Source organism: Agromyces cucurbitae (assembly GCF_058349945.1).
This window is the reverse complement of sequence record NZ_JBYRES010000003.1, coordinates 1-57,671: the sequence shown is the minus strand read 5'-3', so window position 1 is coordinate 57,671 and position 57,671 is coordinate 1. Positions and strand designations below refer to the sequence as shown.

Below are 57,671 nucleotides of genomic sequence, written 5' to 3'. Positions count from 1 at the left end.
GTCGACCTGCGACCGGATGCCCTTGACGAGCACCGTCGCGCCGACGTCGGTGCAGTAGTCCACGAGCAGGCCCATGCTCCACGAGGCGACGACGATGCGCCCTTCGATGCCGGCGTCGGCGATCGAGCGCTCGATGAGCGAGACGCGCTGCGCGATCGGCAGCAGGGCCGACTTGTCGGGGTTGTGCACCACGACGACATGCAGCTCGTCGTAGAGCCCCGCGGCCCGGGCGATCACGTCGAGGTGGCCGCGCGTGACGGGGTCGAACGATCCTGGAACGACGGCGATCCGCTGCATACGCACCAGCGTAGTGTCTCCGCAGGGCGCTGCGGCGTCGCGCCCAGAGTCTCAGCCCTTGCTCAGGTAGCCGCTCGCCTCGTCGTCGAGCCTGCGCCGGACGGCCGCGGCGAGGGCGCGGTGGTCGGCGAGGCCCGGGTCGTCCTCGAGCAGCTGCTCGGCCTCGGCGCGAGCGTCGGCGATGAGGTCTCCGTCGCGGACGACCCGCAGCAGCTTCAGCGACGAGCGGCCGCCCGACTGCGACGCCCCGAGCACGTCGCCCTCGCGCCGGAGCTCGAGGTCGACCCGCGCGAGCTCGAACCCGTCGAGCGTCGCGGCGACGGCCTCGACGCGCTGCAGGGCGAGCGAGCCCGGCGGCGCCTGCGTGACGAGCAGGCACAGCCCGGGCACCGCTCCGCGGCCGACCCGGCCGCGGAGCTGGTGCAGCTGCGAGACCCCGAAGCGATCGGCGTCGACGACGACCATGACGCTCGCGTTCGGCACGTCGACGCCGACCTCGATCACCGTCGTCGAGACGAGCACGTCGAGCTCGCCGGCGGCGAACGCCCGCATGACCCGGTCTTTCTCGTCGGCGGTCATGCGCCCGTGCAGCGGCGCGACCCTGAGGTCGGCGAACCGCGGGTGCGCGGCCAGCTCGGCGAGCACGCTCGCGACCGAGGCGATCGGCCCGGATGCCTCGGGCTCGGGCCCGCCGGCATCGGCGTCGTCGCCGCCGGGGCGCTGCGCGCCCGATGCCGTGTCGACCGGCTCGCCGTCGTCTTCGGGGATGCGCGCCTCGATCGCGGGGCATACGACGAAGCCCTGCCGCCCGAGCGCCACCTCCTCGGCGAGCCGCTCCCACACGCGCGGGCGCCAGGCGGGGCGGATCGCAAGGGGCACGACCTGCGACTCGATGCCGGCGCGCCCCGCGGGCAGCTCGGCGATGGTCGAGACGTCGAGGTCGCCGAACACGGTCATCGCGACCGTGCGCGGGATGGGCGTCGCGGTGAGCACGAGCACGTGCGGCGGCTCGGCGCCCTTCTGTCGCAGCGCCTCGCGCTGCTCGACGCCGAATCGGTGCTGCTCGTCGACGACGACGAGCCCGAGGTCGGCGAACGACACGCGGTCGCCGATGAGCGCATGGGTGCCGACGACGAGGCGCGACTGCCCGGCCGCCGCCCGCAGCAGCGCCCGCTTGCGTTCGGCCGCCGGCAGCTGGCCCGTGATGAGCGTCGGGATCAGCTCGGCCGAGAGCTCGGGCCCGAGCATCTTCACGATCGAGCGCAGGTGCTGGGCCGCGAGCACCTCGGTCGGAGCGAGCAGCGCCGACTGCCCGCCCGAGTCGGCGACCGCGAGCATCGCCCGCAGCGCCACGAGCGTCTTGCCCGAGCCGACCTCGCCCTGCACGAGCCGGTTCATCGGCACGGGCTCGCCCAGGTCGTGGGCGATCTCGGCCCCGACGAGCTGCTGGTCGCCCGTGAGCGTGAACGGCAGGGCCGCGTCGAAGCGCTCGAGCAGCCCGCCCGCGGCCGGGCGACGTGCGAGGGCCCGGGTGGAGCGCAGCGCCGCACGGCGCTCGAGGAGCGCGGTCTGCAGCACGAACGCCTCGGTGAACCGGAGGGTGCGGCGCGCCGCCTTCCACTCCGACTCGTGCTCGGGCCGGTGGACGCGCTCGAGGGCGTCGCGGTGGCCGAGGAGCCCCCGCCCCGACCGCGTCGACGCGGGCAACGGGTCGTCGACGGGGCCCAAGCCGTCGAGCAGCACGCCCATCGCCTTCGCGAGCTGCCAGCTCGCGATCGTCGACGTCGCCGGGTAGATCGGGATGGGCGACTCGGCCCAGCGCTTCGCCGCCGCATCGCCGACCGCGGCCGGCGCCAGGTCGTCGAAGAGTTCGTAATCGGGGTGGGCGAGCTGCCGGTTGCCCTTGTAGTCGCCGACCTTGCCCGCGAAGATGCCGCGCCGGCCCGGACGCAGGTCGTTCTCGCGCCAGCGCTGGTTGAAGAACGTCAGCGTGAGCACGCCGGTGCCGTCGGAGATCTTCGCCTCGACGATCGACCCGCGCCGCTGCCGCATGTCGCGCACGCGCACCTCGAGCACCTCGGCGACGATCGTGACGTTCTCGTCGAGCGGCAGCGACGCGAGCGCCGTGAGCTCGCCGCGCAGCGCGTAGCGCCGCGGATAGTGCGCGAGCATCTCGCCCACGGTCGCGTAGCCGAACGCGCGCTCGACCGCCTTGGCCGTTCGGCCGCCGAGCACGCCCGAGAGCTTCGAGTCGAGGGTGAGGCTGCCGGGTGGAACCGTGGCGATCGGCTCGCCGGCCCCGGGCTCGGCGCGTGCGGCGGTCATGCCTCGATCGTAGGCTCCGCCTCCGTCAACGCCGCGAGCTCGGCCTTGACGTAGGGGTCGTCGGGGCGCTCTGCGGCGAGCGCCCGCTGCAGTTCGAGCGCCTCGTCACGACGGCCCAGGCTGCGCAGGCACCTCGCGACCGACCACCGCGCGACGTGTCGCTGCTCGGCCGTGCCGTACGCGTCGGCGGCCTCGACGGCCTGCTCGAACTGCATGAGCGCGCCCGTCAGGCGGCCGGCATCGTGCAGGGTCCACCCGAGGTTGTTGTGCAGGGCGATGCCCCACCGCAGCACGCGCGGGTCGCGGGCGCCGTCGAGCACGTCGAAGCCCTCGGTGGCCCACTCCTCTTCGTGGCCCGCGTCGTTGAGGGCGAGCATGTGCAGGGCGTCGAGCACGAGGAACGGGGAGCCCGCCACGGCCGCCTCGCGGACGCCGCGGGTGAGCTCGGGCACCGCGTCGGCCGGCCGGTGATCGGATGCCGCGAGCCGGCCCCGTTCGATGGCGACGCGAGCCCGCAGCTCGGCGGCGTACGCCTCGGGCTCGCCGGGCACCGGCTCGAGGCCGGCGACCTCGTCGAGCGCGGCGAGCGCCTCGTCGGTGCGGCCGAGGATGCCGAGCGCACGGGCCAGCTGGGTCGTCATGACGGCACGGGTGTGGGCGGGAGCCGACGCGTCGTCTGCGGCGGCGCGGAAGCGCTCGGCGCTCGCCTCGGGATCGGAGAAGTCCCAGAGGCGGTCGATGAGCTGCTGCTCGCCCCCTCGGTGGCGGGACGGATCGGCGGGCACTCGGTCGGTCGAGCCGGTCTCTTGATCAATCGGGGCAGGCACGGTTCCATCATGGCAGTGCCGTGCGGCCATGACACCCCCTTGCCCGGCCGCGCCGGCCGTGCTCGTCGGGCGCCTCGCGGCCGCCACCGGTAGGCTGCCGGAATCATGACCCGCATCATCTCCGGGGCGGCCGGCTCGCTCGCATTGCAGGTGCCCCGCTCGGGGACCCGCCCGACGAGCGATCGCGTCCGCGAGGCCATCTTCTCGGCCCTCGAGTCGCGGGACGCGCTCGACGGCGCCCGGGTGCTCGACCTGTACGCGGGCTCGGGCGCACTCGGCCTCGAGTCGGCGAGCCGCGACGCCGCGGAGGTCGTGCTCGTCGAACGCTCCGCGCCGGCCGCCGAGGTGTGCCGCCGCAACGCCGACGCGGTGCGGCGAGCCGGTCGGGGCGCGGTCGCCGCGCGGATCCGGGTCGTCCAGCGGGCCGTGGCCGCCTACCTCGAGGGCGCGGCGCCCGGCTTCGACCTCGTGTTCATCGACCCGCCGTACGACCTCGCCGAGAGCGCGCTCGCCCACGACCTCGAGCTGCTCGCCCCGCTGCTGGCCGACGGCGCCATCGTCGTCGTCGAGCGCAGCAGCCGCTCTCCCGAGCCGACCTGGCCGGCGGCCATCGAGCCGTCGCGGCGGCGCGACTACGGCGAGACGACGCTGTGGTGGGCCGACGCGGCTCAGCCCGCCGCGCCGTCCCAGCCCGAGTAGGGGTCCCACCCGGCGGCGTCGACCGGCTCACCGTCGAGGAGGATCGCACCGGGGTCTGCGACGACCCGGCCGATCGCCTCGAAGGGCTCGGGAAGCGCTGCGCCGGCGGGGAAGGTCGCGAGGAGCCCGTGGTCTTCGGCACCCGCGAGCGCGACGCGAACGTCGGGGCCGAGCGCCGACCCGTCGAAGTCGATGCCGACCCGGCTCGCCTCGGCCAGCCGCCGGGCGTCACGGGCGAGCCCGTCGGAGACGTCGAGCATCGCCGTGGCGCCGGCGATCGCGGCAGCCCGGCCCGCCGAGACCGGTGGGCGCGGCGCGAGCTGCGCGCCGACCGGCCCCGGGTGGCGGTCGCGGAGCGCGGCGGCGATCGCCGGGTCGGGCCGGCCCGCGGCATCCACCCCCTCGGCGAAGAGCAGGGCGAGGCCGCGCGCCGCGTCGCCGCGCGCGCCGGCGTGCGCGACGACGTCGCCCACCCCGGCGCCGGAACGCACGACCGGCGAACGCCCCTCGAGGTCGCCGAACGCCGTCACCGAGATCGTGAGCACCGACGACGCCGAGAGATCACCGCCGACGACGCCGCAGCCGGGCGCGAGCGCGGCGAGCCCTTCGCGCAGGCCGTCCGCGATGCCCTCGAGCACGCCGACGGCGAGGTCGTTGGGAGCGGCGATCGCGACGACGAGCGCCGTCGGCCGCGCGCCCATCGCCGCGACGTCGGTCAGGTTCGTCGCCGCGGCCTTCCAGCCGAGGTCGAACGGCGTCGACCACGCCAGCCGGAAGTCGGGTCCGTGCACCATGAGGTCGCACGTGACGACGTACCGGCCGTCGGGTGCGGCGACGAGCGCCGCGTCGTCGCCGGCGCCGAGGAGCGCGGCGTCGCCGGGTTCGAGCCGGGGCAGGATCCTCGCGAGCACCGCCTGCTCGCCCAGTTCGCCGATCGAGCGGTCGTCGGGCGTCGCGGAACCGGTCGGTTGGGGCATCCGACCAGCGTAGACGAGCACCGATCGCGCCGATGGTGTGTAATGGATCCTTACGAACGTGGCGGCGCGCTGCCGCCGGGTTCGCACGAACCGACCCGATCGCGGTGAGACCACCCCGCTCATCGCCACCTGCAATGGAGCACGCGTGAGCCGACAGAGCGAGAGAGCCGAGCGAACCGCGATCCGTCGACGCCGCCGCCGGCTGATGATCGGCGTGGCCGCCGCCGCGACCGTCGCCGCACTCGTCGGCGGAGCCGGCGTCGCCTGGGCGAGCGGCGGATTCGACGGCTGGATGCATCCCGAGACGCCCTGCACGAGACCGGTCGAGCTGACCGTCGTGGCCGACCCCGCGATCGCGCCCACGGTCGAGGCCGTCGCCGCCGACCACGACGCCGCCGAGGACTCGTGCTCGCGCACCGAGGTCGTCGCGCAGGCCTCGGCCGACACTGCCGCGATGCTCGCGTCGGGCAACGCCTCGAACGTCGACGCCTGGATCCCCGACTCCCCCGTCTGGCTCGTCCGCATGTCGAGCATCGCGCGGTCGCTCGGGCGCCCGGTGCCCGACCTCGCCCTCGAGCGGGCGATCGCCTCGAGCCCCGTCGTCTTCGCGGCCCGTGCCGACCGCGCCGACGCCGTCAACGGCGAGGGCCTCAGCTGGGACGCCCTGCTCGACGGCGGGTTCACCGCGCTCCTGCCGGACCCCGATGCCTCGTCGGCCAGCCTCAGCGCGCTGCAGGCGATGGAGCGGCGCGCCGACATCGGCTCGCCGCGTCAGTTCCAGGAGGCCATGATCGAGCTCAACGACACGATGCCCGCCTCGACCGACGACGCGTTCGCCGCGCTCGACGGCGCCGACGGTGCGGTCGTCATCGCAAGCGAGCAGCAGATCGCCCGGCACAACCGGGGGGGCGGGTCGACGCCGCTGGTCGCGCTGTACCCGACCGACGGTACGCTCGCCCTCGGCTATCCCTTCCTGCGCGTGCTCGACGAGTCGGAGCTCGCGAAGAACCTCCCAGCCGCCGACGACGCGGCCGACGACGATCCAGAGGCACGAGCCCTCGCACTGCACGCCCGCGAGCTCGACGCGCTGAAGCTCGCGCTCTGGTCGGCGAAGGACGCGTTCGCCGCCGACGGCTTCCGCGACGGCACGGGGTCGGGCGAGCTCGAGCAGGAGGGCGTGCTCGCCGACGCCGTCACCGTCGACGCCACCGCCGCGGGCGCCCAGGTCGCCATCCTGCGCACGTGGGGCGTGCTGAGCCTCCGCTCCCGCATCCTCAGCGTCATCGACGTGTCGGGCTCGATGGAGGAGCCGACCGTCACGGGCCTGCGACGCATCGACCTGCTCACCCAGGCGGCGACGAAGACGCTCTCGCAGTTCTCCGGCGACGTCGACCTCGGCATGTGGATCTTCTCGACCGCACGCGCCGGTGACCGCGACTGGGAGCCCCTCGCACCGGTCGAGAGCCTGGGCGACGCCGAGCAGCGCGCACGCATCGACACGGCGATCGCCTCGCTGCCGGGGCGCCTGGGCGGAGCGACGGGGCTCTACGACACCGTGCTCGCCGCCGTCGCGCAGGTGCGCACGAGCTACGACGCCGATCGGGTGAACTCGGTGCTGCTGCTCACCGACGGGCGCAATGAGGACGAGGACGGCATCTCGCTCGACCGGCTGCTCGGCGAGCTGGAGGAGCTCGACGACCCGTCGAAGCCGGTGCCGGTCGTCATGGTCGGGATCGGACCCGACACCGACGTCGAGGCGATGCGCGCGATCGCGAAGGCGACGGGCGGCGCCGCCTACTCGGCCGCGAAGCCGCAGGACCTCTCGACCGTGCTCACCGACGCGCTCTCGCAGCGCGCCTGCCGACCCAACTGCTGACCGGGCGCGCAGCGGGCGTTCGGCATGCGGCGGCTACCCTGAAGGGGATGTCTCTCCCGAACGCGCGCCCCCGTCGCGCCCGCCTCGTCCTCGTCGCCGCGACCGCGGCCGCACTCGCACTCGCACTCACCGGCTGCAGCCAGCCCGTGCCGATCGACGCCGCCGACGACGCGAGCTCGCCCGACTGCGCGGCCCTCGTCGTGCGACTGCCCGACGTGCTCGCGAAGGACACCGGTGAGGAGCAGGCGGAGCGGGAGACGAACGCCCAGGGCACGGGCGCGTGGGGCTCCCCCGCGTCGGTGCTGCTGCGCTGCGGCGTCGACTCGCCGCCGCCCACGACCGACCCGTGCTACTCGGTGAACGGCGTCGACTGGCTGATGGACGAGTCGGAGGCGCCGAACTACCGGTTCACGACCTACGGACGCACCCCCGCGGTCGAGGTGCTCGTCGACAGCGACGTCGTCTCGGGCACGACGGTCATCACCGAGCTCTCGAACGCCGTCTCCGTCATCCCCGCCGAGGCGGCGTGCTCGGCGGTCGACGACGCGACCCCGCTGGCCGGCACCGACGGCTGACCGGCCCGCACACGCGCCGGCGCGCGACGCCCGCGTCGGAGCGCCCCTGCCTCCGCGCTAGCGGGCGCCGGTCGTGTGCCCGACCTCGATGAGCTCGGTGATGAGCTCGGGGTAGCTGAGCCCCGACTCCAGCCAGCACGTCGGGAACATCGAGATGGGCGTGAAGCCCGGCATCGTATTGATCTCGTTGACGACGAATCCCTCGCCCGCGAGGAACACGTCGACGCGGGCCAGCCCCTGGCCGCCGATCGCCTCGAACGCGCGGCGCGCGATGCGCTGCAGCTCGAACAGCTCGCCGTCGCCGAGGTCGGCGGGGCAGACGAGCTCGACGCCCGGCGCGTCGAGGTACTTCGCCTCGAAGTCGTAGAACTCGCGGCCGGTCATCACGATCTCACCGGCGACGCTCACCTGCGGCGCACCGTCGCGCCCCTCGAGCACGGCGCACTCGATCTCACGACCGACGACCGCCGCCTCGACGAGCACGGTGCCGTCTTCGGCGAAGGCCACGTCGAGCGCGTCGTGCAGCTTCGCCCAGTCGTCGACCTTGGTGACGCCGACCGACGAACCGGCGCGCGCCGGCTTCACGAACACGGGCAGGCCGAGGCTGTGCACGCGTCGGTGCCACAGTTCGGGGTCGCGATCGATGCCCGCACGGGTCACGGTGACCCACGGGGCCACCGGGATGCCGGCGCCCTCGAGCACCGTCTTCGTGAAGTGCTTGTCCATGCCGAGCGACGAGGCGAGCACGCCGTTGCCGACGTACGGCAGGCCGACGAGCTCGAGCAGGCCCTGGATGGTCCCGTCCTCGCCGAACCGGCCGTGCAGGATCGGGAAGACGACGTCGACGTCGCCGAGGGAGCGCGTGCCCGACGCATCCGTCACGGTGAGCTCGCGGGAGGACGCCGAGGTGGGCCAGGCCACCCGGGTGCCGTTGTCGACGACCTCGGGCAGGTGCGCCGGGTCGAGCGCGAAGCGCGCCGGGTCGTCGGCCTCGAGCACGTAGGCGCCGTCGCGCGTGATCCCGACGGGGATCACGTCGAAGCGGCTACGGTCGATCGCCCCCAGCACCCCGCCCGCCGTGGCGCAGCTGATCGAATGCTCGCTTGAGCGCCCGCCGAACAGCAGAACCACCGTGAGCTTGTCCATCTTTCGTCCTTTCGCCCTGCGGCTCGTCGTCGGTCGTGAGGTGCGGCGCGATGTCCTTCGGGTCGAGGGTGCCCGCGAGCACCTGTCGCACCTGTTCGACGATGGGCATGTCGACGCCCTTCGCCCGCGCGAGTTCGAGGATCGGTCCGACCGAGGCGAGGCCCTCGGTGGTCTGCTGCATCTGGTTCACCACGTCGTTGAGGTGGTACCCCTGCCCGAGGAGCCGCCCGGCCGTGTTGTTGCGCGACAGCGGCGACTGGCTCGTCGCGATGAGGTCGCCGAGGCCCGCGAGGCCCGACAGCGTCTCGGGGTGGGCGCCGAACGCGACCGCGAAGTCGGTCATCTCGACGAGCCCCCGCGTGATGATCGAGGCCTTCGTGTTCTCGCCGTAGCCCGCGCCGTCGACGATGCCGATGGCGACCGCGATGAGGTTCTTCAGCACGCCGCCGAACTCGGTGCCGATGACGTCGGTGTTGACGAACGAGTGGAAGTACTTGTTGCGCGCGATCGACGCGACCGCCTGCGCCGTCTCGAGGCTCGTGGACGACACGACCGCAGCGGTGGGCTGCTCCTTCGCGATCTCGAGGGCGAGGTTCGGCCCCGAGATGACGGCGATCTGCGACTCGTCGATCGGCAGCACGTCGGCGATGACCTCGCTCATGCGCAGGCCCGTCGACTTCTCGACGCCCTTCATGAGCGAGATCACCTTCGCCTCGGCGTGCAGGTGCGGCCGGATCGCGTGCAGGTTGTCGCGCAGCGACTGGCTCGGCACCGAGACGAACACCTGCTCGGCCCCCGCGAGGGCCAGGTCGAGGCGGCTCGTGGCACGCAGGCTCAGCGGCAGGTTGATGCCCGGGAGGTAGTCGCTGTTGCGCTTCGCCTCCTGGATCTCGCGGGCCATCTCGGGCCGGCGGGCCCAGAGGACCACATCGGCGCCGCCGTCGGCGAGGATCTTCGCGAACGTCGTGCCCCAGCTGCCCGCGCCGAGCACCGCGACGCGCGTGCGATGGGGCGCCCTCTGCCTAGTCTTCAAGGCGCCCCGTCTCCTTCTGGCCGTGGGCGGCCGGGTTCCAGCGCTCGGCCGGCGCGGGCTCGCCGCGCACCTCGGCGAGGAGTTCGGCGATCGCGTCCATGAGCTCTCCGGTGGCCTTGAGGAGCATCGCCTGGTCGAGCGGCTTGCCGCGGTACTCGCTGAGGTCGAACGGCTCGCCGATGATGACGTCGATCGTCTTGCGCGGGAAGAGGCTGATCTTCTTGCCGTAGCGCGGCATGACCGCCTGGGTTCCCCAGTGCGCGGCGGGGATGATCGGGATGCCGCGCTCGAGTGCGATGCGGACGGCGCCCGTCTTGCCGCGCATGGGCCAGAGGTCGGGGTCGCGGGTCAGCGAGCCCTCGGGGTAGACGATGACCATCCGCCCCTTCTCGACGAGCTCTTCGGCGGCGCGCAGAGCCTGGTGGCCGTTCGAGCCGGTGCGCTCGACGGGGATCTGGCCCGAGGTGCGCAGGAACCAGCCCAGCACGGGGTTCTTGAAGAGCGACGCCTTCGCGAGGAACCGCGGGGCACGCCCGAGCTTCCAGCTCGCGGCGCCCATCACGACCGGGTCGATCTCGCTGTAGTGGTTCGGCGCGAGCACGAACGCACCCGTCTGGGGCATGCGCTCGCGGTGGTGGAACCGGTAGCGCATGCCCAGGTTGATGATCGGCAGGATGAGGACGGCGAGCACCCAGAAGAACGACGGTCGACGGGTCTCGGACCGCGGCTTCGCAGGGGTGGGCGCCGAGGAGGTGTCGTGTGGCACTCCCCTATTATCCTTCGAGTTCGAAATCCGCCCCGAGCAGCTCGAGCTTCGTGATGAAGTCCTCGTACCCGCGGGCGATGATGCCGACGTTCGAGACCGTCGAACGCCCCTCGGCCGTGAGCGCCGCGATCAGGTGGCTGAAGCCGCCGCGCAGGTCGGGCACCTCGATGTCGGCGCCCGTGAGCGTCGCCGGCCCCGAGATCACCGCGGAGTGCTTGAAGTTGCGCTGGCCGAACCGGCAGGGCCGCCCGCCGAGGCACTCCTTGTGCACCTCGATCGACGCGCCCATCTCGACGAGCGCGTCGACGAAGCCGAACCGCTGCTCGTAGACGGTCTCGTGCACGATCGAGACGCCCTTCGCCTTCGCGAGGGCGACGACGAGGGGCTGCTGCCAGTCGGTCATGAAGCCCGGGTGCACGTCGGTCTCGATGATGACCGGCTTGAGCTCGCCACCGGGGTGGTAGAAGCGGATGCCCTCCTCCTCGATCTCGAACGCGCCGCCGACCTTGCGGAAGACGTTGAGGAAGGTGAGCATCTCGGCCTGGCGGGCGCCGCCGACGAAGATGTCGCCGTCGGTCGCGAGGGCCGCTGCGGCCCAGCTCGCGGCCTCGTTGCGGTCGAAGAGGGCGCGGTGCGTGTAGCCGTCGAGCTTGTCGACGCCCTCGATGCGGATGACGCGGTCGGTGTCGACCGTGATGATCGCGCCCATCTTCTGGAGGATGTTGATGAGATCCATGATCTCGGGCTCGATCGCGGCGCCCGAGAGCTCGGTGATGCCGTCGGCGAGCACTGCGGTCAGGAGCACCTGCTCGGTCGCGCCGACGCTCGGGTACGGCAGCGACACCTTGGCGCCGTGCAGGCCCGCGGGCGCCGACATGCGGATGCCGCTCGGCAGCTTCTCGACGATGGCGCCGAAGTTGCGGAGCACCTCGAGGTGGTAGTCGATCGGCCGGTCGCCGATGCGGCAGCCGCCGAGGTCGGGGATGAACGCCTCGCCCAGGCGGTGCAGCAGCGGTCCGCAGAACAGGATCGGGATGCGACTCGAGCCCGCATGTGCGTCGATGTCGGCCATGTGCGCGGTCGCGACACCCGACGGGTCGAGGATGAGCTCGCCCTCCTCGATGCCGTGGGTGACGCTCACGCCGTGCACCTCGAGCAGCCCGCGCACGATGCGCACGTCGCTGATGTTGGGCACGTTCTTCAACACGCTCGGGGTGTCCCCGAGGATCGCCGCGACCATCGCCTTGGTGACGAGGTTCTTGGCGCCCTTCAGTTCGATCCGGCCCCGGAGCGGCTTGCCGCCGTTGATCGTGATCTTGTCGACGTTCAACCCGACTGCCGTTCCATGGTTCTTGGCATCTTGCCCGAGTGTGTTCACAGACTCCCTGATTCCGCCGGCTCCCTGATGGGGAGCGTCTTGGGGCGCCACGCCGCTCGATGCGTCTCGAACTCGGCGATGGCGTCTTCGTCCCGGAGGGTGAGGCCGATGTCGTCCAGGCCCTCCAGAAGCCTCCATCGAGTGTAGTCGTCGATGTCGAACGGCACGGTGAGCGCACCGGCGCTCACCGTTCGTGCAACGAGATCGACCGTGACGGCTATTCCCGGATCGGCCTCGACGACCTCCCAGAGGCGCTCGACGTCCTCGTAGGCGACCTGGGCGGCGAGCAGGCCCTGCTTGCCCGAGTTGCCGCGGAAGATGTCGCCGAAGCGCGAGCTGATGACGACGTCGAAGCCGTAGTCGCGCAGCGCCCAGACGGCGTGTTCGCGGCTCGAGCCCGTGCCGAAGTCGGGCCCGGCGATGAGGACCTTCGCCCCCTCGTACGCGGGCTGGTTGAGGATGAACTCGGGGTCCTGGCGCCATGCGTGGAAGAGGGCGTCGTCGAAGCCGGTCTTGGTGACGCGCTTCAGGAACACCGCGGGGATGATCTGGTCGGTGTCGACATTGGAGCGGCGCAGCGGGACGGCGACGCCGGTGACGGTCGTGAGCTTCTGCATCAGCGGGCCTCTCCTTCGTGCTGCAGATCCCAGGGACTCGAGAGCGTGCCCCTGATGGCAGTCGCGGCGGCGACGAGCGGCGACACGAGGTGCGTGCGGCCGCCCTTGCCCTGGCGGCCCTCGAAGTTGCGGTTCGACGTCGAGGCGCACCGCTCGCCCGGGGCGAGCTGGTCGGGGTTCATGCCGAGGCACATCGAGCAGCCCGCGAAGCGCCACTCGGCGCCGAACGCCTCGAACACCTTGTCGAGTCCCTCGGCCTCGGCCTCGAGCCGCACGCGGGCCGAGCCCGGCACGACCATGACGCGCACGCCGTCGGCCTTCTGCTTGCCCTCGATGATCGAGGCGAAGGCCCGCAGGTCTTCGATGCGGCTGTTGGTGCACGAGCCCATGAAGACGGCGTCGACCTTGATGTCCTTGAGCGGGGTGCCCGGCGCGAGGTCCATGTACTCGAGCGCGCGCTCGGCGGCGGCCCGCTCGTGCTGGTCGTCGAACGAGGCGGGATCGGGCACCGACTCGGAGAGCGAGACGCCCTGGCCGGGGTTCGTGCCCCAGGTGACGAACGGCTCGAGGGCGTCGGCGTCGATGAAGACCTCGGCGTCGAATTCGGCGCCCTCGTCGGTCGGCAGCGTCTTCCAGTACTCGACCGCCGCGTCCCAGTCGTCTCCCTGCGGCGCGTGGGCGCGGCCCTTCAGGTACGCGAACGTGGTCTCGTCGGGGGCGACCATGCCCGCGCGGGCGCCGGCCTCGATCGACATGTTGCAGATCGTCATGCGGCCGTCCATCGAGAGCGACCGGATCGCCGAGCCGCGGTACTCGAGCACGTAGCCCTGCCCGCCGCCCGTGCCGATCTTCGCGATGACGGCGAGGATGATGTCCTTCGCGGTCACGCCGGGGCGCAGGGCGCCCTCGACGTTGATCGCCATGGTCTTGAACGGCTTCAGCGGCAGCGTCTGCGTCGCGAGCACGTGCTCGACCTCGCTCGTGCCGATGCCGAACGCCATCGCGCCGAAGGCGCCGTGCGTCGACGTGTGCGAGTCGCCGCAGACCACCGTGATGCCGGGCATCGTCAGGCCGAGCTGCGGGCCGACGACGTGCACGATGCCCTGCTCCTTGTCGCCGAGCGAGTGCAGGCGGATGCCGAACTCCTTCGCGTTCCTGCGGAGGGTCTCGATCTGGGTGCGGCTCGTCGGATCGGCGATCGGCCGGTCGATCTCGAGCGTCGGGGTGTTGTGGTCTTCGGTGGCGATCGTGAGGTCGGGGCGGCGCACCGGGCGGCCGGCCATGCGCAGGCCGTCGAACGCCTGCGGGCTGGTGACCTCGTGCACGAGGTGCAGGTCGATGTAGATCAGGTCGGGGGTGCCGTCTTCGCCCTGCTTGACGAGGTGGTCCGTCCAGACCTTCTCGGCCAGCGTGCGGGGACGTGCGGCGTCATCGTGCGCAGCGTTCATTCGTTCGTCTTCCTTCGGGGATCGGTTTCGGCCGACGACGGACTCCGCGACGGGGACGGCCTCAGATCGAAGCCCCGTCGCGGCGACGAAGGAGAAGTCGTGGCGCGCGCATGCCCATCAGGCTAACACCTCGCCGCCGCCGCGCCGGCCGCCGCCGGACGGTCGGCGGTCATCGGGCGTCACGTGCCGAGCGCTCATCTCGCATCGGCTCCTCGATCGCCGCCGGCGCCGCGACGAGGCATCCGGCCGTGCTTCGCGAACCGGTACCGGGCCACGAACCGGCGCAGGCCGCCGGCGACCCGGCCCATCGCATCGACGATCGCGTCGACCTCGGTCCAGCGGCGCTCGGCGACCTCGGGCACGACGTCCTCGCCGGCGAACACGTCGCGGTCGATCGTCGCGGCCAGGGTCGTGAGGTGCACGGGCTCACCGTCGACCCGGAGTTCGAGACCCTGCTCGGCGAGCTGGCGCTCGATCGCGCGCGCCGCCTGCCGGCGGGATGCCCCGTCGGGCGCCTCGACGCCGAGTTCGGAGGAACGGTCGAGCAGCTCCTCCCACGCTCCGGCCGAGCTGCGGTCGTCGAGCGTGCGTCTCCGGCGACGCCGGCGGCCGCGCTTGCGCGCGAGCACGAACAGCATCGGGAGGAAGATGATCGCGAGCGGCACGGCGAGCGACGTCGAAGCCACCCACACCCACATCGGCACCTCGAACGGGCGGTCCTTGTCGCGCTTCTTCTCGCTGTCGTCGATCTGCGTCGTCGAGAGCAGCTCGTCGGCGGCGTGCTCGGCCCGCGGGGGCTGGCGCACCTGCGGCTGCGGCACCGTCTTCGACTTCGGCGTCTCGAGCTTCGGGGCGTCGGTGCGCTCAGGCGTCGGGAAGAAGCCCACCCAACCCACGCCGTCGAACGGAACCTCGACCCACGCCGAGACGTCCGACCCGTGCACCTCGACCTTCGCCCCGTCGTCGATCTCGGGCGCGAAGCCCATGACGACCCGGGCGGGGTAGCCGAGGGAGCGTGCCATGAGGGCCATCGCGGCGGCGTACTGCTCGTCGTCGCCGATCATCTCGGAGCGCGTGAACAGCTCGATGAGCCGATCGGCGCCGTGCCCGGCGCGCGAGGGCGCTTCGTCGGAGGCGAGGCCGTGGCTCAGGAACCCGCCGTTCGCGAGGCCCTTCTCGATGGCGCGCAACTGCTCGATCGGGCTCGGCGAGTCGCCGGCGAGCTCCTTCGCCTTCGCCGCGATGACGTCGGGCGAGTCGTCGATCGCGGCGAGCTCCACCTCGGCGACCGGGGTGTTCACGAGCTCCTCGTCGTCGGGCTGGCGCTGCACCGCGGCCTCGAGGCGGTACTCCACTCCACGACTCGCACCGCCCTTCAGCACGGCGGTGCCTGCGGCCGAGTCGTAGCGCAGTTCGCCGCCGCGGTCGGATGCCTCGCCGCCGAGCTTCAGGTCGGAACCGTAGCCGACCGTCGGAAGCCAGACGTCGGCGTACCCGTCGATCACGACCTCGATGGATCGCTCACCGTCGAGGGTCGCGAGCGGCGGTTCGGGCAGCGTCTCGCCCGTGATCGCGTAGCCGCCGTCGGCGGCGCGCCCGTCGGGCCCGGCGATGTTGTAGAGCTGGCCGTCGAAGGCGTCCATGGTGGCGAGGCGCATCGTGTCGCCCGGCTGCAGGCCGGTGACGGTGAACAGCGTGTCGTCGGCCTTCGTCTTCGTGTAGCCGCGGAACCCGGCGAGGGGGCTCGGGTACTCCGTCGTGTCGAACGGCGGCACGACCTGGTCGCGCAGCACGAACCGCTCGGTGGTGGTCGGCGCGAGCGCGAACCCCGAGACGGCGCCGACGACGACCGCGCCGGCGACGACGACGATCGACCCGCGGATACGGCGATCGCGCAGCCGCTTCGCCCCATCGCCCTGTGCCTCGACGGCCGAGCCGCGGCGCCAGGCGAGCCAGGTCAGCGCGATCACCGCGAACGCGACACCGCGGACGCCCGCGAGGAACGCCTGGTCGGTGCCGAGCAGGATTCCCGAGAGGTAGAGCAGCACCGGGCCGATGAGCAGCAGGCTCGCGCGCAGCACGGTGCGCCGCTTCGGCAGCCAGCGCAGCACGAGCAACGATCCGGCGAGTGCGACGAGCCACCCCGCGAAGTACGGCACGACGGCGATGTACGCGGGCGCCTGCACGGGCGTGCCGATCGTGAGGATGTCGGCCCAGCCGTAGACCGCGCCGAGCGCGAGACCCGCGAGCGATTCGAGGCTCGGCAGCACCAGGTAGAGCGCCGAGCCGGGCATGGTGAACGGGGTGCCGAGGAGGAAGTACGCGACGATCGCGACGAGCACGGTCGTGAGCACGCCGAGGCGGAGCACGCTGCCGAGCACGGCGGCGAGCGTGCCCACGACGATGCCGGCGACGGCGGCGATGAAGAATCCGAGGCCGCCGAAGCTCGTCTCGAATCCGGCGATGCCGAGCAGCGACAGCACCGACAGCACGGCGAGGTCGGTGATCGCGGTGGCGGAGAGTCGTCTCACGGGTGCACCCTCCGCATGAGCCCGGGGAGTTCGGCGAGTCCGCCGACGGTGACGGCCGTCGTGTCGGCGACCCGGCCGATGCGGGCCGACGCTCCCCGTTCGACATGCACGGCGATGAGCTGGGTCTCGGGACCGAACACGGTCTCGGCCGCGCGGACGTCGGGCAGGGCGGCACCCGACCCCGTCACGATCATCGCCACGCTCGGCGGCGGCAGCCGGCGCGACGCCTCGCGGGCGAACTCGCGGATGCTTGCGTGCTTGCGGTCGGTCTGCACGATGCGGCAAGTGTCGTCGAGGAACGCGGTCGGCGTCGTCGTCGAGAGACGCCCCGCGTCGGTGAGCACCGCGAGCTGGGTGCGGTCGCGCACGACCTGCACGCCGATCGAGGCGAACACCGAGACGGCGAGTTCGAACTCGTCGTCGTCGGCGTAGTGCGCGCGGGCGGTCGACATGAGCAGCACGAGTTGCGAGCGCCGCGACTCCTCGTACTGGCGCACCATGAGCGTGCCGGTGCGCGCAGAGCTGCGCCAGTGCACGTTGCGCAGCGGATCGCCGGGTTCGTACGCGCGGAGGGCGTGGAACGAGATGTCGTGATCGGTGATGATCTTCGTGGTCTCGCCCTCGAGGTCGCGCACGAGGCCGGCAGCCGAGGGCTTGATGCGCGCGGTCAGCGGGTGCACGAAGAGTTCGACCGGCTCGTTCCAGCGCACGGCCCGACGCAGGAGCCCGAGCTGGTCGCCCCGGACCGACACGGCAGGACCGGCGACGATGACGGCGCGGCGGTGCGTGGGCACTGCGAACAGCTCTTCATGCGTCTGGCCGTTCGCGAGCGCGGGCACCACGAACTCGGCGACGCCTTCGCCGACGGGCAACTCGATCTTCGCGGGCGCCGTGCCGCGCGGCGCCGTGCTCGTGACCCGGAGCCGGCCGAGCGCGCGACCGCCGGCGACGACGCGGTGCGGTTCGAGGTCGACGTCGACCTCGAAGCGCATGCGGCCGAGCACGAACGGCAGTGCGACGAGGAGCGCGGCGGTGAGAGTCGTGCCGAGATAGACGAACTCGACCCAGTCGAAGACGGCTGCGATCGTGAACGACACGAGTGCTGCGGCGATCACGAACCAGCCGACGGTCGACACCGCCGAGACGGCGGGCGCGCACGCGCGGGCGACGCCGTGCCACGCGGTCCGGAGCCCCGCGCCCGCGCGACCGAACGCGCCGGCGAGCGTCGACGCGGCGAGTCGTGCGGCGATGCGCGATTGCGACGGCGGCACCGCTGCGGGTGCCGCCGCCCGTTCGCTCCGGGTGGTCGTCATGCTGCGCGGTAGGCGGGCGGAGCGATCTCGACGAGCACGCGATTCACGATGTCCTCAGCGGTCGCTCCGGTGAACTCGGCCTCGGGGTCGACGATGATGCGGTGCGCGAGCACCGGCAGTGCGAGTTCGCGCACGTCGTCGGGCGTCGCGTAGCCGCGACCGTGCGCGATCGCCCACGTCTTCACCGCACGGGCGAGCGCGAGCGCGCCGCGCATGCTGACGCCGAGCGCGGAGTCCTTGTGGGCGCGGGTCGCCGCGACGATCTCGTTGAGGTACGACAGCACCGCTGCGTCGACGTGCACCTCGCTCGCGAGCTGCGACATCTGCGTGACCGACTCGGCGGCGATGATCGGGGTGACGCCTGCCGCCCGCGCCCGGTTCGCCGAGTCGAGCAGCAGCGTCACCGCCGTGTCGTGGTCGGGGTACCCGAGCGACGTCTTGATCAGGAACCGGTCGAGCTGCGCCTCGGGCAGCGAATACGTGCCCGCCTGCTCCACCGGGTTCTGCGTCGCGATCACCATGAACGGGCTGCCCACCTCGTACGAGACGCCGTCGACCGTGACCTTGCCCTCCTCCATCACCTCGAGCAGCGACGACTGCGTCTTCGGAGACGCCCGGTTGATCTCATCCGCCAGCACGATCGACGCGAAGATCGGACCCCGATGGAACTCGAACTGCCCCTTCCCCTGGTCGTAGATCGTGACACCCGTCACATCCGACGGCAGCAGGTCGGGCGTGAACTGGATCCGCGAGTTCGTCCCGTCCAACGTGTTCGCCAACGCCTTCGCGAGCACCGTCTTGCCCGTACCCGGGTAGTCCTCGAGGAGCACGTGGCCGCCGGTCAGGAGCGCCGCGACGACGAGCTCGACGACGTCGCGCTTGCCGAGGATCGCCTTGTCGACGTTGTCGACGAGCTTCGCGAAGGCATCCTGGAACCAGGCCGCCTGTTCTTGGGTCACTGCCATGTTTCGTCTCTCTCTCGGTGCGCGAGATGGGTATCTGCTCGCGTCATCACCATGCGGTGTTGCTCTGAACGCCGCCGACCACCGCGTAGGCGTTGTTGGCGCAGAAGCGGTTCGGGATGCTGCCGTTCCAGCGGCCGGTGAACCGGCCGTAGCCGTTGCCGTCGGTCCGGAGCGTCGGGCGGTCCGACCCCGCCGAGCCACCGCAGTACTGGTAGACGGTGTAGGTCGTGTTCGGGCTGAAGTTGTTGACGGTCACGTCGTAGAACCAGCAGTCACCGCCGCAATAGCCGTACTGACCGCTGTAGTAGCCGATACGGGCGCCCTTCTGCAGCGAGACCGAGGGCGGCGGCGGCGGGGCGTTCACCACGCTGACCGAGTTGCTCGTCCCGGTGTCGCTCGTCAGGCCACCGGTGTTCGTCGCTGTGACGGTCACCCGGTAGGTTCCGGCGGCCGCACCGCCCCACGACGTCGACGTGCCGGTCAGGTCCCGGCAGCTCCCGCCGTTGAGGCAGGCGCGGTAGGTCAGCGAACCGCCACCGGAGGCCGGCGCCGACCAGCTCGCCGAGATCGTCGCCGGCGCGTAGCCCGACGCGCTCGCGCTCACACCGGGTGTGCCCGGCTTGCCGTACGTCGTCACCGACCCCGACGTGCTCGAGACCGAACTCGACCCGACGACGTTCGTCGCGCTCACGCGGAACGTGTACGCCGTGCCGTTCGTGAGCCCCGTGATGGTCTGCGTCACACCGGCGGCGCTCGGCGAGAACTGCTTGCTCGTGCCGCCGTAGAAGAGCGTGTAGGACTCGATCGCCGCGTTGTTGTCGGCAGGTGCCTGCCACGTCACATGCGCCGTCTGCGACCCGGCCGCCGAGGCCACCGGGGCGTTCGGCTGATCGGGTTTGTCGCGCACGGTCACGATGACGTACCCCGACGACCGTCGGTTCGGGTCTTCGGTCGCGTCCTCGATCGTGTAGCGCACGCTGAGCGTGCCGGTGAATGCCGCCCCCGTCGTCACGGTGACCTCGTTCTCGGTGAAGCTCACCGACGCGTTCGTGCCGACGCTCTGCTGGTCGATCTCGGCCGCGACGACGCGCAGCGGCTTTCCGTCTTGTGCGAACGGGTTGAAGTCGTTCGCGAGCACGGGTACCGCACGGGTCTCGCCGCGCACCATGATGATCGAGTCGTCGTCGTTCGCCTTGGGGGCTGCACGCGTCGACGAGACGACCTTCACGTCGACGTAGCCGGGCACCGTGAACTCGTTGAACTTCAGGTCGAAGCTGATGCGGCTGTCTTCACCCGGCTGCACACCCAGTTCGGCCGACATGCGCAGCAGGTGCCCGTCGACGAGTTCGGCCCTGATGAGCGGGTTGGAGCTCTCGATGCCGACGTACTGCACTTTCTCGATGTTGTCGGGGTTCGGCTGTCCGGTCGACTGACGCAGGTCGACCTCGCGCGGCGTCTCGCCCGCCTCGATCGTCTCCTGGCGCGGCGTGAACGTCGGCGGGGTGTCGTCGTAGTTCGCGTCGCCGACCGTGATCGGCAGCGTGAGCATCGCCTTGCGGCCGACCGGGTCGTCGGCGTCCTCGCCGTCGGTGACCTCGAAGGTCAGCGACGCGGGTCCGCGGTAGTCCTGCTCGGGCTTGAACTGCAGGTGGGTGCCGTCGACGAACGGCGCCTCGCGCGTCTTCGCAGCCGTCGCCGAGAGGATGAGCGCCGGCTGCCCGCTCGGCACCTCGACGAGGTCGTCGACGCTCCACTCGATCGAGCCGTTCATCGGCACGACGATGGGCTCGAGGTCCTTCAGGTGCGGCGCGGGGTACTTGTCGCGCTCCTCCTTGTCGAGCTCCTCCTGCGTCTTCTGCCGCTCGGTCGGCGTCGGCGGAGCCGTCTCACCGGGCTTCGGCGTCGGCGTCGCCTCGAGCGAGCGCGGCCGGTCTTCGAGCGGGATGTCGCTGCCCGGCACGGGCGGCACGACGACGAACGCCATCGCCGAGAGCTCGTCGAGCTCGTTCGTCACCCGGTAGGCGACCGCGTAGCGCTCGGCACCGGGAGTCACCTCGATCGAGCCGTCCTTCGTCACTCGGGCATCGTCGGCGTGCGGGCCCTCGACGGTGACGACGAGGTCGTCGACGAGCCCGCCGGGGTTCGTCGCGTCGTCGAGCGGGGTCACCGTGACGGCCTCGCCGTCGGCGACCTCCTCGGGCTCGAGGATCTGGTCCTCGGCGGTCGGCGGCAGGATCTTCGCGTCTTTCGTGACGGCGATCTGCAGGAACGCCGAGTCGACGCCGCCGTGCCCGTTCGAGATCTCGTAGCGGATCGTGTAGCCGCCCTCCTGCTTCGGGGCGGTGACGACGACGCGGCGCTGGTCGTCGATCTCGGCCTCGAGCCCCTCACTCACCTCGGGGATCCCCGAGACCTGCAGCGCATAGCCGCTCGGGTCGGTGTCGTTGAGCAGCACTTCGGCGGAGCCGGTGCGACCGGGCCGCATCTCGATCGAGTCGTCAACCGCCTTCGGCGGCAGCTGGACAGCCGGACGCGGGATGACGCCGACCCGGATCGTGCCCGTGGCGGTGTCGCCGAACGGGTCGCTCAGGGTGTAGCTGAACGAGTCGGTGCCCGTCGAGCCGGGGAACGCCTCGTACGAGATCGTATGGCTCGTGCGCTCGACGACGCGGCCGAGCATCGGCGGGTTCTCGAGCTCGGTGAGCGTCACCGAGTCGCCGTCGGGGTCGAGCCCGTCGAGCGGCACCTCGATCTTCACGACCGACCCCTCGAACACGCGCGCGGTGAGCGGCTCGGGCAGCGGCGCCCGGTTCGTGCCGCCGGCCTTCGCCGTGACGTCGAACGTGACCTTCGCACGAGAGACCTGCCCGTAGTCGTCGGTCAGCGTGTACACGAGGCGGTACGTGCCCGGCTCGTCGGGGGCCTGGTAGCGCACCTCGTCACGGCTGACGAAGGCGAGGCCCACGCTCTGCAGTTCGCGCACGTCGAGCTCGTCGGCGACGTGCATCGTCGCGCCGTCGGGGTGGAAGTCGTTGTCGAGCACGGGCACCGTGACGATGTCGCCCGCACGCACGGTTGCGCGGTCGTCGACCGCGACGGGCGGCTGGTGCTTCACGAGCGGCGGCACCGGCACGACCGTGACCGTCGACGTCGAGCTCTGCGCACCGTCGGAGACGGTGTACGAGAACTGCACCTGCTTCTCGAGCGCCTCGGAGCTCGACACCCGGATCGCGGTGTTCGAGAGCATCTCGACCGAGACGCTGCCCTGCACGGAGGCGTCGTCGGCGCCCTGCACCGCGAGCACCGCGCCCGTCGGCGACACGTCGTTGGCGAGCACGGGAACCGTCACGGGCTCACCGGGTCGCAGGTACGCCGTGTCGCGCACCGCGATCGGCGGCTCGGGGGTCTCGCTGCCGGGAGGCGGATCGACGTGGACGCGGATGAGCCCCTTGCTCGTGGTCTCGCCCGAGCCGAGCTCGTACATGAACTGCGCGTCGCCCGGCTCGGTCGCGACGAACGTGATGAGCCCGCGCTCGAGATTGGGCGTGAGCGTGAACCAGTCGGGCTGGTCGTCGGCGTCGACGACGCCGAGCAGGCGCAGCGCGGCCCCCGACGGCGAGACGTCGTTCTCGAGCGGTGCCACCTGCACGGTCTCGCCGACGAAGGCGCGGGTGTAGTCGGGCGTGCCGATCGGATTCAGCGAGCCCGCCGGCTTGACCTCGACGACGAGGGTTCCGGTGGCGGTCGTCGTGCCGTCGGAGACCGTGTACTGCACCTCCTTCTGCCCGAGCTCGGCCGACTTGTGCTCGAACGTGAGGTAGCCGTCGGGGCTCGTGCGTACGGCGTCGGCAGACGTCGGCGATGCGGTCACGAGGTACAGGTCGTCGCCGTCGGGGTCGCGCCAGTCGGCCAGCAGGTTGTACGTGACTTTCTGGCCCTGCTCGACGCTCAGCGCCGTCTTGCGCAGCGACTCGGGCGCGGCATTGACGGTCTCGGGGCTGAGCTTCACGTTCACGGACGCCTCGGCGACGCCGTCGCGACCGTCATCGACGCCGTACCGGAACGAGACCGTGCCGGTGAGGCCCTCGGCCGGCGTGAACTGCAGCGCGCGCCCGCCGTCGATCGCTTCGAGCCGCCCGGCCGACTCGCCGACCTCGCTCGTGTCGGAGATGACGAGCACGTCGCCGTCGACGTCGCTGTCGTTCGAGAGCACGTCGAGCACGGTCGCGCGGCCGGCACGCACGCCGTACGCATCGTCGTTCGCGACCGGTGGGCGGTTCTGCTCGCTGCGCTGGGCGAGCGTGTCCTCGAAGGTCTGCTTCGAGATCTCCTCCTCGCCGTCTTCGTCGGACTCGCCGTCTTTCGGCGGGGTCACCTCGTCCCAGTTGTCGATGACGGTGAGCTCGTCGTCGGCGAGCCAGGCGTTGCCGTTGCGCAGGTCGTTGAGCGCGATGACGTCGCGATTGACCCGGAACTCGAGCCGCGCACCGGCCGAGACGCCGGCGATGTCGACACCGGCGGGGTCGTCGCCGTCGCACACGCGGACGTACCGCGCGTTGTCGGCCCACGCCCCGTGCACGCACGTGCCGAGCCGCACGGGCGCCGCGATGCGCTCGGGATTCTCGTCGACCGCGCCCGCCCCGTGCGGGAAGGACTCGACGTCGCCCTCGCCGAGCGGCACCGCGACGAGGCCCTCGGCCGTCGCGACGATCGCGCTGTCGGCATCGGGCCCGGACTGCTGCAGGCGCACGCCGGGCGTGTCGAGCTCGCGAGTGCCGTCGGCGGTGAGCAGGCGGTCGCCGTCGAGGTCGAGCACGACCGGCTGCTCGCCGACCGCGGCGAGCTGGTGCGGGGCGCCGAACCCGGGCAGCGCCGTTCGCGCCGGATCGAACGCGTCGGCCGCGAGTGAGAGCACGTCGTGCTTCTTGACCGAGGTCGCGAAGACGGTCCCCTTCGAGCTCACGGCGACCTGCGCGTCGGCGCCGAGCTTCGCGACCGGGTCGGTGCCCCGCCAGTCGAAGGCGAGTTCGCCGGTCGCGGGGACCCGCCACAGCTCGCCGTCGGGCGACAGGACGGCGAGCACTCCTCCGCCGTAGGCGACCTGCGACGCGGGCGGCACATCGATGCGCTGCACGAGCGTCGTGTAGGCGCGATCGATGCGTTCGATCGAGCCCGCGCCCGGATCGTAGAGGAAGACGTCATCGCCGTCCTGCAGCACATCGGCCTCGCTCGACGCCGTGGCGACTGCGGCGTTGAGCTCTTCGATCTGCCGGTTCAGCCGGCCGGCGAGCAGCTTCTCGCCGTTCGTGACCCAGACGTTGCGCGCCTGGAGGTCGGGATCGGTGACCGGGAACCCCTGGTGCGTGACGGCGATGGTCACCGGCACGCTCGCGACGAGCGCGAGCACGATCGCGGTGGTGGCCGACCGGTGCGCGCGCACCCACGCGGCGATTCCCCTCACGCCCACTCCTCGGAACTCGGCAACCAGCACCGACGAGCGCGGCCCATTCGGTCGCTGCGAGGCTAACACGCACTCGGTGGCACCCCGAATGGGGAGGACTCCCCATCAGCGCGGCGATCGCGCCCGCGCTCGAATCGATTCAGGCCCGGCGTGCGACGCCGTCGACCCGCAGGCCGAACTCACCCAGGTAGAGGGCCGCGCCCGCCTCGACGACCGTCGGCTCGCCGGCCGCGAGTTCGCGCATCACCCCACCGGGCGGCTCGACCCGCAGCCCGTTCGTCGACCGCAGGTCGGTGACCCGCAGGCCCTCTGCGATCGGCTCGGCGAACGCGTGGGTCTTCGACACGGTGCGAGCGGGATCGTCGACCGCGATCGGGCGGGCACCCGGCACCGCGGTCGGCTGCGGATCGCGACCGAGCACGACGGGGCCGTCGATGACGACCTCGAACCCGGATGCCGCGACGAGGCGCCACGCGGGCGCGTCGGCGGCCTGGGCCCGGGCGCCGGCCGGGGACCGGTCGGCGAGCGTCTCCGCCGACCCCGTCGGCGTCGGCGCCGCGGGCGCCGTGCCCGTGGTCGGGGGCTTCGGGAGGGGCGCGCCCGGCGCACCGATCAGCGGCCCGCCGGGGGCGAACGTCGGCAACGTGCGCGGGACGGCCCGCACCGTGCGGTCGGGTGCGTGCGGCTGCGGCGCCTGAGGCACGAGCCCCGGCGGCGGAACGATGAAGTCCTGTTCGCCCACGACGCCAGCCTAGCGACGCCGACGAACGCGGTACCGGCTGATGAACCGTCGGGCGCCGCCGACCGCCGCGGTGACCGCGGCCGTCGCCGCGTCGGCCTCCGTCCACCGACGTGCGACGACCTCGTCGGCGACGGCGCTGCCGGCGAACACGTCCCGGTCGATCGTCGCGGCGAGCGCCGACAGCGGCACCGACTCCCCCGAGGCATCCGGGCCGCGCATCGCCTCGCCGAGCCCCTGCTCGGCGATCTGGTGCTCGAGCGATCTCGCCGACTGCAACCGGGTCGCGCGCGACGGCGGTTCGAAGCCGAGCTCGGCGTAGCGGTCGACGAGCTCCTCCCAGGCCGCGGCGGCCTGTCGGTCGTTCGGCCCCGAGCGCCGGCGTCGCCGACGGGCGGCCTTGACGATCGCGGCCGCGAGCATCGGCAGGAACACGAGGGCCGCCGGGATGGCGATGGATCCGAGGGCGACCCATACCCAGCCCGGGATCTGGAAGGGTTTGTCCTTGTCGTCGTCGTCGGTGTCGTCGATCTCGACCGTCGAGAGCAGCTCGTCCTCGGTGTGCTCGGCGCGCGGAGGCTGCCGCACCTGCGGCTGCGGCTCGGACTTCGGCTTCGGCGTCTCCTCCTTGGGAACGTCGACCTGGTCGGGCGTCGGGTGGAAGGCCACCCAGCCCACGCCGTCGAACGCGACCTCGACCCAGGCGGTGACGTCGTCGCCGACGACCTCGACCTCCTCCTGACCCTCGGCGACCTCGGGCGCGAAGCCCATGACGACCCGGGCGGGGTAGCCGAGGTCGCGCGCCATGAGCGCCATCGCCGCCGCGTACTGCTCGGCGTCGCCGACCATCTGCGCGCGGGTGAAGAGCTCGGTGATGCGGTCGGCACCGTGGCCGGCGCGCGATGCGACCTCGTCGGAGGCGAGGCCGTGGCTCAGGAATCCGTTGGTCTTGAGCGCCTTCTCGATCGCGCGGAGCTGCTCGATGGGGCTCGCCGCGTCTCCCGCGAGCTCCTGCGCCTTCGCATCGGCGACGTCGGGCGAATTCTCGACGATCGGCAGGGTGAGGTCGGCGACCGGCACGTCGACGAGCGCCTCGGCGTCGGGCTCGCGCTGCACCCGCGCCGTCAGTTCGTATCGGGTGCCCTCGCCGATGCCGCTCGTCAGCACCGCCGTGCCGGCGTCGGGGTTGTACCGCAGGTCGCCCGCCCGTGCCGAGCTGTCGGCGTCAGCGAGGCGCAGTGTGCTGCCGTATCCCACCGTCGGCAGCCACACGTCGGAGTAGGCGCCGATCTCGATCTCGACGTCGCGAGACGAACCGAGGTCGGCGAGATCGGGCTTCGGCAGCGACTCCCCGACGATGCCGTAGCCGGCGTCGGAGCCCGCGTCCTCGGGGCCGGCGACGTTCCAGAGGCGGCCGGTGTACGAGTCCATCGTTGCGAGCCGAAGCGTGTCACCTGGCTCGAGGCCGCGCACCGTGAAGAGGGTCTCCTCGGCCAGGTCCTTCGTGTACTTGCGGAACCCCGACAGCGGGCTCGGGAACTCGAGCGGGTCGAACGGCGGCACGACCTCTTCGCGCAGCACGAAGCGTTCGGGGCTCACGGGCGCGAACGCGACGCCGGCGAGGGCTCCGATCGTGACCGCGCCGGCGACGACCGCGGCCGTACCGGTGACCTTCTGGCGCCGGAGCCGCTTCGCGCCCTCGCCGGATGCCTCGACGGTGGCGCCTCGATGCCACGCGATCCACACGAGGGCGATGACCGCGAACGCGACGCCGCGCACGCCGGCGAAGTACGGCTCGTCGGTGCCGAGCAGGATGCCCGAGAGGTAGAGCAGCGCAGGTCCGATGACGAGCACGCTCGCGCGCAGCGCGGTGCGGCGCTTCGGCAGCCACCGCGTCGCGAGCATGGTGCCGACGAGCGACACGAGCCAGGCGGCGAAGTACGGCAGCGCCGCGATGTAGTACGGCGCCTCGACAGGGGTGCCGATCGTCACGATGTCGGCCCAGCCGAACACGGCGCCGTACGCGAGCCCCGCGAGCGACGCGAGGCTCGGCAGCACGCCGAAGAGGCCCGACTCGGGCATGGTGAACGGGGTGCCGAGCACGAAGTAGGCGGCGAGTGCGACGAGCACGGTCGTGAGCACGCCGAGCCGCCAGATCGCGCCGGCGACGGCGGCGAGCGTGCCGACGACGAGGCCGGCGATCGCCGCGACGAGGAAGTTGAGGTCGCCGAAGCTCGTCTCGTAGCCGACGATGCCGAGCAGCGACAGCAGGCTGAGTACGAGCAGGTCGCTCACGACGTTGCGGGGAAGTCGTCTCACGGGCGAACCCTCCGCATCAGGCGGGGCAGGTCGCCGAGCTCGCCGACCGTCGCGACGGTCATGCCCGCGATCTTCGTGAGGGTCGACGCGGCACCGAGCTCGACGCGCACCGCGATCGTCTGGGTGTCGTTGCCGAACACCGTCTCGACCGCGCGGAACTCGGCGAGCGGGAGCGCCGAGCCGCCGACCGCGATGACGACGCTCGGAGCGGGCAGCCGCTTCGTCGCCTCGCGCACGAAGTCGCGCAGGGTCGGGTAGGCGCCTTCGACCGGGTCGATCCGGCACGAATCGTCGAGCAGGGTGGTCGGCGTCGCCGTTCGCAGACTGACGCGCTCGGTCACGACGGAGAGCCGGGTCTGATCGCGGATGACCTGCACGCCGATCGAGGCGAGCACCGAGACGCCGAGTTCGAACTCGTCGTCGGACGCGTAGTGGGAGCGCTCGGTCGACTGCACGAGGGCGAGTTGCGACCGGCGCGTCTCCTCGTACTGGCGCACCATGAGTCGTCCGGTCCGCGCCGACGTGCGCCAGTGCACGTTGCGCAGCGGGTCGCCGGGCTCGTAGGCGCGGAGCGCGTGGAACGAGATGTCGTTGTTCGTGATCACCTTCGTGACCTCGCCCTCGAGGTCGCGCACGAGTCCCGCGGCCGACGGCAGGAGACGCGCGGTCACGGGGTGCACGAAGAGTTCGACGGGGTCGGTCCAGCGCACGGTTCGGCGCAGCATTCCGAGCTGGTCGCCGCGCACCGAGACCGCGGGGCCCGCGACGATGACGGCGCGCCGGTTCGTCGGCACTGCGAAGAGCTCGTCGTGCTCCTCCCCCGGCGCCAGGTGCGGCACGACGAATTCGGCCAGGCCCGCGCCGACCGGCAGCTCGATGCGCGCCGGCGCCGACGCCGCGCTGCCGGCGTTGCGCACGGCGAGCCGGCCGAGCGCCCGCTCGCCGGCGACGACTCGCGCGGGCTGCAGCTCGATGCCGACGTCGAAGTGCATGCGTCCGAAGACGAACGCGATCGACACGACGACGGCCGCGAGCAGGGTGAAGCCGAGGAACGCGAACTCGATCCAGCCGAACGTCCACGCCACGACGAGCGACACGGCCGCCGCGGCGAGCACGAGCCAGCCGGTCGTCGAGATGATGCCGGTCACGGGCTCGCAGAACGCCGCCACCGCGCGCGCGGCGCGCACGACGGCACGCCGGGCGGCCCGCAGGGATGCCTCGAGCGAACGCCCCACGGCCCGGACTGCGATGCGCGTCTGCGAGGGCGCGGGCGACGGCGCCTGCCCGGGGTTCGGAGCGGGCGTCGTTCGCGTGCCGGCGGGTGCGGTCATGCCGCCCGGTACGCCGGCGGAGCGACCTCGACCAGCACCCGATTCACGATGTCGACCGCGGACACCCCCGCGAACTCCGACTCCGGATCCACGATGATGCGGTGCGCCAGCACCGGCACCGCCAACTCGCGCACATCATCCGGCGTCGCGAACGTGCGGCCCTGCGAGATCGCCCGCGTCTTCACCGCACGGGCCAACGCCAACGCGCCGCGCATGCTGACGCCGAGCGCCGAGTCCTTGTCGTCCCGGGTCGCCGCGACCAACTCGTTCAGATACGACAGCACCGCCGCATCCACATACACCTCGCTCGCGAGCGCCGCCATCGTCGTGATCGACTCGGGCGCGATGATCGGCGACACCTTCGACGCCCGCGCCCGGTTCGCCGAGTCGAGCAGCAGCGTCACCGCCGTGTCGTGGTCGGGGTACCCGAGCGACGTCTTGATCAGGAACCGGTCGAGCTGCGCCTCGGGCAGCGAATACGTGCCCGCCTGCTCCACCGGGTTCTGCGTCGCGATCACCATGAACGGGCTGCCCACCTCGTACGAGACGCCGTCGACCGTGACCTTGCCCTCCTCCATCACCTCGAGCAGCGACGACTGCGTCTTCGGAGACGCCCGGTTGATCTCATCCGCCAGCACGATCGACGCGAAGATCGGACCCCGATGGAACTCGAACTGCCCCTTCCCCTGGTCGTAGATCGTGACACCCGTCACATCCGACGGCAGCAGGTCGGGCGTGAACTGGATCCGCGAGTTCGTCCCGTCCAACGTGTTCGCCAACGCCTTCGCGAGCACCGTCTTGCCCGTACCCGGGAAGTCCTCCAGCAGCACATGCCCGTCCGACAGCAACGCCGTCACGACGAGCTCGATCACCTCGCGCTTGCCGAGGATCGCGCGATCCACGTTGTCGACCAACTTCGAGAACGCATCCTGAAACCACAGGGCCTGATCTTGCGTCACTGACATGAGGTGTTCGTCTTCCTTCCGAGGTTCAACGGCTGCACTGGCCGGGCGAGAGCGCGTTCCATTCGGCTCCCGAGATGTGGTTGGTCTCGTTCGGGTCGGCCGGCCCCTCGACCTCGACCCAGATCGCCGCGTCACGGCGGATGCCGAGCCAGTTCTGCAGCCGCTGCTGTCCGCTGCCGCTCAGGCTGAACGTCTCCTTGTAGAACGCGCTCGAGTCACCGCCGATCGACGTGTACATCCGGTAGCTGCCGCCTGGGAAGTTCTCGTACTTCACGACGACCGCGTTGCCTCCACCCTCGCTACTGCCCTTGCAGATCGTCGCGCGCTGCGGCGGCGGCGGGCGGTTCTCGACGCTGAACCTGATCGAGTTCGCCGGCCCGATGTTGCCGCTGCCGTTGTTCATCGCCCGCACGTCGACCGTGTAGCTGCCGGCACCGAGGTTGTTGAAAGTCCGCGATCGGGCGGTGGACCACCCCGACCAACTGCCGCCGTTGATACGGCTCTGGTACTGGACGCCGCCGCCGCCGGTGTCGGTCGGCGGATTCCAGCTGACGGCGACATCGGCATTCGCGTACCCGATGCTGCCGTGCGAGAGCCCGGTCGGCGCCGTCGGCGTGCCGTACGGCGTCTGGGCGGCCGCGTTCGACGCGTCCGAGAGGCCGATCGCGTTCTCGGCGCGCACCGTGAACGTGTACGTCGTGCCGTTGTTGAGACCGCTGATCGTCTGGGCAGACCCGGCCGCCGTCTCATCGAACGTCCACGGCCCGCCCGCGGCCGGCGTCGACGACACCACGTACTTCGTGATGGGCGAGTTGTTCGTCGCGTTCGCCCGCCACGTGATCGTGACCCTGCCATCGCCGCTCGTGGTGCCCGTGATCGTGGGCGCGTCGGGCCGGTCGCGCACGATCACGGTGACGCGGCCCTGCACTTCGCGGGCCGGGTCCATCGTCGCGTCGCCGACGCGGTAGATGACGCTCAGCTCGCCCGTGAACGACGCCCCGGTGCGCACCGTGAGGTCGGACTCGGTGTGGCTGACCGACGCGTTCGCACCGACGTTCTGCGAGTCGATCTCGGCCGCGACCACGCGCAGCTTCTCGCCCTCGGCGTTGAACGGGTTGAAGTCGTTCGCGAGCACGTCGATCGTCTTCGTGTCGCTCCGCACCATCTCGACGGGGCCGTCGTCCTTCGCGATGGGCTTCGCCCGCGTCGAGGAGACCACCTTCACGTCGACGTAGCCCGGCACCGTGAACGACTCGAACCGCAGGTCGAACGTCAGTCGCGTCGACGTGCCGGGCTGCACGCCGAGCTCCGACGAGACCGTCAGGGTGCCGCCGTCGATCGACGCCTGGATCTCGTCGGTGACGCCCTCGAGGTTCGTGTACTCGACGCGCTCGATGTTGTCGGGGTTCGGCTGGTACGTCGACGACCGCAGGTCGACCTGGAGCGGCTGCTCGCCCGCCTCGATGGTCTCGGTGCGGGGGGTGAACGTCGGCGGGGTGTCGTTGTAGTTCGGGTCGCCGACCGTGATCGGGATCGTGAGGATCGCCGTGCGACCGACGGGATCGGCGGCGCTCTCGCCGTCGGTCACCTCGAACGTCAGTGCCGCGGAGCCGCGATAGTCCTGCTCGGGGACGTACTGCAGCGTCCGGCCGTCGACCATCGGCGCCTCGCGCGCGTTCGTCGCCGACGCCGAGAGGACGAGCGGCGGCTTGCCCGACGGCACCACGACGATGTCGTCGACGTCCCACGTGATGCTGCCGTTCATCGGCACGATGACGGGCTCCATGTCGGCCAGGTGCGGCGCGGGGAACTTCGCCTTCTCCTCGGCCGCGAGCTCTTCGGGGGTCTTCGGCCGCTGGGTCTCCTCGGGCGGCGCCTCTTCGCCGGGGATCGCCGGCACGATGACGAACGCCATCGCCGAGAGGTCGTCGAGCTCGTTCGTCAGGCGGTAGGCGACGGCGAAGCGCTCGCGACCGGGGTTCACGTCGATGCTGCCGTCGGAGAGCACCTCGGCGCGCCCCGCGTTCGGGCCCTCGACGGTGACCGCCAGGTCTTCGACGAGCCCGCCCGGGTTCGTCGCATCGGCGAGCGGACGCACGTTGACGCTGTCGACGTCGACGACCTCTTCGGGTTCGATCACCTGGTCTTCGGCGGTCGGCGGCGGGATGACGGCGTCGTCGGTCACCGCGATCTGCAGGAACGCGGCGTCGGCGCCGCCGTGCCCGTTCGAGATCTCGTAGCGCACCGTGTAGGCGCCCTCGGTGTCGGGTGCCGTGACGACGACGCGACGGCGGTCGCGGACCTCGGCCTCGATGCCCTCGTCGACGTCGGGGAGCCCGGCCACGTGCAACTGGTACCCCGACGGATCGGAGTCGTTGAGCAGCACTTCGACGCCGACCGTGCGCCCGGGCTTCATCTCGATCGTGTCGTCGACGGCCTTGGGCGGCAGTTGCACCGCGGGCCGCGGAATGACGCCGATGCGCACGACCCCCTTCGACTTCGCGCCGCCGGTGTCCTCGACCTCGTACTCGAACGTGTCGGTGCCCGCCGAGCCGGTGAGCGCCTCGTAGGTGATCGAGGTGCTCGTGCGATCGATGATGCGTCCGAGCGCGGGCGCCGAGGCGATGCCCGTGAGTGCGACCGAATCGCCGTCGGGATCGATGCCGTCGAGCGGCACGTCGATCTTGACCGTCGATCCCTCGAACGTGCGCGAGGTGAGCGGGGTCGGCAGCGGGGCGCGGTTGTTCTCGGGGTCCGGTCCGATCACGGTGAAGTGCACGGTCGCCCGCGCCGTCTGCTCGAAGTCGTCGCCGATCGTGTAGACGGCGCTGTAGCTGCCCGGCGTCTTCGGCGCCTGGAAGCGCACGCGGTCGCCGCTCACGAAGGCGAGTCCGCCCTCGGCGGAGACCTTGGAGAGCTCGGGCAGCACGTGGATGGCCGCCGCGTCGGGGTGGTAGTCGTTCGCGAGCACGGGCACCGTGACGATGTCGCCGGCGCGCACGTTGACGCTGTCGTCGGCGGCGACCGGCGGCTGGTGCTTCACGAGCGGCGGCACCGGCACGACCGTGACGGAGGCCGTCGCGGTGTCGACCCCGTCGGAGATCGTGTACTCGAACTGCAGCTGCCGGTCGAGCGCCTCCGACGCCGTGACGCGCGCGGCCGTGTTGGTGAGGATCTCGACGGAGACGAGGTCGTCGGTGGCGGCGTCGTCGACCGATTGCACCGCGAGCACCCGGCCCGACGGCGAGACGTCGTTCGCGAGCACGGGCACGGTCGTGGGTTCGCCGGGTCGCAGGTAGGCGGTGTCCTTCACGGCGATGGGGTCGGGCGCGTCATCGGGCGCCTCGGTGACCTGCACCCTGATGAGCCCGATGCTCGTCGCCGTGTCGGCCGCGAGGTCGTAGAGGAAGACGTACTCCCCCGGTTCGTCCGCCGAGAACGTGATGGTGCCGCGCTCGAGGTTGGGCGTCACCTCGACCCCGTCGGGCACCTCTTCGACGCCCGCGAGTTCGAGCGGCGCCCCCGACGGCGTGAGGTCGTTGGCGAGCGGCTCGATCGCGACCGACTCGCCGACGAACACCTGCGCGAAGTCGGGCGTGCCGACGGGGTTCAGGGTTCCGGTGGGCTCGACCTCGACCTCGAGGGTGCCGGCCGCCTCGGTCTGCCCGTCGGAGACGACGTACTGCACCTCCTTGGTGCCGAGCTCGCCCGAGCGGTGCGCGAACGTGATGAGCCCGTCGGGGCTGAACCGCACCGAGTCGCCGCTCGTCGGCGACGCGTTCACGAGGTAGACGTCGTCGCCGTCGGGGTCGTTCCAGTCGGCGAGCACGTTGTACGAGATCTGCCGGTTCTGCTCGACGGCCGTCGCGCCGTTGCGCATCGAGACCGGCGCCTGGTTCTCGCTCTCGGGTGTGATGCGCACGTTCACGGATGCCTCGGCCACCCCGCCGCGCCCGTCGTCGACGCCGTACCGGAACGAGGCGGTGCCAGCCGCGCCCTCCTCGGGCGTGAACTGCAGCGCGCGCCCGCCATCGATGAGTTCGAGCCGGCCCTTCGCACCGCTCACGGCGGGGAGTTCGGCGACGGTCAGCACGTCGCCGTCGGGGTCGGTGTCGTTCTCGAGCACCTCGAGGATCGTCGTGCGTTCGGGGCGAACGCCGAACTCGTCGTCTCGCGCGACGGGCGGGCGGTTCACCGGCCCCCGCTCGGCGAGCGTGTCCTCGAAGTTCTGGCGGGAGCTCTTCTCCTCGCCCTCCTCGTCCTCGGACTCCTCGGGGGGCGTGACCTCCTCCCAGTTGTCGACGAGCCGCAGGTCGGCGTCGACGAGCCAGGCGTTGCCGTTCGAGAGGTTGTTGAGCACGATCACGTTGCGGTTCACGCGGAACTCGAGTCGGCCGCCGGCGGTCTTCTGCTCGATCTCCTGCGACCGCGGCTCTGAGCCGTCGCACGCGGCGAGGTACCTCGACGAAATCGCCCAGGCGGCGTGGGCGCACCCGTTCAGCCAGACCGGTGCCGCGACCTGCGACGCCTTCTCGGCGGGGGCGTCGCCGCCCGAGGGGATGTCGCGGACGCTGCCGCCCGACAGCGGGACTTCGAGCAGCGAGTCGGCCGCGGCCACGAGCGCGACGTCGTGCTCGGCACCCGACTGCTGCAGCCGGAGACCCTGCTCGGGCAGCTCGACGATCGTGTCGCCCGAAATCACGCGGTTCTCGTCGTCGTCGAGGATGACGGGCCGCTCGCCGATCGCCGCGAGCTGGTGGGCACCGAGCTTCGGTGTGCTGCGCTTCTGCGGGTCGCCGTCGACGGCGACCGTGTACAGCGCGCGCTTGCCGGGCCGCGTCGCGAACACGGTGCCCTCGCTCGAGACGGCGACCTGGGCGCCGTCGCCGAGCTTCAACAGCGGATCGGTGCCGGCGGCGTCGAACGAGAGCGCCGATCCGGCGTGCACCGTCCAGAGCTCGCCCTTCGGCGAGAGGACGGCGATGATGTCGCCGCCGTAGGCGACCGTCGACCCCGGTGGCACGTCGATGCGCTCGGTGAGCGTCGTGAACGACGAGTCGATGCGCTCGATCGAGCCGATGCTGCGGTCGTAGAGGAAGGCGTCGTCGCCGTTCTGCAGGACGTCGAACTCGTTCGTCGCGGTGTTGACGGCCGCGTCGAGCTCACCGATCGGCTTGTTGAGGCGCCCTGCCAGCAGGTCTTTGCCGTTGAGGACCCAGACGTCCCGGGCATCGAGGTCGGGGTCGGTGACGGGGAAGCCCTGGTGGAGCACCGCGAAGGTCAGCGGCACGCCGGCGATGAGCGTCAGGGCGACCGCGGTCGCCGTCGCCTTGCGCGCGCGCACCCACGACGCGAAGGTTCCCACGATGACTCCCCGGGCTCACTGCGGACTTGGACTGGGCCGACCGACCCCCACAACGGGGTACACGCTAACACGGGCCGTCCGACGATCACATGGGGAGCGATCCCCATGGCCGACCGCGCGACGGCCGTCAGGATTTCGCGGCGTCGTCGACGTCGGGAGTCGCCCGATCGAGGAGGGGAAGATCGTCGGCGCTCACGAGACGAGTCGCGACGGCGTACTCCACGAGCCGCGCCCGCCGGTTCGTCGCGAGCTTGCCGCGACCGCCGCGGAGGCCGTCGACGCCGATGCGGTCGAGCTTCTCGCACACGTTGTCGAGCTTGCGGTTGAACGTCGTCATGCTCCAGCCGAGCCGGGCGGCCGCCTCGGCCGAGGTCGGCACCGCAGCACGCCCGGCGGCCGGCTGGGCGAGCACGTGCTCGGCGAGCGCCACGACGAGCAGGCGCTGGCTCGTCGTGAGGGTCACCGGCATCACCGTCGTGCCGCCGTCGGCCGGCGTCGCCGTGAGCGACGTGTTGTAGAAGTCCTCCTCGGCGTGCACCGTGAAGTCGTACGTCGTCGCGCCCGCGCTGAACATGACGTGCACGGTCTGGAAGACGAGCGGCAGCTTCGCCCCCGGCGCGACCCAGGCCTGCACGCTGCCCGTGGCGTCGGAGACGGTCGCCGAGAGCAGCTGGCCCACGTTCGACAACCACCAGAGGCCGTACTCGCTCGACAACGTCAGGAACGTGCGGTGCAGGTACGGGTTCTCGTCGATCGTGAGGTCGGAGTCACGGCCGATCGTGAACGGATCTCCCCCGGCCTCGACGGTGTACCACTCCCCGCAGTATTCGACGCGCAACGGCCTCATTCCGAGCATCCCCTCACTGGCTCCGACGTCTTGCTGCCGCGCTGCACCTCGACATCGATGCAGACGACACCCCCACCCGCATTCTCGACCGTGATCGGCGACCGGTCGGTGACCTGGGTGTCGCCGGCGCCGTCGACGCGCTCCCATCGGTAGAGGTCGCCCTCTTCTGCGCGATCGTGCGAAACCTCGAAGACCGCAGAGGCGCCCTCCGACCCCGCGTACTCGACCTTCGGCGCGGGCACCGTCTGCTCGATGAGGGCGCCCTGCTCGTCGGTATCGGGCGTCGGCTCGGTCTCGGGCGCCGCGAAGGTGCCCGCGAGCGCGATCGCGATGCCCACGACGGCGACGATGACGACCCCGGCGGCTGCGGCGATGATCGCCCCGACCCGTCCTCTCCGCGGCGCACGCGTCTCGGTCGCCGCGGCCCCGGGCGCCTCGGCGACGTTCGAGCGCGGGCGGACGATCGTCGCGTCAGCGGGAGCGGCCGGCGCCGCGGACGTCGCACCGCGGATCACGGTCGCGTCGTCGACGACGGCCGCGGGGCGCTGCGGCTGCGCAACGACCTGCTGCGGCATCCGGGCGCGCGTCCGGTCGTCGTCGACCGGGGCCGCCTGCGCCGGGGCGGATGCCGCGACGGGCGGCGCTGCGGGCGGCGCGCCGATCGCGGTCGGCGCGGGCCGGGGCGCCTGGGCCTCGACCGTCTGCACGGTGCGCGCGCGCGTGGCGTCGGCGTCGTCGTCGACGGGCGCGACCGCGCGGTCGGCACCGAGGTTCGGCACCTCGATCGTCGTCGCGGCGTAGCCGAGCTCGAGCTCGACCCGCTGCAGGGCGCGGGCGAACTCGACCGCGCTCGGATAGCGGTCGGCGCGATGCACGGCCATGCCCTTGGCGAGCACTGCGACGAGGCTCGCCGGCACGTCGGGCCGCCCGATCGGCGTGATCGCGCCGCGTTCGATCCGGCCCATGAGATCGAGCGAGCCGTTCGACCGGCCGGGGATCTCGAACGGGGTGCGCCCCGCGAGCAGCGTGTGCACGGTCGCCGCGAGCGAAAAGACGTCGCTGCGGGTGTCGGGCTTCGGGTCGTCCTCGAACATCTCAGCGGGCGACCACGGCACGCTCAGCCCGACGGCCGACTGGCCGGAGCCCGAGCCGGTCGCACCGAGCTCCGCCGCCGTGACCGTGTGCACCGGCAGCTCGCCCTCGAGGTTCGACGAGATGCCGAAGTCGGTGAGCGCGGGCCATCCGTAGTCGTTCGTCAGCACGTTCGCGGGCTTGATGTCGCGGTGCAGGATGCCGGCGGCGTGCGCGGTCGCGATGGCTCCCGCGAGGCGCACGCCCGTGCGCAGCGCGTCTTCGACCGAGAAGGGCTCGCGCTTGTAGCGTTCGGCGAGGCTCGGCCCCGAGCAGTACTCCATGACGAAGTACGGCCGGCCGTCGGCCGAGACGTCGGCGTGGAAGATCGTCACGATGAACGGGTGCGCCGACAGCTGCGCCATGAGGTTCGCCTCGGCGACGAACTGCGCCCGCGTGTCGCGCCCGAGCTCTTCGGTGAGCAGCACCTTCACCGCGACCTTGCGGCGGGGAAGCTTCTGCTCGTAGAGGAAGACGTCGGCGAACCCGCCCGAGCCGAGCAGGCCGAGCGACGAGTAGCCCGGCAGGTCGGGCGGGGTCGACGGAGCGCGGCGCATCATTCGCCGACCACCTGGATGGTCCAGCCGCCGCCGAGGTCGACGACGGTGCCGATGAGCACGGGAGTGGGGTCGCCCGCGCGCAGCTTGACGGGCGGCTTGCCGGGCGCGACGACGAGCGTGCCGTTGCGCGAGTGCAGGTCGGTCACGACGACCGTGCCGCCCTCGAGCGCGAGCCGCACGTGGCTGCGCGAGATGTCGGCGTCGCCCTGGCCGATCGTGACGATGCGCGGCAGGCGCCCGCCGGCGACCTTGCTGACGCTCGGCGCGCGTCCGAGCACGATCTCGTGCACGAGCGGCTCGAAGCTGCCGTCGGGCATGCGCAGCCGCACCTCGGGGGCGGCCTCGGGTGCGACGGGCGCGGGCGCGGGCGAGGGGCGGGATGCGTCGCGCTCGGCGCGCAGGCGCCGGATGTCGGCGCTCGCGACCGTCAGGCCGTCGTGGTCGCCGTCGCCGATCGGGGGCGAGACGATCTCGCCGCCGGCCGGGCGTGCGATGGTCTCGTCGAGGTCGGTCTCGGCGTCGGCGTGGGCGTGGGCGTGGGTCGCCGCGGGCGGCGTGATGAACTCCGAGGCGCCCACGATCGTCTCCTCGACGATCGTGTCTTCGACGGGGGCGATCGTGTGCTCGGGCGCCGGCGACTCCGCGGCGGCCGATGCGGACGGCTCGGGCACGGCGACCGGCTCGGCGGCGAGCAGTGCGCCGGGCGCCGCGCCCTCGGCGGCCGGCACGACGGCCGACGGTGCGGGGGCGAGCACGGTCGGTGCGGTCTTCGGCGCCTCGGCCGCGGATGCGTCGGGCGCGACCCGGCCGACGGGCCGCCCGGCGCCGGCCGTGGCCGACGTCTCGGCGCCGCGCACCGACGCCGCGCCCGACCCGTCGGCGTGCGGCACCGCGATCGCCGCGGTCGGCACGACGCCGTCGAGGATCGGCAGCCACGCGGCATCCGCGCCGACGCCCGCCGCCGTCACGACGATGCGCTCGGCGCCGTCGACGACTCGCTCGGCCCAGGTCGACACGGCCGCCCCGGAGACGACCGCGTCGCCCGCGACGACCTCGAAGGCGCCGCGCACGATGATGCGGACGGTGCCGAGCGCGCCGGCCTCGCCCGTCCAGGTCGCGAGCGCGAAGTCGGGCGTGCGCCCCAGCCCGTCGGCCGTCAGCCGCTCGAGCACCTCGGTCGACGAGTCGGGCGCGAGCGCCGGCCAGAGGTCGGTCGCGATCGACGGGGCCGACGGACCCGACACGATGAGCGCGGCCCCCGCCCGCACCGCCGCGACCGCGTCGCCCTGCACGTCTGCGCGATACTCAGGCATCGCGACCCCCCTCTTCTCGTGGTCTCGTCTCCTCGACCGCCTCGATCGCCCGATCGCGCGTCGCGTCGTCGTCGTCGGCCTCCCCGCCGATCGACGACTCCACGACGACGACGCTCACGTTGTCGCGGCCGCCGTGGGCGAGCGCGGCCTCGACCAGTTCGCCGGCCATGCCCGACGGATGCGCGGCGTCGCCGGCGAGGATCGCGGCGATGCGATCGTCGGCGAGCTCCTTCGTGAGGCCGTCGGAGCAGATGAGGAAGACCTGGCGGCCCGCGGCCGGCACAAGCCAGACGTCGGGCTCGACGAGGTCGTCGGCGCCGAGCGCACGAGTGATGACGTTGCGCTCGGGGTGGCGCTCGGCGTCCTGGGGGCTGATCAGCCCGGCGTCGACGAGTTCTTGCACCGCCGAGTGGTCGACGCTCATCTGCTGGAGCGAGCGGCCGTCCCACGAGTAGATGCGGGAGTCGCCGATGTTGAAGGCCATCCAGTGGAACCCGCCGGCGTCGCCCGCGTCGACGAGCGCGACCCCGGCGAGTGTCGTGCCGGCCACGGCCGTGCCCTCGTCGCCGTCGTCGCTGAGCGCGCGCACCGCGTCGTTCGAGCTGTGGATCGCGTCGAGCACCTGCTCGGGCGAGGGCGGCGTGCCCGGCTCGATGTGCCGGCGGAACGTCTCGACCACCGCCTGGCTCGCCGCGTCGCCGCGGGCGTGACCGCCCATGCCGTCGGCCACGAGGTACACGGGCGCCTCGGCGAAGACCGCGTCCTCGTTGACGCTGCGGACGTTGCCGATGTCGGTGCGGGCCGAGTGCGCGATGAGCGCTGAGCCGCGAGTCAGGGCGACGACGCCCTCGGCATCACCTGGCACGGAACTCCTCGGTAGGGCGGGGGCGGTCGGGACGGCAGCCCGAGCGACGCGCCGAGGCGTCGCCCGACAACGGTAGCAAGTCCGCGGGCCGGACGCCTGCTCCTGTGGAGAATGCGACCGGCCCGCGAGCCTCGGCGACCGGGCTCAGCGCCCGGTGCGCTCGGCGTCGTCGGTGAAGTGCGGCACTTCCTCCATCAGGGTGTGGCCGCGGCGCTTCGCGTCGACGCGGGCCTTCACGAGGCTCGCGACCGTCGCCACGAGCATCGCGAGCACGATGACGCCGAGCGACATCCAGGTCGAGATCTCGGGCGCCCATTCGATCGGCTCGCCGCCGTTGAGGAACGGCAGCTCGTTCACGTGCATCGCGTGGAAGACGAGCTTCACGCCGATGAACGCGAGGATGAACGCGATGCCGTACTTGAGGTACTCGAGGCGCTCGAGCAGGCCGCCGAGCATGAAGTAGAGCTGGCGCAGGCCCATGAGCGCGAAGACGTTCGCGGTGAAGACGATGAACGCCGACTGCGTGATGCCGAAGATCGCGGGGATCGAGTCGAGCGCGAACAGCAGGTCGGTCGTGCCGATCGCGATGAACACGATCAGCATGGGCGTGAAGAAGCGCTTGCCGTCGATCGTCGTGCGGAGCTTCACCCCGTCGTACTCGTCGGTGAGGCGGACGCGCTTGCGCAGCATCCGCACGACGAAGGTCTCGGAGTCGTCGTCCTCGTGGTCGCCGCGCACCTGCTGGATCGCCGTCCACACGAGCCAGGCGCCGAAGATGTAGAAGATCCAGCTGAAGTTCTCGATGAGCGAGGCGCCGAGCAGGATGAAGACGCCGCGCAGGACGAGCGCGATGATGATGCCCACCATGAGCACCTCCTGCTGCAGCTTCCGCGGCACCGAGAACCTCGCCATGATGATGACGAACACGAAGAGGTTGTCGATCGAGAGGCTGTACTCGGTCAGCCAGCCGGCGAGGAACTGCCCGGCGAACTCACCGCCCGCGAAGAGGTACATGAGCCCGGCGAAGACGAGCGCGAGCACGACGTAGAAGACGACCCACAGGGTCGACTCCTTCATCGAGGGCACGTGCGGGCGCTTGAGCACGAGCAGCAGGTCGGCGAGGAGGATGAGGGTCAGCACGACGAGCGAGCCGACTTCGAACCAGATGGGGAGTTCGAGCACGTTCAGCCTTTCGGGGATTCAGGGTACGACAGGGCCCGAAAGTCTCTCCCTCGCGGCTGTCGCCGCGCCCACGACCGGAGCGGCTGCATCGGCGCTCGTACTGACGATCGTGGACCGGGGCGCTCGCCCCGCGGGATACTCCCCTTCGCTCAGGCGAGTCTAGCGGACGGGACGCCCACGTAGACTCGAACCCCGCGAACCGAGGAGAGCACTTGAGCGCCCGAACGACGCCCGTCAACCCCGATCCGTACTCCACCACCCCCGGCTCCGCCGTGATCGGCTACGCGATCTTCGCCAGCCGATGGCTGCAGGCTCCCCTGTACCTCGGCCTCATCGTCGCCCAGGCGGTCTACGTGTGGGTGTTCCTCAAGGAGCTCTGGCACCTCGTCGACGGCGTGTTCATCGACCAGAGCCACGTGCTGGACGAGGCCGACGTCATGCTCATCGTGCTCGGCCTCATCGACGTCGTCATGATCGCGAACCTGCTCATCATGGTGATCATCGGCGGCTACGAGACGTTCGTCTCCCGCATCCGGGTCGACGGCCACCCCGACCAGCCCGAGTGGCTCTCGCACGTCAACGCGAACGTGCTCAAGGTGAAGCTCGCGATGGCCATCATCGGCATCTCGTCGATCCACCTGCTGAAGACCTTCATCGAGGTCGGCGACCTCGGCAGCCCCGACGCCGAGAGCACGACCGGCGACACGTACACGGGCGAGGGCGTCATGTGGCAGGTGCTCATCCACCTGACGTTCATCCTCTCGGCGGTCGCGCTCGCCTGGATCGACCGCATGTCGTACCACAAGGTCACCGCCGGCGAGACGCACGACGGCGTCGCCGTGCCGAACCCGCCGGCCCCCGTGGACGGCGGCGCAGCGCGCGCGGCCGACGGCTCCTCACCCGACCAGCGGCTCGAGCCCGTGCGCTGACGCGCCCGGACCCGGCCGTACGACGCGGATGCCTCGGAGCGCACACGCTCCGAGGCATCCGCCGTCTCCGGGGCCGGCGCGATGGCGGCCCCGGAAACGACGAACGCCCCCGCTTTCGCGAGGGCGTTCTGTCGTGTTGCCGATCGTGACCCCAGCGGGATTTGAACCCGCGCTACCGCCGTGAGAGGGCGGCGTCCTAGGCCGCTAAACGATGGGGCCGTTGTGCAGAGGAGATCCTTTCGGCTTCTCGCTCCGTTTCCGGCAACTCGAAGAGTATGACACACGTTTCGGGCGGTTTCCAAATCGAGGCGCGCGAGGGTCGCGACGGGCTTGCGGGGGCGCTCCGCACGGGTGTTGGCTCGAGGCATGCGCCTCACCAAACTCGAACACGCCGCCCTCGTCATCGAGGACTCGGGCGACAAGCTCTACATCGATCCGGGCGTGTTCACGACGCCCGTCACGGAGTCGGCGGGCGCGGTCGCCGTCGTCATCACCCACGAGCACGACGACCACTGGTCGCCCGACCAGCTCGATCGCATCATCGACCAGAATCCCGAGGTGCGGATCTTCGGCCCCGCCGGTGTCGCGGCCACGGCCGAGCAGTACCCCGTCGAGGTCGTCGACGCGGGCGACGAGGTCGAGGTCGGTCCGTTCCGGCTGCGGTTCTTCGGCGGCGAGCACGCCCTCATCCACCGTTCGATCCCGATCATCGACAACGTCGGCGTGCTCGTGAACGACGCGCTCTACTACGCCGGCGACTCGTTCGCCGTACCCGAGGGGGTCGCGGTCGACGTGCTCGCCGCACCGGCGGGGGCGCCGTGGATGAAGCTCGCCGACTCGATGGACTACGTCGAGGCGGTCGCACCGCGCCGCGCCTTCCCGACCCACGAGATGCTGCTCTCGCGAGCGGGCAAGGCGCTCGCGAACACCCGCCTGACCTGGGCGGTCGAACAGCACGGCGGCGAGTTCCTGCCGCTCGAGCCGGGCGACACGCTCGACTTCTGAGCGGCGGCCGCCGCACGCGGCTCAGTCGTCCTCGTCGTCGTCGGGTTCGTCGGTACTGCCCGAGCCGTCCTCGTCGCCGACGCCCGGGGGCGGCTCGATGACGGGCCCCGGTCCAGCCTCGGTGAAGACGCCTCCGCCGTACTTCGCGGCCGCGACCGACATCACCATCGGCCACATGCGATGGCGCGCCTCCGCCGCACGACCCGAGTCGAACCAGATGCCGCGCTGGTTGGCGTCGCCGTTCACGCTCACGACGGCCGCGACCGTCGCCACCTTCGTGCTCGCACCCGCCATCCACGTGTCCTTCGCACCGTCGGTCGTGCCGGTCTTGCCGATCATGGGCACGTGCGGCACGGTGTTGTTGTTCGACTCCCGCGCAGTGCCGTCGGTCATGACCCGCGAGAGCGCGTAGTGCATTCCGGCCGCCACCTCCGGGGCCACCGCCTGCGTGCACGTGCTCTTCGGCGGCGTCAGGTCCTTGCCGTCGCGGCCGACGATGCGATCGATCGCGATCGGGGTGCACGTGACGCCGTTGTTCGCGATGCCCGCGAACGCGACGGCGAGGCTGAGCGGTGCGATCTCGTTCGTGCCGATGACCGTCGACGGGCTCTCCTGCAGCGGGGTGCCGTCGGCCCGGTGCATCCCGAACGCCTCGGCGGCCTTGCGGATGCCGCAGAGGTCGAGCTCCTTCGCCATGCCGAGGTAGCCCGTGTTGATCGAATTGATCGTCGACTGCAGGGCGGTGTAGCCGCCGCCCGACTCGTTGTCGTCGTTCTTCGGGTTCCAGTTCTCGCCCGAGACGTCGTAGTCGCCGAGGCAGCTGTCGCGGAACACGCCCCAGTTCGACCGGGGGCGGGAGTCGACGCGCTCCGAGAGTCCGTGCCCCTCCTGCAGCCAGCGCGCGAGGGTGAAGACCTTGTACGTCGACCCTGGCTGGAAGCCGCTCGAGCCGCCCTGCGCGTAGTCGGTGTTGTAGTTGATGCTCGTGTACTGGGGTCCCGAGGCGAGCACCTCCGGATCCTGGCTGTACCGCTTGTTCTGCGCCATCGCGAGCACGCGGCCCGTGCCGACCTCGACGCTCACGACCACGCCGCCGAGATCCCAGCCGGGGTAGGTCATCGGCACGTTCTCGGCGATCGCCCGCACCGCGGCCGCCTGGACGTCGACGTCGAGCGTCGTGTAGATGTCGTAGCCGCCCCGGCGGAAGTTCATCATGCGGGTGTCGGCGTCGTCGCCGAACGTCGGATCGGTCTGCAGGATGTTCTTGACGTAGTCGCAGAAGTAGGCGCCCGTCTTGGCGGTCTGGCAGCCCGTGCTCGGCTCGGTGATCTTCGGCTCGACGGGCGTCGCGATCGCCTCGTCGTAGCGGTCGCGGGTGATCTTGCCCAGGTGCAGCATCCGCTTCAGGATGTAGTCGCGCCGCGTGTGGTTCGCGGCGTAGCCGTTCTCGGCGCCGTTGGTCTCGCTCGACGGCCGATCGAGCCGGAACTTCTCGGGGTTGTTCACGATCGCGACGAGCGAGGCCGCCTGCGGCAGGCTGAGCTGCGACGCCGGGGTGCCGAAGTAGTAGTTCGCGGCGGCCTCGATGCCGTACACGGTGCCGCCGAAGCCGGCGATGTTGAGGTAGCCCAGCAGGATCTCGTCTTTGCTGTAGCGCTTCTCGACGCCGATCGCGAGGCGCATCTCCTTCACCTTGCGGTCGATCGTCGTCTCGGTGACGGTGTCGTAGCAACCGTCGCGCGCCGCCTCGTCGAGCTCGAGCTCGCACTGCTGCACCCTGACGTTCTTCACGTACTGCTGCGCGATCGACGAGCCGCCCTGCGTCTCGCGTCCGCTCGCCGTCGTGACGGCCGCACGCAGGGTGCCCTGCAGGTCGATGCCGCCGTGATCGTAGAACCGCGGATCCTCGCTCGCGATCGTCGCGTCCTTGACGTCCTGGTCGATCGCGTCCCACCCGACCTCGACCCGGTTCTGGTCGTAGAAGGAGGCCATGAGGCTCGGCCGCCCGTCGGCGCGCACGACGTAGATGTTGCTCTTCTCGCTCAGCTCGCCGATCTGCAGGTAGCTCGGCAGGCTGTCGAACATGCCGATCGTGCCGCTCGCGGCCAGGCCGACCATGGCGATCGCGGGCGTGGCCGCGACGACCACGAGCGCAGCGGCGGCGGCACTGGCTGCGACGAGTCCGACGAGCCCGCCGAGGACGCCGGCGGGCGTGCGCGTCTCGGCGAAATCACGGTTGCGCATGTTGCGCGGCTTCGACGACTGCACCCCGACGCACCCCCAAGCAATGCGTTCACCGTGGCGGATGCGAGCGGAACCGATCCGCGCTGTCACTCAATGACACCGCAGCCGGCCGGGCTGGTCAAGCACTGGCCGGCCGCGTGTCGGACGGGGTACGGCGGCGCCTACGAGGCGAGTCGTTCGCGACGCACCGGCCGCCAACCCGGCCGCGGGACGGCGGCCCGCAGGGAGCGGGTGTACGGGTGCACGGGGTTCGCGAGGAGGGCCGCCGTCTCGCCGGCGTCGACCACGAGGCCGTGCTCCATCACGATCATCCGGTCCGAGATCTGGTTGACGACGGCGAGGTCGTGCGAGATGAACAGGTAGCTGATCTCGCGCTGGGCGCGAATGTCGGCGAGGAGGTTCAGGATCTGCGCCTGGATCGACACGTCGAGCGCGGCGACCGCCTCGTCGAGCACGATCACCGCGGGGTCCGCGGCGAGCGCGCGGGCGATCGCGACGCGCTGCCGCTGGCCGCCCGACAGCTGGTGCGGGTACTTCGACGCGAACTGCTCGCCGAGGCCGACGCTCTCGAGGATCTCGAGCGCGGTCGTGCGCGCGGCACCGCGCCGGCCCGAACCGCTCCCCGCGTGCAGGGCGACGCTCGTCTCGATGATGTCGCCGATCCGCTGCCGCCCGTTCAGCGACGAGTACGGGTCCTGGAACACGTACTGCACCTCCCGCGCCCACCGGCGGCGGTCGGCGAGCCGCTTCACTCCCCCGGCGCGCGACTCGCCGCGCACCGAGAGTTCGCCGGCGGTGAGCTTCTCGAGTCCGACGAGCATGCGCGCGACGGTCGTCTTGCCCGACCCCGACTCGCCGACGATGGCGAGGCACTCGTTCGGATGGAGCTCGAACGACACCTCGTCGACGGCGACGATGGGCTCGTCCTTCGTGGGCCCCGGGTACACCTTTCGCAGCCCGCGTGCGACGACGATGGGCTCGGTCCGGTCGGTCATGCTTCCGCCTTCAGGAGTTCGTGGGTCTGACGGTTGTAGCGCAGCACCGGGAGCCGGTCGACGCGCTCCTCGATGCTCGGCCGCGCGCCGAGCAGCTCGACGGTGTACGGGTGGGTCGGCGCGTCGTAGACGTGCGAGCCCTGCTCGACGATCTCGCCGGCGTACATGACCGCGAGCCGGTCGCAGCAGGCGGCCGCGAGCTCGAGGTCGTGCGTGATGAACAGGAGCGCGAGCCCGCGGGCGCGGCGCTGCTCGTCGAGGATGGCCATGACGTCGGACTGCGCGGTCACGTCGAGCGCGGTGGTCGGCTCGTCCGCGAGGATGAGCCGCGGCTCGGCGAGCAGCACGCTCGCGATCATGACGCGCTGCAGCAGCCCGCCCGACAACTCGTGCGGGTACTGGCGCAGCCGGTGCTCGGGGTTGCGCACCCCGACCTCGTCGAGCAGCACGACCGCACGGCGCTCGGCCTCGCGCCGGTCGACCCCGCGCTCCTGCACGAGCGCCTCGGTGAGGAAGTCGCCGACCCGGTGCACCGGGTTCACGTGGGCGCGCGGGTCCTGGAAGATCATGCCGACGTCGCGAGACCGGTACTTGCGCAGCTTCGCGGTGTTCATGCCGAGCACGGATGCGCCGTCGAAGTCGATCTCGCCGGCGACGGCGAACTCGGGGCCGAGCATGCGGGTGATCGCGCGCGTGGTGAGGGACTTGCCCGAGCCCGACTCGCCGACGAGGCCGAGGGCCTCGCCCTCGCCGATCTCGAACGAGACGCCGTCGAGGAGGGTCTGCTCGACGCCCTTGAGCCGGAGCGTCGTGCGAACGCCGTCGAGGCGCAGCAGCGGTGTGGTCATCGAAGGCTCCTTGCACTGGAGGTGAGTCGGTCGCCGATGACGGTGACGCACCAGACGATGAGGACGATGAGCGCACCGGCCGAGATGGCCTCGATCGGGTGGCCGCGCAGCATCGAGTCGAAGCCGCTCTTGACCATGAGGCCGAGGTCGGCGGTCGGCGGCTGGACGCCGAGCCCGAGGAACGAGACGGCCGCGAGGTCGATGACCGCGAACCCGAGCGACGACACCGCCTGCGCGACCACGATCGGCTGCACGTTCGGCAGGACCTGGGTGAAGGTGATCCCCGTGCCCGACTGGCCCTGCAGCCACGCCGCCGAGACGTAGGGCATGTTCCGCTCGCGGAGCGCCGCGCCGCGCACGACACGGGCGACGTACGGGATGTAGGCGATCGAGAGGCCGGCCACGACCGTGCCGAGGCCCGGTCCCCAGATCGCGACCGCGATGAGCCCGAACACGATGCCGGGCACCGCGAACAGCACGTCGAGGAGCCACGTGATGACCGTGTCGGTGCGGCCTCCCCGCCAGGCGGCGAGGAGCGCGAGCAGCACGCCGACGACGGTCGCGATGAGGATCACGAGGCCCGGGCCCGCGAGCGTGATGCGCGCGCCCCAGATCAGCCGCGACAGGATGTCCCGGCCGAGTGCGTCGGTGCCGAGCAGGTGCGCCGGCGACGGTGCGCCGAGCGCCGCCAGCAGGTCGGGGAAGTCGGGATCGTACGGCGCGACGACGGGGGCGAGCGCCGCGGCGACGATGATGACGACGAGGATGGCCGCCGCCGTGCAGCCGAGGGCGCCGAGCCGGTCGCGCGTCGAGGTGACGAGGCCCGATCGGCGTCGCACCCGCGTCACGCGCGCGACGGCGAGGCTCGTGGTGGATGGGGTGGTCATTGCCGGCTCCCGAGCGCGATGCGCGGATCGATGAACGTGTAGAGGAAGTCGACGACCGCGTTCACGACGACGAACGCGACGACGAGGACGAGGATGACCGCCTGGACGACCGCGAAGTCCCGCTGCAGGATCGCGCGGACCAGCAGCGATCCGAGCCCGTCGAGCGCGAACACGTTCTCGACGACGACCGCGCCGGCGATGAGCGTCGCGATCGTGAGCCCGAGCACCGTGACGATCGGCACGAGCGAGTTGCGCAGCACGTGGTGCTGGACGATGTACCTGGGCGTGAGCCCGCGCACCGTCGCCGTCTGCACGTGCTCGCGCCCGCTCTCCTCGAGTACCGCCGCCCGCGTGATGCGGGCGAGGTACGCCGCGCTCGCGACCGACAGCGCGATCGCGGGCAGTGTGAGGTGGTACAGCGTGTCGATCCCGCCGGTTCCCGACCCGAAGGTCGGGAACCAGCCGAGGGTGACCGCGAAGATGCTGATCAGCGCCACACCGACCACGAACGACGGCGTCGAGAGCCCGATCGCGGCGAGCGACGAGGTGAGCTGGTCGCCCCATCCCCGACGCAGTGCCGCGTAGGTTCCGGCGAGCACGCCCACGACCGCGATGATCACGGCGGCCATCGACACGAGCACGAGCGTCGTGGGGACCCGGCCGGAGATCAGGGTCGAGACGTCCTGCCGGTACACGATCGAGTACCCCAGGTCGCCGCGGAGGATGTCGCCGAGCCAGGCCACGTAGCGCACCAGGAACGGGTCGTTCAGGTGGTACTGCTCGGTCACGGCGGCGATCTGCTCCGGCGTTCCGCCGCGCGGCCCGAGGATGAACGCCAGCGGGCTCCCCGGAGCGAGGTACAGCAGCCCGAAGACGAGGAAGGAGGTCACGAGCAGGACGAGTATGAGCCCGCCCACGCGTCGCAACATGTAGGCGCCGACCGACATGGGTTACTCCACGCCGCCGAGCGTCGCCGCCCACGGCGCGTAGAGGTACGCGAACGAGGCGGTCGCACCCGAGATGCGGTCGTTCTGCACGAGGGTCACCGGCTCGTAGGCGAGCGGCAGCCAGGGCAGTTCGTCGGTGATGGTCTGCTGCGCGTCGATCACGTGGTCGGCACGGGCGGCCTCGTCGGTCTCGGCGCGCGCGGCGAAGATCGCCTCGTCGGCGTGGTCCCATCCGGCGTAGTTGTGGCTGTCGGTGCTCGCGAACATCTGGTAGACGTCGGTCGGGTCGGCGAAGCTGCCGTACTGGGTCGTGAAGAAGCCGTCGATGCCCTCGCGCGCGGCCGGGTCGAAGTAGAGGTTGCCGAACTGCTCGACCGGGATCACCTTGGTCTGGATGTCGAGGCCGATGGCCTGGCCGGCGGCCTGGATGACATTCGCGGTCTGCTCGTGCACGGCGGAGCTGCCCTGCACGGCGAGCACGATCGGGGCGACCGTGCCGACCTCGGCGACGAGCTGCTTCGCCTCCTCGATGTCGGGGTCGGCCGAGAACTCGTCGAACGCCTTCGAGAACTTCTCCTCCTCGTAGCCCCAGTACGCGGGGCCGGCGAGGGTGGCGGCGGGGATCCCGGCGCCCTGGAAGACGACCTTCGTGAGCGCCTCGCGATCGATCGCGAGCGAGAGCGCCTGGCGGATGCGGTCGTCGCCGAGGCCGCCGTCGAAGTTCGTCGTCATCATGGTCCAGAACACGAGCGAGTCGCCGAACGTGACGGTCACGTCGTCGCTGTCCGTGAGCTGGCTGAGCCCGGCCGGCGGCAGGTAGAAGTACTGGCCGTCGACCTCACCGGTGCGCAGCGCGTTGACCGCGGTCGACTCGTCGGCGATGAAGCTGAAGCTGAGGCTCGAGGCGAGCGGGGCCCCGCCGTCCCAGTAGCCGGGGTTCGCCGCGAGGTCGATGCTCTTGCCCGAGTTCCACGCCTCGAGCGAGAACGGGCCGGTGCACTGCAGCCCGCCGTCGGGCGTGCCGAACGCCTCGCCCTGCGCCTCGGCCGCGGCCTTCTGCACGATCGCGCCGGCGGCGGTCGCCATGGCCTGGGTGAACAGCACGTCGGGCTGGGTGAGCTTCACGGTCACCTCGTTCGGGCCCGTCGCCTCGACCGACTCGACGTTCTGGAAGTAGCTCGAGAAGTAGCTCGTCGCGGTCTCGCCGACCTGGCGGTCGAGCGAGTACACGACGTCGTCGACCGTCAGCGGGGTGCCGTCCCAGAAGGTGACGCCGTCGCGGATCGTGTACACGACGGTCGTGTCGTCGGGCTGCGTGACGCCCGAGGCGAGGCCCGGTTCGACCGAGAAGTCGGGCTTCATGCGCAGCAGGCTCTCGCAGAGGTTCGCGGTGACCGTGTTCTCGGCGTAGTTGTAGCCGAACTGCGGGTCGAGCGACATCGGCTCGTACGGGAGGTTCCACTTCAGGTCGTCGACCGGCGCGGTGCCGGCCTCGGTGGTGGTGGCGAGGTTGTCGAGGTCGACGCTGAGCGTCGCCTCGTCGCTCTCGGTCGACTGCGCGGTGCAGCCGGCCAGGGTGAGGCTCGCGGCCGCCAGGGCGGCGGCCGTGAGGGTGATACGGCGTCGGAACACGGGGGAACTCCTTTGTCGTCGTGTCGGATTGCGGGTGGTGCGGATGGTGCGTCGGGTGGGCTGGGAGGTGGTGGAGCGGTGCCCGGCCGGCTCAGGGCCGGTCGAGCCGGCGCCCGTCGCGGAACACCGCGGCGGGGCCCGGGCGGTCGACCACGATCTGCGCGATCGACTCGCCGGAGAATTCGAGACGGGTCGGATGCTCCGGTCCGGAGTATCCGGCGAGGTCGGGCAGGCCGATCAGGCTCGCCCCCTCGGTCGAGCAGATGCGGTAGCACCGCTCGAGCTCTGCGTCGGTCATGGCGCCCGTGCGGTAGGCCAGCAGGTGCGCGCGGTCGACCATGCTGCCCGAGCCGAACGGCGTCCACGAGTCGCGGACCCCGTCGCTGCCGGCGACGAGCCGCACGCCGTGGCGCTCGAGCAGGTCGAGGTCGGGCACGGGGTCGTCGCCGAGGGCGCAGTTCGCGATCCACACGCCGGCCTCGGCGACGGCGTCGAGCGTCGCACCGAGCGTCGGCAGCGCGTCGTCGCCGAGGGCGAACGCGTGGCTCACGGTGACGCGGCCCTGCATGCCGGCCGCGCGGGCACGCCTCGCGATCTCGCGGATCTGCGCGAGGCCCGGCTCGCCGCGATCGTGCAGGTGGATGTCGACGTCGCGGCCCGTGCGCTCGGCGAGTCCGAAGACCGCGTCGAGGTGGCCGTCGACGTCGCCTTCGAGCCCCAGCGGGTCGATCCCGCCGACGAGGTCGGCTCCCGTCTGGAGCGCCGCGGCCATCGCGTCGATCGTGCCGGGGTTCGTCAGCAGTCCGAACTGCGGGAAGGCGACGATCTGCACGGTCAGCCAGGGGGCGAGGCGCTCGGCCGCGGCGCGCACGCCCTCGACGTTCATGGTGCCGAGTTCGCTCGAGACGTCGACGTGGGCGCGCATCGCGAGGGTGCCCTGCTCGACCGCGGTCGAGAGGAGGGCGTGGGCCCGCTCCTCGACGCTGCGGGTGTACGAGCGCTGCGTCGCGAGGTCGTTCGCGATGAACTCGGGCAGCGAGGCGGCACGGCGGCGCGACATCCACGGACCGCCCCAGCTCGACTTGTCGGGGTGGATGTGGGCGTCGACGAGCGCCGGGGCGGCGACGATGCCCGTCGCCGTGCGGTGGACGTCGACGGCTTCGGCCGTCGTCGCGGTCGCGTCGGTCATGCGAACGAACTCCTTTGTCCGTGGGGCGGACGGAAGCTTCCGAGCCGCGTGGGATTTGTAAGATGTATGATAACCATACATTCCCCCGGAAGCGGAAGATCGAGAGAATGGAAATCGTGAAACCCATCCAGCGAAGGTCCATCGTCGACTCGGTCGTCGATCGCCTGCAGTCCGAGATCGCGACCGGGGCATGGCCCGTCGGCACCCGCATCCCGACCGAGGCCGAGCTCACCGAGACCTTCGGCGTGAGCCGCCCCTCGGTGCGCGAGGCGGTGCGTTCGGTCGCACAGCTGGGCCTGCTCGAGACGCGGCAGGGCGACGGCACGTACGTCATCGCGAGCGACGCCACCGAGGTGGCGCTGCGCCGCGCGCTCGGCGACGCCGACGCTCGCGAGGTGCTCGCCGTGCGTCGCGCCCTCGACGTGCTCGCCGCGGCCGAAGCGGCGACGCACCGCGACGACGACGACATCGCGGCCCTGCGCGAAGAGCTCGTGCTCCGTCGCACGGCGATCGACCGCAACGACGTCGATGCGTTCGCCGACCACGACGTCGCCTTCCACGTCGGCGTCGCCGCGGCTTCGCACAATCGCCTGCTCGTCGGCATCTACGCGAGCTTCGACGCCTCGCTGCGGCATTCGGTCGCGCAGAACTCGTGCCTGTCGAACAACGCCGACCCGAGCGCGGTCGACCTGCACGAGCAGCTGCTCCGCGCGATCGAGGCCGCCGACGCCGAGGCGGCGACGGCCGCGGCGCTCGGCGTGCTCGACCAGACCGAGCGCTCGCTCGATGGCTGACGTCCGACGCGTACCGCTCGTCGCCGTCGCCCTGCTCGTCGTCACGGGCACGCTCGCGGGCTGCGCAGCAGGTTCCGCCCCGCCCGCGCCGGTGACCGCATCGTCCACGCCGCGCGCCACTGCCCCGACCGCAGAGGAGACCGCAGTGCCCACCCCCGAGATGACCGTCGACGAGGCGACCGCCCTCGTCGTCTCCGCGACCGCCGCGCGCGACCTCGCGGGCGTCGAGCGCGCGATCGCGAACGGCGCCGACGTCGACGCGCGTGACGGCGAGGGTCGCCCCGTGCTCGTCACCGCGACGCGCGCGAACGACGTCGCGGTGGCGCGCGCGCTCCTCGAGGCGGGCGCCGACCCGAACGCGAAGGACGGGATCGAGGACTCGGCGTTCCTCTACGCGGGCGCCGAGGGGCTGAACGACCTCCTCCGCCTCACGATCGAGCACGGCGCCGACCCGACGAGCACCAATCGCTACGGCGGCACGGCGCTCATCCCGGCGAGCGAGCACGCGCACGTCGAGACGGTGGGCATCCTCCTCGAGGCGGGCGTGCCCGTGAACCACGTCAACAACCTCGCGTGGACGGCGCTGCACGAGGCGATCGTGCTCGGCAACGGCGACGACGCGCACGTCGAGACGGTGCGGCTGCTGCTCGCGGCCGGTGCCGACCCGTCGATCCCCGACGGCGACGGCGTGCTCCCCCGTCGGCTCGCCGAGCTGCGCGGCTACGACGCGATCGTCGCGGAGATCGATTCAGCGGGCTGATCCCGCTCGGCGCGGCTCCTGGGGCGGATGCCTCGTGGCCGGCGCCCGCCTCCCGCGAACCCCCGCCGAACGTGCACTCCTGGCCCCGATTCCGGGCGACGAGTGCACGCTCGACGCAACGCGCCCCGAAGGCGCGCCTCGCCCTGCCCGCGAAAGTGCACTAATGGCCCGATTCCGGGCGACGAGTGCACGCTCGACGAACGAGATGGGCGATCGGCGCGCCCCGCGTCAGCCCCGGGTCGCGCTGCGCGCCGGCGCGGCGGGGGCCTGCGGCATCCGCCTGACCTGACCGAACCGCTCGGCGACGGGCGCGAGCAGGAGGGGCTTCGCGAGCACCCACGCCCCGACCATCACGGCGAGCGACACGGCGAACACCGCGAAGCCGACCCAGTCGTCGCCCTCGCGGGCGGCGTACATGTGGTTGAGGTTGCGCAGCGCGCCGGTCGTCAGCACGAGCACGACGTGCACGGCCGTGAAGAGCAGGAAGAACAGCATCACGGGGTAGTGCAGCGCCCGCGCGAAGCGCTCGGGCGGCGCCTTCGAGAGGGCGCCCCGCATCGGCCAGACCGGCGAGAGGCGGAGCCCCGTGACGATCGCGAGCGGCGACGCGACGAACACGACCGCGAAGTAGGCGAGCACCTGCGCGTCGTTGTACGACACCCACGAGTTCTCGACGGGCCACTCGAGCGACAGGTACTGCAGCACGACCGAGATCGAGTTCGGCACGACCTCCCAGCTGGTCGGCACGATGCGCACCCACTGCCCGGTCGCGAAGAGCAGCACGATGTAGACGAGGCCGTTGAGCACCCAGAACGCATCGACGACGAGGTGCAGCCAGACCGAGATGCCCATCCGGCGGGGCGCGCCGTCGGTGCGCGGCCAGCGGGTGTTGTCACGGGTCCAGAACGCGGGCGGGCGGGCCTTCGACCGGATGATGAGCCCGGTGCGAACGAGCATCACGAGGAAGAACGCGTTGAAGAAGTGCTGCCACGCGAGCCAGGCCGGGATGCCGACCGGCGCCCCCTCGGGCAGCGGGCTGTGCCCCGGGTACTCGGCGATGAAGTCCTGCACGCCCGGGAGCGTGCGCAGGGCGCGGGCGACGAGCACGGCGACGACGAAGAGGACGACGGCGCCCCCGGCGTACAGGAGCGCGCGCTTCACGGACAGGCCCCGTGACCCGGAGCGCGAGGATGAGGGCACGCCTCTCAGCGTGACAAAGGCCCGCGGGCCGCGCAACTTCGCGCCGTCACGTGACGTTCGACGGCACGGATTCGGCCGATGACGGCGATGAATGCCCGCCCGGGCGGCCTCAGGACGCCAGAGTGAGGACATGTTCGAAGCCGATGTGCGTGATGTCGCCCAGCAGAGCTCGACCGGGTCGCTGCCGTCGACGGCCGACGTCGACGAGCTCGTCGCGACCGCGCACGCCCGGTACGCGCGACTCGACGAGGGCGTCGTCGCCGACTACATCCCGATCCTCGCCGAGGCCGACCCGGCGTGGTTCGGGCTCGCCGTCGTCGGCGCGAACGGCAGCGAGCACCTCGCGGGCGACGTCGAGGTCGCGTTCTCGATCCAGTCGATCTCGAAGGCGTTCGTGTTCGCGCTCGTCTGCGACCTGATCGGACACGAGGCGATCCACGAGGTGATCGGGGTGAACAACACGGGCCTCGCCTTCAATTCGGTCGTCGCGATCGAGCTCAACGGCGGCAGCCCGATGAACCCCATGGTGAACGCGGGAGCGATCGCGACGACCGCACTCGTGCCCGCCGGCCACGCCGACGAGCGCTGGCAGCTCGTGCGCGACGGGCTCAGCCGCTTCGCCGGCCGGCCGCTCGCGCTCGACGGCGAGGTCTACCGGTCGGAGTCATTCACGAACCACCGCAACCAGTCGATCGCCCGGCTGCTGCAGAGCTACGACCGACTCGCGATCGACCCCGCGGAGGCGGTCGACGTCTACACCCGGCAATGCTCGCTCGCCGTGACCGCCCGCGATCTCGCCGTCATGGGGGCGACGCTCGCCGACGGCGGCGTCAACCCGATCACGGGCGAACGGGTCGTCTCGGCCGGGACGGCGCGCGACACCCTCGCCCTGCTCGCATCGTGCGGCATGTACGAGCGTTCGGGCGAGTGGCTCTTCGAGATCGGCCTGCCGGCCAAGTCGGGCGTCGCGGGCGGCATCGTCGCCGTCGCACCCGGCAAGGGCGCGGTCGGCGCGTTCTCGCCACGGCTCGACCCGGCGGGCAACAGCGTGCGCGGCCAGCGCGCCTGCGCCTTCCTGTCGCGCGCACTCGGCCTCAACCTATTCGCCTCGGATCCGCGACCCTCGGTCGCGCTGCCCGTCTCAACCGACGAAGGAGCCCCGCGATGACCAGCTCTGCACACCCCACCGGCGCGCCCGAGATGAATACGAACGGGGCGGATGCCTCGGGGCCGGCGCCGCACGCGGGCGAGCGCCGCTCGTGGGCGCCGATGGTCGGGCTCTTCCTCGCCCAGGTGCTCATGTCGTTCAACGTCGCCGCGCTCCCGATCTCACTCGGCGGCATGGTCGAGGACTTCGGAGTGCCGCCGACCGTCGCGTCGACGACGATCGTCGTCTACGGCCTCGCCGTCGCCGCGCTCGTCATGACGGGTGCGAAGCTCGGCCAGCGCGTCGGCTGGGTGCTCATCTTCCGCATCGTCGTGGCGGTGTTCGCCGTCTCGTCGATCATGATGATCCTGTCGACGTCGATCGGCTGGGCCATCGCAGGACAGGTGCTCGCCGGAGCATCCGCCGCCATCATCGTGCCCGCGCTCGTCGCCCTCATCGCCGAGAACTACCGCGGCGACCAGCAGGCGACGGCGGTCGGTTCGCTCGGTTCGGCACGGGCGTTCTCGGGCATCAGCGCGTTCCTCATCGGCGGCACGCTCGGCACGCTCGTCGGGTGGCGCCCCGTCTTCTTCATCACGCTCGGGCTGGCGATCGCCGTCTTCGCGCTGAGCTTCCGGTTGCGCGGCGACCGGGGCGACAAGGGCATCCGCATCGACCTCGTCGCGTCGGCGCTCATCGGCGCGGCGATCGTGCTGCTCACGCTCGGCTTCAACAACCTCAACTCGTGGGGCATCCTGCTCGCCGGGCCGGGGGCGCCGTTCTCGGTGCTCGGCCTCTCCCCCGCGCCCGTCTTCGTCGTCGTCGGCCTCATCCTCGGCCAGGGGTTCTTCATGTGGACCAAACGCCGGATGCGACTGGGCCGGGTGCCGCTCGTCGATCTCAGCGTGCTCTCCGAACCGACCGAGCGGGCCGCGGTCTACGCGATGTTCATCATCGTGGCGATGGAGGCCGCGGTGAACTTCACCGTGCCGACGTACATCCAGGTCGTGCAGGGCCGCACCCCGTTCGACACGTCGCTCGCGATGATGCCGTTCAACCTCACGGTGTTCGTCACCGCGACGCTCATCGTGCGCTTCTACCGTCGCCACAGCCCGCGCACGATCGCCCTGTTCGCGTTCGGGCTCACGACGGCGGCGCTCGTCTGGCTCGCGTTCGTCGTGACGAACAACTGGGAGACGGTGCCCACGATCGCAGGCCTCATCGTGTTCGGCATCGGCCAGGGCGCGCTCGTGACGCTCGTGTTCAACGTGCTCGTGACCGCGGCGCCGAAGGAGCTCGCGGGCGACGTCGGCTCCATCCGCGGCACGACGCAGAACCTCGCGAGCGCGGTGGGCACCGCGCTCATGGGGGCGCTCCTCGTCACGATGCTCACGCTCAACTTCACGCAGGCGGCGGTCGAGCACCCCGAGATCCCCGACGAGCTGAAGGCCGAGGTCGGGCTCAGCCAGGTGAACTTCGTCAGCAACGACGACCTGCGCGCGACGTTCGAGGAGACGAGCGCGACGCCCGAGCAGGTCGACGCGGCCGTCGCCATCAACGAGGAGGAGCGGCTCAACACCCTGCGCCTCGGGTTCCTCGTGCTCGCGGGCCTCAGCGCGCTCGCGGCGCTGCCCGCCTCGCGCCTGCCGAAGTACAAGCCGGAGGAGATCCCCGACCCGATGGCGGCCGTCGGCGGCGACGACTGACGCCGGGACTCAGAGGCGGGCGGTGTAGTCGATGAGCCAGTGCTTGAGGTCTCGGCCGAGGTCGTCGCGGTCGACGGCGAGCTGGATCACGGCCTTGATGTAGTCGAGCTTGTCGCCCGTGTCGTACCGGCGACCCCGGAACACGACCCCGTACACCCCACCCGTGCCCGCGACGTCCTCCGCCATCGTCATCAACGCGTCGGTCAACTGGATCTCACCACCCTTGCCCGGCGCCGTCTCTGCCAGCACCCCGAACACCTCGGGCTTGAGCACGTACCGGCCGATCACCGCGTAGTTCGACGGCGCGACCTCACGAGCGGGCTTCTCCACCAGGCCCGTGATCCGCACCACATCGGGGTCATCGGTCGCCTCGACCTGCGCCGCCCCGTACAAATGGATCTGATCCGGATCCACCTCCAACAACGCCACGATCGACGCATCCCGCTTCTGCTGCTCGTCCAGCATCCGCGTCAGCAACTCATCACGGGCGTCGATGATGTCATCACCCAGCAGCACCGCGAACGGCTCATCACCCAC

General features: G+C 71.5%; 42 protein-coding genes and 1 tRNA gene (1 of these 43 running past the window's edge). 9 read left to right on the top strand and 34 right to left on the bottom strand.

The genetic code is table 11. The features are described from left to right. The 3 genes in view from coaD to AC3RJ6_RS11475 are tightly spaced (at most 51 nt apart) and all read right to left on the bottom strand, a layout consistent with a single transcriptional unit that may run on beyond the window. A protein-coding gene (gene coaD, locus AC3RJ6_RS11485; RefSeq protein ID WP_491427210.1) for a pantetheine-phosphate adenylyltransferase crosses the window boundary here: on the bottom strand, positions 1 to 297 show its 5' portion. It extends 195 nt beyond the left edge of the window; the window shows 297 of its 492 coding nt (coding positions 1-297); the start codon lies at positions 295 to 297; its stop codon lies beyond the left edge, outside the window. A gap of 51 nt (positions 298 to 348) precedes the next feature. After that, complete coding sequence (locus AC3RJ6_RS11480) at positions 349 to 2,622, bottom strand: ATP-dependent DNA helicase RecG (protein WP_491427209.1); 2,274 nt, start codon at positions 2,620 to 2,622, stop codon at positions 349 to 351. After that, the gene (locus AC3RJ6_RS11475; protein WP_491427208.1) at positions 2,619 to 3,449 is read right to left on the bottom strand and encodes a tetratricopeptide repeat protein; all 831 of its coding nucleotides are present in this window, start codon (positions 3,447 to 3,449) and stop codon (positions 2,619 to 2,621) included. Before AC3RJ6_RS11475 ends, AC3RJ6_RS11480 begins: the two co-directional genes overlap by 4 nt. A gap of 105 nt (positions 3,450 to 3,554) precedes the next feature. Here AC3RJ6_RS11475 and rsmD point away from each other — a divergent pair, with 105 nt between their 5' ends. Then, positions 3,555 to 4,148 carry a 16S rRNA (guanine(966)-N(2))-methyltransferase RsmD gene (gene rsmD, locus AC3RJ6_RS11470; RefSeq protein ID WP_491427207.1) on the top strand — a complete coding sequence of 198 codons (594 nt, stop codon included), beginning with the start codon at positions 3,555 to 3,557 and terminating at the stop codon, positions 4,146 to 4,148. Here rsmD and thiL read toward each other — a convergent pair. Then, the gene (gene thiL, locus AC3RJ6_RS11465) at positions 4,118 to 5,125 is read right to left on the bottom strand and encodes a thiamine-phosphate kinase (protein ID WP_491427206.1); all 1,008 of its coding nucleotides are present in this window, start codon (positions 5,123 to 5,125) and stop codon (positions 4,118 to 4,120) included. The genes rsmD and thiL overlap by 31 nt on opposite strands. Positions 5,126 to 5,339: 214 nt before the next feature. Here thiL and AC3RJ6_RS11460 point away from each other — a divergent pair, with 214 nt between their 5' ends. Beyond that, positions 5,340 to 7,001, top strand: coding sequence for a substrate-binding domain-containing protein (locus AC3RJ6_RS11460; protein WP_491427205.1), 1,662 nt, complete (start codon positions 5,340 to 5,342; stop codon positions 6,999 to 7,001). Between the two features lie 47 nt (positions 7,002 to 7,048). After that, positions 7,049 to 7,576 carry a DUF3515 domain-containing protein gene (locus tag AC3RJ6_RS11455; protein WP_491427204.1) on the top strand — a complete coding sequence of 176 codons (528 nt, stop codon included), beginning with the start codon at positions 7,049 to 7,051 and terminating at the stop codon, positions 7,574 to 7,576. Between the two features lie 57 nt (positions 7,577 to 7,633). On the opposite strand, the gene AC3RJ6_RS11450 is transcribed toward AC3RJ6_RS11455, so the two are convergent. From AC3RJ6_RS11450 to AC3RJ6_RS11355, 20 genes are all read right to left on the bottom strand, one after another. After that, a complete protein-coding gene (locus AC3RJ6_RS11450) occupies positions 7,634 to 8,722 on the bottom strand; it encodes a D-alanine--D-alanine ligase family protein (protein ID WP_491427203.1) in 1,089 nt (362 codons plus the stop codon). Continuing rightward, entirely contained in the window at positions 8,622 to 9,755 is a 1,134-nt protein-coding gene (locus AC3RJ6_RS11445; RefSeq protein WP_491427202.1) for an NAD(P)H-dependent glycerol-3-phosphate dehydrogenase, read from the bottom strand. Before AC3RJ6_RS11445 ends, AC3RJ6_RS11450 begins: the two co-directional genes overlap by 101 nt. Further along, positions 9,745 to 10,521, bottom strand: coding sequence for a lysophospholipid acyltransferase family protein (locus AC3RJ6_RS11440; RefSeq protein ID WP_491427201.1), 777 nt, complete (start codon positions 10,519 to 10,521; stop codon positions 9,745 to 9,747). Before AC3RJ6_RS11440 ends, AC3RJ6_RS11445 begins: the two co-directional genes overlap by 11 nt. A 7-nt stretch (positions 10,522 to 10,528) precedes the next feature. Further along, positions 10,529 to 11,899, bottom strand: coding sequence for a UDP-N-acetylglucosamine 1-carboxyvinyltransferase (gene murA, locus AC3RJ6_RS11435; protein WP_491427200.1), 1,371 nt, complete (start codon positions 11,897 to 11,899; stop codon positions 10,529 to 10,531). Further along, positions 11,896 to 12,516 (bottom strand): 3-isopropylmalate dehydratase small subunit, encoded by a 621-nt coding sequence (leuD, locus tag AC3RJ6_RS11430; RefSeq protein WP_491427199.1) that lies wholly within the window; start codon positions 12,514 to 12,516, stop codon positions 11,896 to 11,898. Before leuD ends, murA begins: the two co-directional genes overlap by 4 nt. Further along, positions 12,516 to 13,964 (bottom strand): 3-isopropylmalate dehydratase large subunit, encoded by a 1,449-nt coding sequence (gene leuC / locus AC3RJ6_RS11425; protein ID WP_491427198.1) that lies wholly within the window; start codon positions 13,962 to 13,964, stop codon positions 12,516 to 12,518. The genes leuD and leuC overlap by 1 nt, the downstream gene beginning before the upstream one ends. Before the next feature lie 194 nt (positions 13,965 to 14,158). Continuing rightward, positions 14,159 to 16,495 carry a transglutaminase TgpA family protein gene (locus tag AC3RJ6_RS11420; protein WP_491427197.1) on the bottom strand — a complete coding sequence of 779 codons (2,337 nt, stop codon included), beginning with the start codon at positions 16,493 to 16,495 and terminating at the stop codon, positions 14,159 to 14,161. Next, a complete protein-coding gene (locus tag AC3RJ6_RS11415; RefSeq protein WP_491427196.1) occupies positions 16,492 to 17,808 on the bottom strand; it encodes a DUF58 domain-containing protein in 1,317 nt (438 codons plus the stop codon). Before AC3RJ6_RS11415 ends, AC3RJ6_RS11420 begins: the two co-directional genes overlap by 4 nt. Then, positions 17,805 to 18,773, bottom strand: coding sequence for an AAA family ATPase (locus AC3RJ6_RS11410; RefSeq protein WP_491427195.1), 969 nt, complete (start codon positions 18,771 to 18,773; stop codon positions 17,805 to 17,807). The genes AC3RJ6_RS11415 and AC3RJ6_RS11410 overlap by 4 nt, the downstream gene beginning before the upstream one ends. 46 nt (positions 18,774 to 18,819) lie before the next feature. Further along, the gene (locus AC3RJ6_RS11405) at positions 18,820 to 24,234 is read right to left on the bottom strand and encodes an Ig-like domain-containing protein (RefSeq protein ID WP_491427194.1); all 5,415 of its coding nucleotides are present in this window, start codon (positions 24,232 to 24,234) and stop codon (positions 18,820 to 18,822) included. A 139-nt stretch (positions 24,235 to 24,373) separates the two neighbouring features. After that, the gene (locus AC3RJ6_RS11400) at positions 24,374 to 24,976 is read right to left on the bottom strand and encodes an FHA domain-containing protein (RefSeq protein ID WP_491427193.1); all 603 of its coding nucleotides are present in this window, start codon (positions 24,974 to 24,976) and stop codon (positions 24,374 to 24,376) included. A 9-nt stretch (positions 24,977 to 24,985) separates the two neighbouring features. After that, the gene (locus AC3RJ6_RS11395) at positions 24,986 to 27,292 is read right to left on the bottom strand and encodes a transglutaminase TgpA family protein (protein WP_491427192.1); all 2,307 of its coding nucleotides are present in this window, start codon (positions 27,290 to 27,292) and stop codon (positions 24,986 to 24,988) included. Continuing rightward, complete coding sequence (locus AC3RJ6_RS11390; protein ID WP_491427191.1) at positions 27,289 to 28,623, bottom strand: DUF58 domain-containing protein; 1,335 nt, start codon at positions 28,621 to 28,623, stop codon at positions 27,289 to 27,291. Before AC3RJ6_RS11390 ends, AC3RJ6_RS11395 begins: the two co-directional genes overlap by 4 nt. Beyond that, positions 28,620 to 29,588, bottom strand: a complete 969-nt coding sequence (locus AC3RJ6_RS11385; protein WP_491427794.1) for an AAA family ATPase — start codon at positions 29,586 to 29,588, stop codon at positions 28,620 to 28,622. Before AC3RJ6_RS11385 ends, AC3RJ6_RS11390 begins: the two co-directional genes overlap by 4 nt. Before the next feature lie 25 nt (positions 29,589 to 29,613). Next, positions 29,614 to 34,953: an Ig-like domain-containing protein gene (locus AC3RJ6_RS11380; RefSeq protein WP_491427190.1), complete on the bottom strand. Its 5,340-nt coding sequence runs from the start codon at positions 34,951 to 34,953 to the stop codon at positions 29,614 to 29,616. 127 nt (positions 34,954 to 35,080) lie between these two features. After that, positions 35,081 to 35,800: an FHA domain-containing protein gene (locus tag AC3RJ6_RS11375; protein WP_491427189.1), complete on the bottom strand. Its 720-nt coding sequence runs from the start codon at positions 35,798 to 35,800 to the stop codon at positions 35,081 to 35,083. After that, entirely contained in the window at positions 35,797 to 37,491 is a 1,695-nt protein-coding gene (locus AC3RJ6_RS11370) for a serine/threonine protein kinase (protein WP_491427188.1), read from the bottom strand. Before AC3RJ6_RS11370 ends, AC3RJ6_RS11375 begins: the two co-directional genes overlap by 4 nt. Continuing rightward, positions 37,488 to 38,804 (bottom strand): FHA domain-containing protein, encoded by a 1,317-nt coding sequence (locus AC3RJ6_RS11365; RefSeq protein WP_491427187.1) that lies wholly within the window; start codon positions 38,802 to 38,804, stop codon positions 37,488 to 37,490. The genes AC3RJ6_RS11370 and AC3RJ6_RS11365 overlap by 4 nt, the downstream gene beginning before the upstream one ends. Continuing rightward, entirely contained in the window at positions 38,797 to 39,669 is an 873-nt protein-coding gene (locus AC3RJ6_RS11360; RefSeq protein ID WP_491427186.1) for a PP2C family protein-serine/threonine phosphatase, read from the bottom strand. Before AC3RJ6_RS11360 ends, AC3RJ6_RS11365 begins: the two co-directional genes overlap by 8 nt. 144 nt (positions 39,670 to 39,813) lie before the next feature. Beyond that, on the bottom strand, positions 39,814 to 40,851 hold the full coding sequence (locus AC3RJ6_RS11355) for a TerC family protein (RefSeq protein ID WP_491427185.1): 1,038 nt from the start codon (positions 40,849 to 40,851) through the stop codon (positions 39,814 to 39,816). Positions 40,852 to 41,063: 212 nt separating this feature from the next. On the opposite strand from AC3RJ6_RS11355, the gene AC3RJ6_RS11350 reads away from it, so the two are divergent. After that, a complete protein-coding gene (locus AC3RJ6_RS11350) occupies positions 41,064 to 41,780 on the top strand; it encodes a TIGR00645 family protein (protein WP_491427184.1) in 717 nt (238 codons plus the stop codon). A gap of 146 nt (positions 41,781 to 41,926) precedes the next feature. On the opposite strand, the gene AC3RJ6_RS11345 is transcribed toward AC3RJ6_RS11350, so the two are convergent. Further along, a tRNA-Glu gene (locus AC3RJ6_RS11345) sits at positions 41,927 to 41,999 on the bottom strand. Positions 42,000 to 42,146: 147 nt separating this feature from the next. On the opposite strand from AC3RJ6_RS11345, the gene AC3RJ6_RS11340 reads away from it, so the two are divergent. Further along, entirely contained in the window at positions 42,147 to 42,785 is a 639-nt protein-coding gene (locus AC3RJ6_RS11340; protein WP_491427183.1) for an MBL fold metallo-hydrolase, read from the top strand. A gap of 21 nt (positions 42,786 to 42,806) precedes the next feature. On the opposite strand, the gene AC3RJ6_RS11335 is transcribed toward AC3RJ6_RS11340, so the two are convergent. The 7 genes from AC3RJ6_RS11335 to AC3RJ6_RS11305 all read right to left on the bottom strand — a co-directional run bounded on the left by AC3RJ6_RS11335 (position 42,807) and on the right by AC3RJ6_RS11305 (position 51,527). Then, positions 42,807 to 45,029, bottom strand: a complete 2,223-nt coding sequence (locus tag AC3RJ6_RS11335; protein ID WP_491427182.1) for a transglycosylase domain-containing protein — start codon at positions 45,027 to 45,029, stop codon at positions 42,807 to 42,809. Positions 45,030 to 45,190: 161 nt separating this feature from the next. Then, positions 45,191 to 46,024, bottom strand: a complete 834-nt coding sequence (locus tag AC3RJ6_RS11330; protein ID WP_491427181.1) for an ATP-binding cassette domain-containing protein — start codon at positions 46,022 to 46,024, stop codon at positions 45,191 to 45,193. Continuing rightward, on the bottom strand, positions 46,021 to 46,872 hold the full coding sequence (locus AC3RJ6_RS11325; protein WP_491427180.1) for an ABC transporter ATP-binding protein: 852 nt from the start codon (positions 46,870 to 46,872) through the stop codon (positions 46,021 to 46,023). Before AC3RJ6_RS11325 ends, AC3RJ6_RS11330 begins: the two co-directional genes overlap by 4 nt. Next, the gene (locus AC3RJ6_RS11320) at positions 46,869 to 47,759 is read right to left on the bottom strand and encodes an ABC transporter permease (protein ID WP_491427179.1); all 891 of its coding nucleotides are present in this window, start codon (positions 47,757 to 47,759) and stop codon (positions 46,869 to 46,871) included. The genes AC3RJ6_RS11325 and AC3RJ6_RS11320 overlap by 4 nt, the downstream gene beginning before the upstream one ends. Beyond that, positions 47,756 to 48,706, bottom strand: coding sequence for an ABC transporter permease (locus AC3RJ6_RS11315; RefSeq protein WP_491427178.1), 951 nt, complete (start codon positions 48,704 to 48,706; stop codon positions 47,756 to 47,758). Before AC3RJ6_RS11315 ends, AC3RJ6_RS11320 begins: the two co-directional genes overlap by 4 nt. A 3-nt stretch (positions 48,707 to 48,709) precedes the next feature. Then, on the bottom strand, positions 48,710 to 50,338 hold the full coding sequence (locus AC3RJ6_RS11310) for an ABC transporter substrate-binding protein (RefSeq protein WP_491427177.1): 1,629 nt from the start codon (positions 50,336 to 50,338) through the stop codon (positions 48,710 to 48,712). A gap of 91 nt (positions 50,339 to 50,429) precedes the next feature. Further along, the gene (locus tag AC3RJ6_RS11305; RefSeq protein WP_491427176.1) at positions 50,430 to 51,527 is read right to left on the bottom strand and encodes an amidohydrolase family protein; all 1,098 of its coding nucleotides are present in this window, start codon (positions 51,525 to 51,527) and stop codon (positions 50,430 to 50,432) included. A gap of 116 nt (positions 51,528 to 51,643) precedes the next feature. On the opposite strand from AC3RJ6_RS11305, the gene AC3RJ6_RS11300 reads away from it, so the two are divergent. Together AC3RJ6_RS11300 and AC3RJ6_RS11295 are read left to right on the top strand one after the other, a co-directional pair. Further along, entirely contained in the window at positions 51,644 to 52,321 is a 678-nt protein-coding gene (locus AC3RJ6_RS11300; protein ID WP_491427175.1) for a FadR/GntR family transcriptional regulator, read from the top strand. Next, a complete protein-coding gene (locus tag AC3RJ6_RS11295) occupies positions 52,314 to 53,081 on the top strand; it encodes an ankyrin repeat domain-containing protein (RefSeq protein WP_491427174.1) in 768 nt (255 codons plus the stop codon). The genes AC3RJ6_RS11300 and AC3RJ6_RS11295 overlap by 8 nt, the downstream gene beginning before the upstream one ends. Before the next feature lie 228 nt (positions 53,082 to 53,309). Here AC3RJ6_RS11295 and AC3RJ6_RS11290 read toward each other — a convergent pair whose 3' ends face one another. Beyond that, entirely contained in the window at positions 53,310 to 54,242 is a 933-nt protein-coding gene (locus AC3RJ6_RS11290) for a cytochrome b/b6 domain-containing protein (protein ID WP_491427173.1), read from the bottom strand. A gap of 169 nt (positions 54,243 to 54,411) precedes the next feature. Between AC3RJ6_RS11290 and glsA the strand changes: the two genes are divergently transcribed. Together glsA and AC3RJ6_RS11280 are read left to right on the top strand one after the other, a co-directional pair. After that, positions 54,412 to 55,449, top strand: a complete 1,038-nt coding sequence (gene glsA, locus AC3RJ6_RS11285; RefSeq protein ID WP_491427172.1) for a glutaminase A — start codon at positions 54,412 to 54,414, stop codon at positions 55,447 to 55,449. Continuing rightward, on the top strand, positions 55,446 to 57,134 hold the full coding sequence (locus AC3RJ6_RS11280) for an MFS transporter (RefSeq protein ID WP_491427171.1): 1,689 nt from the start codon (positions 55,446 to 55,448) through the stop codon (positions 57,132 to 57,134). The genes glsA and AC3RJ6_RS11280 overlap by 4 nt, the downstream gene beginning before the upstream one ends. Before the next feature lie 9 nt (positions 57,135 to 57,143). Here AC3RJ6_RS11280 and AC3RJ6_RS11275 read toward each other — a convergent pair. After that, positions 57,144 to 57,671 (bottom strand): UTP--glucose-1-phosphate uridylyltransferase (locus AC3RJ6_RS11275; protein ID WP_491427170.1); only part of this gene is annotated, 528 nt, incomplete at its 5' end.

Excerpts from the sequence above, each read along its gene's own strand:
- AC3RJ6_RS11410 (WP_491427195.1), bottom strand. The coding sequence starts at position 18,773 with ATGGCAGTGACCCAAGAACAGGCGGCCTGGTTCCAGGATGCCTTCGCG.
- AC3RJ6_RS11385 (WP_491427794.1), bottom strand. The coding sequence starts at position 29,588 with ATGTCAGTGACGCAAGATCAGGCCCTGTGGTTTCAGGATGCGTTCTCG.
- AC3RJ6_RS11335 (WP_491427182.1), bottom strand. The coding sequence starts at position 45,029 with ATGCGCAACCGTGATTTCGCCGAGACGCGCACGCCCGCCGGCGTCCTC.
- AC3RJ6_RS11315 (WP_491427178.1), bottom strand. The coding sequence starts at position 48,706 with ATGTCGGTCGGCGCCTACATGTTGCGACGCGTGGGCGGGCTCATACTC.
- AC3RJ6_RS11450 (WP_491427203.1), bottom strand. The coding sequence starts at position 8,722 with ATGGACAAGCTCACGGTGGTTCTGCTGTTCGGCGGGCGCTCAAGCGAG.
- AC3RJ6_RS11330 (WP_491427181.1), bottom strand. The coding sequence starts at position 46,024 with ATGACCGACCGGACCGAGCCCATCGTCGTCGCACGCGGGCTGCGAAAG.
- AC3RJ6_RS11455 (WP_491427204.1), top strand. The coding sequence starts at position 7,049 with ATGTCTCTCCCGAACGCGCGCCCCCGTCGCGCCCGCCTCGTCCTCGTC.
- AC3RJ6_RS11370 (WP_491427188.1), bottom strand. The coding sequence starts at position 37,491 with ATGATGCGCCGCGCTCCGTCGACCCCGCCCGACCTGCCGGGCTACTCG.
- leuC (WP_491427198.1), bottom strand. The coding sequence starts at position 13,964 with ATGAACGCTGCGCACGATGACGCCGCACGTCCCCGCACGCTGGCCGAG.
- AC3RJ6_RS11320 (WP_491427179.1), bottom strand. The coding sequence starts at position 47,759 with ATGACCACCCCATCCACCACGAGCCTCGCCGTCGCGCGCGTGACGCGG.
- glsA (WP_491427172.1), top strand. The coding sequence starts at position 54,412 with ATGTTCGAAGCCGATGTGCGTGATGTCGCCCAGCAGAGCTCGACCGGG.
- AC3RJ6_RS11295 (WP_491427174.1), top strand. The coding sequence starts at position 52,314 with ATGGCTGACGTCCGACGCGTACCGCTCGTCGCCGTCGCCCTGCTCGTC.
- AC3RJ6_RS11390 (WP_491427191.1), bottom strand. The coding sequence starts at position 28,623 with ATGACCGCACCCGCCGGCACGCGAACGACGCCCGCTCCGAACCCCGGG.
- AC3RJ6_RS11480 (WP_491427209.1), bottom strand. The coding sequence starts at position 2,622 with ATGACCGCCGCACGCGCCGAGCCCGGGGCCGGCGAGCCGATCGCCACG.
- AC3RJ6_RS11325 (WP_491427180.1), bottom strand. The coding sequence starts at position 46,872 with ATGACCACACCGCTGCTGCGCCTCGACGGCGTTCGCACGACGCTCCGG.
- AC3RJ6_RS11280 (WP_491427171.1), top strand. The coding sequence starts at position 55,446 with ATGACCAGCTCTGCACACCCCACCGGCGCGCCCGAGATGAATACGAAC.
- AC3RJ6_RS11375 (WP_491427189.1), bottom strand. The coding sequence starts at position 35,800 with ATGAGGCCGTTGCGCGTCGAATACTGCGGGGAGTGGTACACCGTCGAG.
- leuD (WP_491427199.1), bottom strand. The coding sequence starts at position 12,516 with ATGCAGAAGCTCACGACCGTCACCGGCGTCGCCGTCCCGCTGCGCCGC.
- thiL (WP_491427206.1), bottom strand. The coding sequence starts at position 5,125 with ATGCCCCAACCGACCGGTTCCGCGACGCCCGACGACCGCTCGATCGGC.
- rsmD (WP_491427207.1), top strand. The coding sequence starts at position 3,555 with ATGACCCGCATCATCTCCGGGGCGGCCGGCTCGCTCGCATTGCAGGTG.
- AC3RJ6_RS11340 (WP_491427183.1), top strand. The coding sequence starts at position 42,147 with ATGCGCCTCACCAAACTCGAACACGCCGCCCTCGTCATCGAGGACTCG.
- AC3RJ6_RS11305 (WP_491427176.1), bottom strand. The coding sequence starts at position 51,527 with ATGACCGACGCGACCGCGACGACGGCCGAAGCCGTCGACGTCCACCGC.
- AC3RJ6_RS11415 (WP_491427196.1), bottom strand. The coding sequence starts at position 17,808 with ATGACGACCACCCGGAGCGAACGGGCGGCGGCACCCGCAGCGGTGCCG.
- AC3RJ6_RS11365 (WP_491427187.1), bottom strand. The coding sequence starts at position 38,804 with ATGCCTGAGTATCGCGCAGACGTGCAGGGCGACGCGGTCGCGGCGGTG.